Genomic DNA, 44,648 nt, shown 5'->3' with positions numbered 1-44,648 from the left:
ATCGATCACGAACCGTCTGGATTTACAGCGTTCTTCGAACGAGTGGAACGCCATCGTCGGTCGCCGGACCAGAGGGTCCAGGTGGCGATGGAAGGTTACAACGGCTGGGCACGCCCGCTGGATAGCCAGACCCTGGCCCGCGGTTGGGCGCTGTACAACGTCAATAACTTGAAGCTAGCACGGTATAAGGAGATCTTTCCGGCTCCTGCCAAGACGGACGCGATCGACTCGCGCCGCATGCTCGAGCTATTCGCGCTGGATCAGCAACCTGGGGTGGCCCGCAATGCCCTACAGCGGGTGACGCTGATCCCAAAGGCACACCGCCATCTGAAGTATCTGACGCGCCGGCGGCGGGTGCTGGTACAGGAGCGGGCTGGGCGTCTGACGCGGCTGAACTGCGATCTACAGGCGCTTTGCCCGGGCTTGCTGTCGATCACGGGTTCGATCGACAACCGGTGGTTCCTCCGATTCCTGACCTGCCGAGACCGCCTCACGGCGTTGCCACGGGTACGCGCCTCGACGCTGTTAAGGATACGGGGTGTTGGGCGCGCTTATCTCGCCAAGATCCAGGCATGGCAGCCGACCGCACAGTTTGCCCCGGATATCGCCTTCGGCGATATGGATGTGGTCACCGATGCCCGATCGATCCTGACGCTGAGTGAGCGGATCACGGAGTTGGACACAGAGCTCGAACGCTTGGCGTGCGAGAGCCAACCGGCTCAAGGAAACGGGGACAGATTTATTTTCGGTCTACATTCCTGCTGGTGTTCTCGACCCTCGACCGGCGCACCCCTGCACGTAGCCCGCTCCGGAGGGTGTATCCCCTCTCAGCGGGCCAGCCGGAGCATCAATCGATGCATAGCCTTCTGGCTGCGCTCCCGGCGTGACTGTCGTAACGGAGCCTCGGGGTCAAACCTTGCCTTTTGCCTGAAACTCAGGTAACGGAGCCTCGGGGTCAAACCTTGCCTTTTGCCTGAAACTCAGTGAGAGGCTGGCCCGCCACTGTTTCCAGGATGACGCCGTTTAGAATCGCGTGGCCCGGGGATCCGAGATCACGAACCCAAAATAACAAACTCCGCTCGCGCCCCAGACAACCGCGCCCGCGCACCTAATCAGCTCGTTTCAAACAGCTGAAGGCCCGCCTCGGGCGTGACGACACGACCCGGCGCAAATGGCTGCTGGGCCAGCAGCTTGTCGCCCGTCACCAAGATGCTGCGCGGGTGGCAAGCCAGCAGATCCCACAGGTGAGCATCTCCGGCATCCGGAGCCGAAATCGATGTGGGGCTCGGCTCACGCCAGATCGCATTGGCGACCAGTTCGGTCACCAAATCATCGATATGCGAGTCCGAAAGGCCATGCAGCCGAACCAGCGACGGCCGCAAGAGAACCCTGCGATATTCGGATATCAGGTCAGGCGAAGTCAGGAAAGGGAAATGTCCCGCCAGCATCCCGTCCAGGACACGGCACACGGGCGAGCGTGGCGCACTGGACAGAAGCCCCGCCACCACGACGTTGGTGTCAACCACCAGCGTCCACGGCTTCATCGGCCGCGCTCGGAACGAGTCTCCTCCAGCGCTAGAGCCATGGCATCTTCTTCGCTTAGCGCTGCGCGCTTCCGAGCCGAGGCCACTAATTGCCGCGCTTCGCTACGGGTACGAATCCCGCGATAGACCAGGCTCTCCTCGATAATCGAGGCGATGGAACGCTGCTGCCGCGCCGCCGCCTCTTTCAGGGCCTGATGCAGCTGGTCGTCCAGGGTGATGGTTAATCGGCTCATCGAAGCCCTCCAGACGGGCTGAATCGTGCACACCAAAACACCATAGCACCGGATGAGAGCGGAGGCCAGATCACCTCGTGCAGCACGATCCAGCCGGAGGAGACCCCGGATAACTGGAAGAAAGAGGACACCCGTCTCCTCGAACAGCCCTCCTGGTCACATGCCGCTGCAGCCCTCGTCTCCCGCAGGAGCCCGGCCCTCTGGGCGATGGGGCGCTGGACGCACCTGATCGGCGAGAGGGCTCGCCTCCTACAGCTGGCGGGCAACGGAAGGGACGCCCATCTGCTTCCAGACGCCGCACCGTCCTCCCGGCTGCAGCGCAGCGATGAGCCGGGATCTCCGGCGCTGGACATACCCCGGGATCCGCGCAATCCCCGGCGCAGGGGAACCCGGATAACCGTTGCGCGGGCTCCGGGATGGCGGCAGAGGGCAGGACGTAAAAAAGCGCCCCGCGGATGCGATCCGGCCGGGCGCTTTTTGGTTCCGCCTTGGGTCTAGCTTCAGGCGGTTGCGGCGGCGCGGGAGGCCTTTTTGCGTTCGTGCTCCAGCAGGAACTTCTTGCGGATACGCAGGTTTTCCGGGGTCACCTCGACCAGTTCGTCGTCGTCGATGAACTCGATGGCCTGCTCCAGCGTCATGCGGATCGGCGGGGTCAGCTGGATGTTCTCGTCGGTCCCGGCAGCACGAATGTTGGTCAGCTGCTTGGCCTTGAGCGCGTTGACGACCAGGTCGTTCTCGCGCGAGTGCAGGCCGATCACCATGCCTTCGTAGACCTCCTCGCCGGGGCCGATGAACAGCTTGCCACGGTCCTGCAGGTTGAACAGGGCAAAGCCCAGGGCCTTGCCGGCGGCGTTGGCGATCAGCACGCCATTCTGGCGCGAGGCCACCGCCCCGGACTGATACGGGCCGTAGTGGTCGAAGATATGGTGCAGGATGCCGGTACCGGAAGTGGCGGTCATGAACTCGGTCTGGAAGCCGATCAGGCCGCGCGACGGGACGATGAAGTCCAGGCGCACGCGGCCCTTGCCGTCCGGAACCATGTTGGTCATCTCGCCTCGGCGCTCGCCGAGCTTCTCCATGACCGTGCCCTGGTGCTGCTCCTCGACGTCCACGGTGACCGACTCGTACGGCTCCTGCTTCACGCCGTCGACTTCCTTGATGACCACCTCGGGGCGCGCGACGGCCAGCTCGTAGCCCTCGCGACGCATGTTCTCGATCAGGATGCCCAGGTGCAGTTCGCCACGGCCGGAGACCTTGAACTTGTCCGGGTCCTCGCCCTCTTCCACGCGCAGGGCGACGTTGTGCTTGAGTTCTTCCTGCAGGCGGTCGCGCAGCACACGCGAGGTGACGTACTTGCCCTCGCGCCCGGCGAACGGCGAGGTATTCACCTGGAAGGTCATGCTGACGGTCGGCTCGTCGACGGTCAGCGGCTCCATCGCCTCCACGTGGTTCGGATCGCACAGGGTGTCGGAGATGAACAGCTTGTCCATCCCGGTGAAGGTGATGATGTCGCCAGCGCGGGCCTCTTCGACCTCCACACGCTCCAGGCCGTGGAAGCCCATGATCTGCAGCATGCGCCCATTGCGCACCCCACCCTCACGATCCACCACCTTGACCGGGGTGTTCGGCTTGATGCGCCCACGCTTCACGCGGCCGATGCCGATCAGACCCTGATAGGAGTTGTAGTCCAGCGAGGAGACCTGCATCTGGAACGGGCCATCCGCGTCCACGTTCGGCGGCGCGACATGCTTGACGATGGTCTCCAGCAGGCAGGTCATGTCGCCCTCGGTGACACTGGAGTCCAGCCCGGCAAAGCCGTTCAGCGCGGAGGCGAACACAATGGGGAAGTCGAGCTGCTCGTCGGTGGCACCAAGGCGGTCGAACAGATCGAACACCTGATCCACGGCCCAGTCGGGGCGCGCGCCGGGGCGGTCGACCTTGTTGACCACGACGATCGGCTTGAAGCCCATCGCGAAGGCCTTCTGCGTCACGAAGCGGGTCTGCGGCATCGGGCCATCCACCGCGTCCACCAGCAGCAGCACCGAGTCGACCATCGACAGCACGCGCTCGACCTCGCCACCGAAGTCGGCGTGTCCGGGGGTGTCCACGATGTTGATGCGGTAGTCCTGCCATTCGATGGCCGTGTTCTTGGCCAGGATGGTGATCCCGCGTTCCTTCTCGATGGCGTTGGAGTCCATGATCCGCTCGCCGTGATCGCCACGCTTGTCGAGGGTGCCGGACTGGCGCAGGAGCTGGTCGACCAGCGTGGTCTTGCCATGATCAACGTGGGCGATGATGGCGATGTTGCGAAGCTTCTCGGTCATGGAATACAAACTCTGGATACTGGCAAAAGGGCCGACACTATACAGACTTATGCGTGACCGCGCTGCGACTCCCGCGTTTTATGCGCAGGCTCCGCCCTCGCGCCTCCCCGCGGCCCCCAGCCAAAGCGATTCCGCCCCGGAACTACCGGCCACCTGAGCCCTGTGGCCAAGCCAGTACGGCACCCCCCCGACCTGATCGCTGACAGCAAACTGGCCTCCGTTGAATGCACGTAGTTTTCGTGCTACGCATTTTTACGTGAGCCATGAGGATTCAACATGAAACAGAACATTACCCTGTCCCTCGACAAGCAGGTACTGACCGAACTGAAGGTCATCGCAGCCCGTCGTTCGACTTCGGTCTGCCGGCTGCTGACGGAGGAACTGGAGCACATCGTGGAACGATCCGAACGGTATGAGCGTTCCAAGCGCGCGGCCCTGGCCGCCCTGGACAAGGGCTGCCACTTCGGCGGCGAACGCCCGGATCGGGACGCGCTGCATGAGCGATAAGGTCTTCGTCTATACCAACGTCCTGTTCTACGCGCACGACCCAGGGCCTGGTCAGATGGCAGCTCACAAACGTCAGACGAACATTTCCAGGAGTTGCGGATGCCAGCTTGCGAGTTCGATCGAGCCAAGCGTGGACCCCAGACGCCGCTTGTCCACACTGCGGATCTGGTCCAGAAGAATACGGGCCGGGCGGCCCGCGAGCTCGACCTCCGGCCGGCATCCAAGGGGCTGCCCCTTGCTGGTGATCGGGGCCACCAGAACCCGTGGCAAGGCTGCGTTCATGTCGTCGGGGGAGACAATCAATGCAGGACGGGTCTTGCGGATCTCCGTTCCAACGGTAGGGTCCAGGTTGACCCAGTAGACGTCTCCGCGGCGAACCGGTGCGCGACGCCCTACCATTCCCACTCCTCGGCATCCTCGGCCCAGGGCGCGTCGGACCATTCGGGTGCATCGTCCTGATCGATGTCGTAGTGGTCGAACCAGCCGGCGCGCGGCTCGGTAATCGGTTCGATCACGATCCGGTGACCCTCGAGCCGCAGGTCGATCTCGTCGCGGATCCCGCATTGGCGCAACAGTGTCGCAGGTAACAGAACGCCGCGGGAGTTTCCGATCTGTCGCAAAGTTGTTTTCATGGCCTCCCCACAAACCGGCCGAAGTTATAACAATGTATCACCATGGGCGCCGTGGAGGCCAGATTGAAGCCCACCATCCGCTGCTGGCTCAACGCACCCCGCCTGCAGCCACCCCGCCCCGGTCATCCCGGCCGCAGCGCAGCGAAGAGCCGGGATGACCGAGGCTGGACAGCCCCCGAAGCCCGGGCAGCCCCCACCGCATGAGATCCCGGATAACCGCTGCGCGGTTTCCGGGATGACCGAGAGGGCGCTGGTTCTGGGAGTTTGGCGGCGCCATGTGCGGATGGCCGCGCGGAGGGTCAGGACCTGGACTCGTCTTCCGGGGGCGGGAACTGGAGATGGAAGCCCTGCTCCTCGAGGTTAGCGAGGACCTTTTGTGGATCTTCCTGAGCCAGGGTGCGCTCGGGTGTCAGATCGAACTCCAGTGCGAACTCCAGGGTGCCGAGGGCGCGCATCACGCCTTCGGGCAGGTCGGAGAAATCGTCCTTCTCCGGGAAGTAGACATAGGTGTCGGCGCGACGGGTTGCGCGGTAGACGTAGCACTGCATGGGTTCAGTCCTCGAGATAGGTGTAGCCGGTCAGGCCCTGTTCCAGCTCGGCCAGCAGCCGTCCCGCGGCCTCGCCACGCAGGCCGGCGGCGTCGATCTTGGCGCGGAAGGTGCGGCGCAGGTCATCCGGGGCAAAGTGCACATAGGAGAGCAGCTCGTCGACGGTATCGCCACGCTCCGGGTCCACCAGTCGGTAGCCACCCTCCGGCAGCAGCTCCACGTTTACAGTGTCGGTGTCCCCGAACAGGTTGTGCAGATCCCCCAGGATCTCCTGGTAGGCACCGACCAGGAAGATGCCGAGATAGTACGGCTCGCGGTCGTTCCACGGGTGCAGGGCAAGCGTGGTGTGCGTGCCCTCGCGCTCCACGTAGTGCTCGATATGGCCGTCGGAATCGCAGGTCAGGTCCTGCAGCACCGCGCGCCGGGTCGGCCGCTCGTCCAGGCGATGCAGCGGCATGATCGGGAAGATCTGGTTGATCGCCCAGGTATCCGGGATCGACTGGAACACCGAGAAGTTGCAAAACACCTTGTCCGCCAGCTTGTCGATCAGCTCCGCGTGCACCTCCGCCGGCAGGGCCTCGGGCCGCGCCAGCAGGCGCTGGCACAGGGCAAAGTAGATCGCCTCGGCGCGGGCACGGTCGACCAGCGACAGCATCCCGCGGGCAAAGCGCGCCTGCACCTCGGCCAGGCCATAGGCGGCATCGTGGTAGATCTCGGAGGCCGGGCGCTCGCCGCCCTCCAGCAAGGCGCGCATGGCGGCGATCTCCGGCAGTTCGCCATCTTCTGCGGGCGGCACGTCGCCATCCCCCGGGGCCGGCTCGCAGTCGATCACGTTGGTGATCAGCACCGCGTGGTGCGCGGTCAGGGCACGGCCGGACTCGCTGAAGACCTCGGGCATGGCCAGGCCCTGCTCCTCGCAGATGCGCTTGAGCGGGCGCAGGATGTTCAGCGCGTACTCCTCTACCGAATAGTTGATGGAGCACTCGTTGCGCGAGCGCGAGCCCTCGTAGTCAATGCCCAGGCCACCGCCGACATCCACCACCCGCAGCGCCGCCCCGGCCTCGGTCAGCGCGGCGAAATAGCTGGCCGCCTCGCCCATGCCATTCTGGATGTCGCGGATGTTCGCGATCTGCGAACCCATGTGGAAGTGCAGCAGTTGCAGCCGGTCCAGCCAGCCAAGGCCGCGCAGGCGCTCGAGGATGCCCAGCACATCCGCCGCGGACAGGCCGAACTTGGCCTTCTCGCCGCCGGTGTTCTGCCACTTGCCCTTGCCGATCGAGGCCAGGCGCACGCGCAGGCCCAGTAGCGGCTCGACCTGCATGGCCTCGGCCTGGCGGATCACCTCCTCCAGCTCGGAGGGCTTCTCGATCACGATGTACACGCGGTGCCCGAGTTGCCTCCCGATCAGGGCCAGGCGCACGTATTCGCGGTCCTTGTAACCGTTGCAGATGATCGCCGCACCCGGGCGCGACTGCGCCAGCACGGCCATCAGCTCCGGCTTGCTGCCGGCCTCCAGCCCCACACGCGGGGTTAGCCCCTCGGCATCCGGCTGATCGCCGGCCGCCAGGATCTGGTCCACCACGCTGCGCTGCTGGTTGACCTTGATCGGGTAGATCGCGGTGAACGCGCCTTCGTACTCCAGCTCGCGCGCGGCGGTATCGAAGGCCCGCGCCAGGCGGCGTACGCGCCCGTCCAGCACATCCTGGAACCGCACCAGCACCGGCGGACCCACATGCTCCTCGCGCAGGCGGCCCGCCAGCTCGTACAGATCCACGCCGGGGTGATCCGGCCAGTCCGCGCGGCGCATCGCCACATTGCCCGCGGCGTTCACCTCGAAGAAGCCACCGTTCCAGTGATCGATCCCGTAGGTGGCGCGGGCCTCGTCCAGATTCCAGGGCGTGACGGTCATGGTGTTCCCGGATTTCAAAAGCTAGGAAAGTCCCGTCATTGCGAGGAGCGAAGCGACGTGGCAATCGCCTTAATCATCCCCCCGAACACCAGGGGCGGTCAGGGCAACCAAGCGCACTGCCCTCATTCAGGAGATTACGTCGTCGCCTACGGCTCCTCGCAATGACGAGAAGAACAGAGTTGCCCGCAGGATACAGGGCACTATCATAGCGGCGCATCATACCGTCCACCGCACCGGCAAGGGGAGCCGCCTAATGGCACTCGACAACAACTGGTTCAGCGAACCGCACGAAGACATGGCGCTGTCCCTGCGCATCAAGCAGAAGCTGCACGAGGAACAGACCCCGTACCAGAAGATCGAGATCTACGAGACCGAGGCCTTCGGCAACCTGATGGTCATCGACGACTGCGTGATGCTGACCGGCCGCGACAACTTCATCTACCACGAGATGATGTCGCACCCGGTGCTGTACTCGCACAGCGCCCCGAAGAACGTGGTGATCATCGGCGGCGGCGACTGCGGCACCCTGCGCGAGGTCCTCAAGCACGACGAGGTCGAGCGCGCCGTGCAGGTGGATATCGACGAGCGCGTCACCCGCCTGTCCGAGCAGTACTTCCCGGAGCTGTGCGACGCCAACAACGACCCGCGCGCCGAACTGCTGTTCGACGACGGCGTGCAGTACCTGAAGGACGCCGCCCCCGGCTCCATCGACGTGATCATTGTCGACTCCACCGACCCGGTCGGCCCGGCCGAGGGCCTGTTCTCCACCGCGTTCTACCAGGACTGCGTGAAGGCCCTGGGCGCGGACGGCCTGCTGGTGCAGCAAAGCGAATCGCCGCTGCTGCACACCGACAGCATCATCCGCCCGATGCACGACAGCCTGCGCGCGGCGAACTTCATCGACGCCCTGACCCTGCACTTCCCGCAGGCCACCTACCCCTCCGGCTGGTGGACCTGCACCATCGCCGCGAAGGACTGCCCGGTGTCCTTCCTGCGCGAAGAGGCCGCCGAAGAGCTGCCATTTGTCACGCACTACTACAACGCCGCGATCCACCGCGCCGCTGGTGCCACCCCGGAGTTCTTCCGTCGCAAGCTGTTCGCCTGATCGCGCGCCAGCGACGGGGCCACCCACGGAGATCGCCACGGCGCTGCGCGCCTCGCGATGACGGGCGCCACACACGCCGTAGGCTGCATTGAGCTCGTGACTAGGTGTGGCGGCCGGCCTTGAGGCGGTCGAGGCGCAGGCGTTCGCGGGTGTCGAACAGGCGGCGGGAGGCGAACCAGACCGCACCCAGGGTGCCGAAGCCGGTACCGGCGGTGATCAGGAACATGATCAGGATCTGGTACTTCACGGCCTCCACCGGCGGGGCGCCGGCCAGGATCTGGCCGGTCATCATGCCCGGCAGGCTGACGATGCCGGCGGCGGCCATGGCGTTGATGGTCGGCATCAGGCCGGAGCGCGCGGCCTCGCGGCGCATGGTCGTGACCGCCTCGCTCCAGGAGGCCCCCATCGCCAGCCGGCCCTCAATGGTGCGGCGCTCGCGCCAGACCGTCTGCGTCAGGCGGTCCAGCCCCAGCGCAATGCCGGTCATGGTGTTGCCGAGCAGCATGCCCAGCAGCGGGATCGCGTACTGCGGCTCCCACCAGGGGGTCGGGCCGACCATGGTGGTCAGCGCCAGCACGGTGACCGCGAACGCCGAGATGAACATGGTCACGGCACCAATGCCGTAGCCCCACAGCCCGGCGAAGCGGCGCTGCTGGCGCGCCATCACCTCGTAGCCGGCCACAGCGAGCATGATCACCGCCATCAAGGCCACCCAACCGAGCTGCGCATGGTCGAACAGCGTCTGCAGGATCAGCCCGACCAGCAGCAGCTGGATCACGGTGCGCGCCCCGGCGATCAGCAGGCTGCGCCCCAGCCCCATACGTGCCCAGACGGTCAGCCCTGCCAGCGCGACGACCAGCAACGCCGCCAGCGACAAATCCAGCGCGGAAAGCGAGATCAGTTCCACGCGGTCACCTCCAGCTTGCCGTTGGCGATGGTCAGGATGCGGCCGCCCAGGCGCTGACGCTGCAGGGTGTCGTGACTGACCCAAAGCGCTGCCGCGTCTTCCTCGGCGAGATACCCCCGTACCGCGCGTTCGATGCGTTTGGTGTTTTCCAGATCCAGATTGGCGGTGGGCTCGTCCAGCAACAGGACGCGCGGCTGGTTCAGCAGCGCGCGCACCAGCCCCAGGCGCTGCTTCTCGCCGCTGGAGAGACGTTCGACCTCCCAGCCTAGAGAGGCCTCGGGCAAGGCGACCTGCTCCAGCAGGTGCAGGGCCGCCGGGCGGGCGAAATTTGCTGGCAGGTGCTCGTCCACTCGCTCGCCCCACCAGGCAGTCTCCGCCGGTACGTACGCCACGCGCCGGCGCCAGTCGACCGGCGCCATGGCGTCCCGCGGTTGCCCGTTCAGCATCACCTCCCCCGTATTGGGGTCAAGGTCGGCCAGGGCCCGCAGCAGCAGGGATTTTCCGGAACCGGAGGCGCCCGTGACCTGCACCAGCTCCCCGGGCTGAAGCGCCAGATCCAGCGGGCCCAGATGGGCGGTTTTCAGTTGGCGAACATCCAGCAGGCGATCCATGCGACAGGGTTCCGGTGCGGCGAAATGGCGATCGTAACCGAAGCCGGGGCGGCGGGATGAATGGCCGGACGGGCAGGCGCTGCTTGCTGCGAGACGAACGGTCCGCCGTGAGGGGTGCCTCTGCGGATGTCGATCGCACTATCGGGCGCAGGCAGGGGCTTCGCGGGCGAGCCCGCTCCCACAGCTCGGGAAACAAAAAAGGGCGCCCGGGGAGGGGCGCCCAAAGGCCAACATCCAAGTCCTGGGAGACTGTCTTGTCGGCGTCGGAGGAGACGATGTTGGGGCCGGGCCTGTGGCCCGACCCCGGTTCAGGTTAACGAGGGTTTATTGCTTCCCGGTGAACTCCGGGTAGGCCTCGAGACCGCACTCGGCGATGTCGGCGCCCACATCCTCGTCCTCTTCGCTCAGGCGGATACCCATCACCGCCTTGAGGATGGCCCAGACGATCAGGCTGGCCACGAAGACGAAGGCGAAGATGGCAAGCAGGCCCACGATCTGGCCGAAGAAGGTCGCGTCCGGGTTGGACAGCAGGACCGCCATCACACCCCAGATACCGGCGGTACCGTGCGCGGAGATCGCGCCGACCGGGTCGTCGATCTTCAGCTTGTCCAGCGCGACGATCGAGAAGACCACGATCACGCCACCGATGGCACCGATGATCATCGCCAGGAACGGGCTGGGCATCAGCGGCTCGGCGGTGATGGACACCAGGCCCGCGACCGCGCCGTTCAGCGCCATGGTCAGGTCCGCCTTGCCGAACACCAGACGGGTCGTGATCAGAGCGGCGACCACACCCCCGGCCGCGGCCAAGTTGGTGTTGGCGAACACGGCGGCCACGGCGTTAGCGGACTCGATGTCGGAGACCTTCAGCTCGGAACCACCGTTAAAGCCGAACCAGCCCAGCCACAGGATCAGCACACCCAGGGTGGCCAGCGGCATGCTGGAGCCCGGGATCGCGTTGATCTGGCCATCCTTGCCGTACTTGCCCTTGCGCGCCCCGAGGAGCAGCACACCGGCCAGCGCGGCAGCGGCACCCGTGAAGTGGACGATGCCGGAACCGGCGTAGTCCAGATAGCCGATCTGGTCGAGGATCCCGCCACCCCAGCTCCAGAAGCCCTGGATCGGGTAGATGAAGCCGGTCAGGACGACCGCGAAGGCGAGGAAGGCCCACAGCTTCATGCGCTCGGCCACGGCACCCGAGACGATGGACATCGCGGTGGCCACGAACACGACCTGGAAGAAGAAGTCGGCACGATCAGAGTAGTAGATGTCGCCACCACTACCCAGTACGTCCGCGACCGCGTTGTCGCCCGAGATCAGGAAGCCCAGGCCCGGGATGATAGAGCTCAGGCCGTCGCTGTACATGATGTTGTAACCGATCAGCATGTACATAATGCTGGCGATCGAATACAGGGCGATATTCTTCGTTGCAATTTCGGCCACACTCTTGGTGCGCACCATACCAGCCTCGAGCATCGTAAAGCCCGCGGCCATCCACATCACCAGCGCGCCGGCCACCAGAAAGTAAAAGGTGTCCATTGCGTAGGCGAGTTCGACAACTTGCTGTTCAATTTCCATGATTGAAATTCCTCATTCGATGGAAGACGGAGGCCTTAAAGGGCTTCCGGGCCGGTCTCGCCCGTGCGAATACGCACGACCTGCTCCACCGGTGTGATAAAGATCTTGCCGTCGCCGATCTTGCCCGTGCTGGCAGACTTGGAAATGGCCTCGACCACCTGATCGACCAGGTTCTCGTCGACAGCCACTTCCAGTTTCACCTTGGGCAGAAAATCGACCACGTACTCGGCACCGCGATAGAGCTCGGTATGACCGCGCTGGCGACCAAAACCCTTTACTTCGGTCATGGTCATCCCTTGTACGCCGATCTCCGAGATCGCCTCGCGAACATCATCAAGCTTGAACGGCTTGATTACGGCGGTAATCATCTTCATGTCAGACTCCTGTAGTCGGGCCCGCCATCTGGCGGACCCGCTGTTGCTTTAGGCGGTAATGCGGAATCAGAAGGTCTTGGACCAGCCCACCCAGGCGCCCAGGTCTTCGTCGGTCTCGTCGACATACTCGAGATTGAAGCTGAACTCGCCCCAGTCGCCCGCATCACGGGTCAGGCTGGCGGTGTAGTGGGTGTAGTTTTCGGCGTTGGAATCGTCGAAGCTGGTGCGACCTACCAGGAAGCCGGCGCTGTAGACGTCCATGAACGGGACATCCAGGCCGGCGTAGAAGTACATGTCGTCGTCTTCCAGGGCCGAGTCATCGCTGTCGTGAACGACGTAGGCCATACCGCCGTACAGTCCCACAACGCCCGTATCGAAGCTGACCTCACCATAGATCTCGCCGAAGTCGGCACTCAGGGAACCGGTATCGTCTCGGGCATCCGGATAGGCGTAATAGATGTAACCGACGTCGTAGCCGAACCCATTGTCGAACGCGTCGGCAAATCCAAGATAAAGATCCATTTCGTAGCTTGTTTGATCTTCATTCCCCTCGTCGACGCCAAAGTCAACATTCGATACCCAGGTTCCCACGTAGAAACCAGAGGCATGCTCGTAATCGATACCACCCTGAACGGCAGCACCGTCGTCGGTTTCGGAAAAACCACGGAAGTAGTAATTGGACACCGCGCCGATGTTCACGGACAGCTCCGCGGCGGCGGTGGAGGTAAAGGCGACGCCACCGGTGGAGCCTACGGTGAGGACAGCAGCGGCCAGCGCGGAACGGGTGAACTTCTTCATGTTGGTCATCTCCCAGATTGGTCAATCGAGTGTCGCGTAGTCGACACCCGGTCCTTGCACGGGCTGTGCCAAGTACCAAAAGGGAGCAAAATCGGCTTTTCGCAACACCTGTTGCGGCCCAACCACGGGCTTTTGCCTTTATTTGGTGCGCACTAAAAGTGCACACGCACCAAAAACGTGCGGAGACCGAGGACTGTGAACCATGTACGGGATTCCGGAAGGTTCAGTCCTTCGGCGAGTGGCGGGGTTGGAGAGGCAAATCGAGGCGGGGACAGGCGCGACCAACGCACACGCGGCCATGCGGGACGTACGGCGAACACCTCCCTGCCCTGCAGATCGCCACGTCGCCTCGCGACCCGCGATGACACAGCACGGCAGGGGGGTGGCGCCGACCGGGGCAGCGCCCCGTCGCCGGCGCGGGTTTACGAGGAAAGGCTACCGCGTTCGATCTCGATGCCGACCTCGCGCACGCCGGGCACGGCGCCGGGCTTGCCGAGCTTGATGCGCAGCCAGGGCGTGCCGAACTGGGCCATCAGGGCCTCGGCGATCTCCTCGGCCAGGGATTCCAGCAAGGCATGCGGCTCGCGCGTGACGATGGCACGCACGGCGTTGGCCACCGCCTCGTAGTCGACGGTGTCGCCGATCTCGCCGGAGTAGGCGGCGATGCGGGTATCGGCCGCCAGTTCGATATCGAATCGCAGGCGGCGCTGGATGCGCTGTTCCCAGTCGTAGACGCCAACAACGGCATCAATCTCGAGGTCGCGCAGATAGATTCGATCCATGGGTTCGGCGGGCTCCTGTAGGTCGGCGCCTATCCTACTGCCCGGGCCGCATGAGGTACACCGAGCCGCTATCATGGTGACTCCCGATTACTCCGAGACACGCATGAGCGAGCCCTTTCACGAACTCCCCTGGCCCGCCAATCCGGAGGGCGCACCCCGGCGCATCGGCGTGGAGATCGAGATGGCCGGGGTGTCGCTGGAGACGATGGCCGAGACCGTGAAAGACGAGTTCGGGGGGCATATCGAGTCGGACAGCGCCTTCGTCTTCCATGTGCGCGACACGGACGTCGGCGACTTCCAACTGGAGCTGGACGCCCGGGTACTGAAGGACCGCGGCTACCGCGAACACCTCGCGCGCCTGGGCATCGAGCTGGACGACTCCGACGAGGCCGCGCTGGAACGCTGGCTCGCGGACGCCGCGGGCCGCCTGGTACCGCACGAGATCGTGGCGCCGCCGATCGCGACGGCTGACCTTCCCCGCCTGGACCGGGTGCGCGCCGCCCTGCAGCAGGCCGGCGCACTGGGTACCGAACGCTCGTTTCTCTATGCCTTCGGTCTGCAGATCAATATCGAGGTGCACCGCACCGATGCCGAGTGGCTGCTGGCAATCCTGCGCAGCTTCCTGCTGATGGTGGAAGTGCTCACAGCGGCGGGCGCCATCGACCTGGCGCGGCGCCTGTCGCCCTACATTCGGTCTTTCCCCGGCCCGTTTGTACGCTACGTGCTGGACCCGGACTTTCGTCCCGACCGGGCCGGCCTGATCGACGCCTACCTGGCGCATAACCCGACCCGCAACCGCCCGCTGGATCTGTTGCCGCTGTTCGCCCATCTGGACTCCGATAGGATCGACGCGGCCCCTGTGGAACACGAGCTGATCAAGCCGCGGCCGGCCTTCCACTACCGCCTGCCCAACTGCGAGATCGACGACCCGGACTGGAGCCTCGCGCGGCCGTTCAACGGCTGGGTCGAGGTCGAGCGCCTGGCGGCGGATCCGGAACGCCTGGAACGCCTGTCGCGGGAATATCTGGAACGCCCAGGCCAGGCCCTCGGCCGCTGGGCCGACGACTGGAGCCAGCGCCTCCGTGACTGGTTCTGAGCCCGACCGCACGACCACCGATACCGTGGCGCCGCGTCCACGCCGCCCGGTGATCGCCATTACCGGACCCGACCAGGGCGGCGGGCCCGCCTGGCTGTTTACAGCGCTCGCGGTGTGGCGCGCCGGCGGCCAACCGCTGCGGCTGCGCCCGGGCAAGCCGCGCGGTCACCGGCGCTTCGATGGTCTGGTGGTGGGCGGCGGGGCGGATGTGGATCCGGAGCTCTACGGCGAGACTCTCCCCGAGGGACCGGATGCGGCCGCCATCCGGCAGGCGGAGCGCCGCCTGTCGCAGCGCCTGATCGGCTATCTCTTCTACCCGGCCCTGTGGCTGCTGCGCCGGTTGTTCCAGTCCCACGGCGGTGTACTGGACACCGACCGCGACCGGCTGGAGAAGGCCCTGATCCATCGCGCGCTGGACGAGCACCGCCCGATCCTCGGCATCTGTCGCGGGATGCAACTGGTCAACGTGGTACGTGGCGGCACCCTGCATCGCGACCTGGCCGAGTTCTACGTGGAAACCCCGCAGGCCCGCAGCCTGCTGCCGGTCAAGCCGGTGGAGCTGGACCCGCGCAGCCTTCTGGCCAACATCCTGGGCGACACGACGCTCCACGTGAACGCGCTCCACAACCACGCCGTCAATGACCTGGGGCGGGACCTCAAGATCGCCGGACGCGAATCGACCGGCGTGGTCCAGGCCATCGAGGCCGAACACGACTGGTGCATCGGCGTGCAGTGGCACCCCGAATACCTCCCACAGAAACGCCGCCACCAGCTCCTGTTCCGCGCCCTCGTCCAAGCCGCCACCCAAAACGGCTAAAAGACTGATTCACCACGAAGGCACGAAGAAAGGCGATTCACAGGAAGTCTGGAAGAAGAGAAGGTTTGCAGGTGAAGGGTCGAGTGCGTGACGGTCGCTCAAGGCACCATATCAACGTGCTGCTGGAGGCCGTCGCATCAGCCTTCTTCCGGTCTTAAAACCTTCCTGTGAATCGCTTTTGACCTGGCCTTTCTTCGTGCCTTCGTGCGCTTCGTGGTGAAACCCGTCCTTCGAAGTGGGCTCAGGTGGGATAGGGCACGGCCAGGCCGCCAAGGCCGCAGTAGCCGTTCGGGACCTTGGCGAGGTACTGCTGGTGGTAGTCCTCGGCGAAGTAGTACGCCGGGCCCTCGGCGATCTCGGTGGTGATCGCCCCGCGCCCGGCGGCGTCCAGCGCGAAGTGGAAACGCTCGCGGCTGGCTTCGGCAGCCGCGGTCTGCTCAGGGTCGGTGGTGTAGATTGCCGAGCGGTACTGGGTGCCGACATCGTTGCCCTGGCGCATACCCTGGGTCGGGTCGTGCCCCTCCCAGAAGGTACGGAACAGGGCGTCCAGCGAAACCTTCCGCGGGTCGAACACCACCCGCACCAGTTCGGTGTGCCCGGTCTGGCCGCTGCAGACCTCGCGATAGGTCGGGTTCGGGGTATAGCCCCCGCCGTAGCCCACGCTGGTGGAGTACACGCCCTCCTGCTGCCAGAACAACCGCTCGGCACCCCAGAAACAGCCCATGCCGAAATGGATCACCTGCATGCCCTCGGGGTACGGCGGGGCCAGCGGCGTCCCCAGGACCATGTGGCGCTCGGGGACCGGCATCGGCTCTTCGCGCCCGGGCAGGGCCTGTTCGGGGGTCGGCATGCGCGGCTCGGAAAAGGCGAACATCGGTGGCTCCGTCAGTCGGCCGGGGCGAGCCGGATCAGCTCCCCCGGATTGTGGTCGGTCAGGATATAAATGGCCCCGTCATGGACGCGCACGTCCCGCACGCGGCGGTCGAGATCTGGCAGCACCTCGCGCTCGTTGACCAGCTCGCGCCCCTCGAAGGTCAGCCGGCGAAGGGTCTGATGCGCCAGGCCGCCCACGAGCAGGTCGCCATCCCAGTCGGCAAAGGCGGGATCGCGCAGGATGGCCATGCCCGAGGGAGCGATGGAGGGCGTCCAGTGGTGCAGGGGCGACTCCATCCCCTCCTTCTCGGTCAGGCCTTCGCCGACCTGCCCGCCGGCATACTCCCGGCCGTGGGTAATGACCGGCCAGCCGTAGTTCAGGCCGGGCTCGATGATGTTCACCTCGTCGCCCCCGCGCGGGCCGTGCTCGTTCTGCCAGAAGGTGCCGGTCTCGGGGTCCATCACCATGCCCTGCGGGTTGCGCACCCCCCAGGCCCAGATCTCGGGGCGGGCATCGGCATCATCCACCAGCGGATTGTCGTCCGGGACGCGCCCGTCGTCATGCAGCCGGATGATGCTGCCGATATGGGTCGAGGTGTCCTGGGCATGATCGCGCTGGCCGCGATCCCCCACGCTGATATACACGTAGCCCGCGTCATCGAACACGATGCGGCTGCCGAAGTGGCGCCCCCCGGAGACGCCCGGCTCGGCGGTGAACAGCGTCTCCACATCCTGAAGCTCACCGCCCTGGAAACGTGCGCGCGCCAGGCGTGTGGTGAGCCCGCCATCCACGGCTGCGGAATAGGTGAAGTACAGCCAGCGGTTCTCGGCGAAGTCGGGATGCAGCGCGAGGTCCAGCAGGCCGCCCTGGTTGCGCGCCTGCAGGTCGCCCGGAACACCGGATACCAACTCGCCCCGGCCGTCGAAGGACCCGGCGTCCTCGAACCAGCGCAGGGTGCCCGGGCGCTCGCTGATCAGCGCCCCGCCCTCCGGCAAAAACGCAATGGCCCAGGGGTGATTAAGTCCCTCGTGCAGCACACTGGCTTGCAGGCCATGCTCCCCGGCCCCCAGCCCCTCGGCCGAGACCCCGGAGGATCCGGTACAGGCCATCACCAGACCGGCCAACACGGGCGCCAGGGTGAGGCGGCTCGTCTTCATCGTGCGCGTCTGCATGGTTCACCTCCTTGGAAAATGCGATGCCTGCGGGGCGGGATACCGCTGGAGACTTGGGCGGCACGGCCAGGAGCCGTGCATCATTCATATCCTTTTGGGATGCCGCGGGGGCCTACGGGTTCCCCGGCTGGCAGACCGGACACCAGTAGGTCGCACGCAGGTGCTCGCCCAGTCGGGCATATTCGACCGGTGCCCCGCACTGGTGACAGGGCTCACCCCGACGACCGTAGACGTTCAGAAACGCCCCCGCCTCCGCACGCTCACGGGTAATCCGCGGCCCCGGCTTCACATTGCGCCGCAGCAGGCGCTCGGCATCGCGGTACAACCCGCGCAGCATGGCCTCCGGCACCTGTGCCAGAGGACGCAGTGGATGGCACCCCTGCAGGAACAGCACCTCGGACTTGTAGATGTTGCCGATCCCCGCCGCCAGGGACTGATCCAGCAGCACATCCACGATCGGGCGGGCTGAATCGGCACGATCGCGTACCCGGGCAACAACCGCATCCAGGTCAATCGCCGGGTCCAGCAGGTCGGGGCCCACCCGCGCATCCAGCCGGGGAACGTCCCGTGCGCCGTCCGCGCGCGGACGCCACTGCAGCTCACGCGGGTGGAAACAGACCAGCACGCGATCCGGCAGGCCCAGCACCGCCCACGCCCCGGCCGCCGGCTTGTGCCACGCCGCGCCCGGCGCATACTGGTGCCAGGTCCCGTACATCCCGAGATGGCTGCGCAACTGCCAGCGCCGCCCGTCCGCCGCCTCCAGGTCCAGCAGCAGGTGCTTGCCCCGGGCCTGCACGGCCTCCGCGGTCATCACGCCATGTTCCAGTAACGGATCCCCCCGGCGCGCTCGGGTGGCGACCCGGCCAAGCGCCACCCCCTCGAGCATGGGCCGCAGCGCCGCCGCCAGCTTGTGGATCGTATCGCCCTCGGGCATGGCACCCCATCTCCTTGAGCCGCATCCGGATCAAACGCATGCAATCGGGAACGCTGAGGCCGCCCCCTTGAATGATTGGCACTCTTGGGCCAAATTCGGAAAACTTGTCAAGGTACAGGGAGGTACCTAGAATGAAAGACAGATCCGCCCTCGGCAGTAAGCCTTCTCTCAATGATTCAGGGAAGGCCGACCCCGAGGGCTCTTTGTTTCTGCGCCACGCAAGTCCTGCCGTGACTGCAGTGCTGGTCGACGCCGGGTTCTTTCTGGTTCGAAGCCGACGCATTTTCGGCAAGCAAGGCCCGGAAGAAACCGCGAGAACCCTTCACGGTCTCGCCCTTGATCATCTCAACGCCCCACGCAATGGGCCGCGGGTTTCCCGCCTCTATCGCATATTTGTCTACGACGCCCACCCTTCGAGCTGGAAAGGACACACCCCTTTAGGCAAGAGCCCTGTCGACTATGGCAGAAGCGAGGTCGCCGTATGGCGGCGGGCATTCCATGACGCACTTCGCAGCCAGCGAAAGGTCGCTTTGCGACTCGGGGAGCTGCCGACCAGCCATGTCCACTGGCGCCTGAAGCAGAAAGCGCTGCATGCACTCTGCCAGGGAGCACGCGACTGGACGGACATCACCGACGCCGATTTCCACCTCGACCTGCGCCAAAAGGGCGTAGATATGCGGTTGGGCATTGATATCGCTGCACTGTCGTTCAAGCAACAGGTGAATCAGATCATCCTGGTCTCGGGCGACTCCGATTTCGTTCCAGCCGCCAAACTGGCACGACGGGAAGGCATCGATTTCATCCTCGACCCCATGTGGGCAACCATCCGCCCGGACCTACACGAACACATCGACGGTCTGAGAAGTGTTTGCCCGCGCCCGACGGCTGCGACTCCCTGACACCACCCAACGGTGCATGAAGGCGGTGGGCTGATCAGCGCTTGCGGTCAGGATACAGGCGCGGCTCGCCTTCGGGGCGGGTGCGGAACAGGCGCATGGACCACAGATACTGCGCCGGGGCCTGTTCGATGCCGCGTTCCACGGCTGCGTTCATCTGCCGGGCATCCGCATCGTCGTCACCCGTGGGGTAATCCTCCAGCGGCGGCCACAGGCGCATCACGTACTGATCCGCCGCGGGGTCGTACCAGGCGAAGCTGGGGAGCACCGCGGCCTTCGACATGCGCGTCAGACGGGCCAGCGCGGTCAGCGTGGCCTTCTTCACACCGAAGAAGTCGACGAAGACGGCGCCCTCGGCGCCCAGGTCCTCGTCCGGCAGGTAATAGAAGAAGCGCCCGCGCTTGAGCTGGCGGATCGCCGGGCGCAGGCCCTGGTCACGGGCGAAGATGTCGCCGGAGTAGCGGGTGCGGCTGCGGTGGTTGATCCACTCCAGCACCGGGTTCTTCATCGGCTTGGCGAAGGACACGCCATCGAACATCTGGCTCATGCGCACGCCACCGTAGTCCAGCGCCAGTGAATGCGGCGCGAGGATGATCACCGGGGTGCCGGCCGAGCGCAGGCGCTCGTAGTGCTCCAGGCCCTCGATGCGGATACGCGCGGCATGCTGCCCCGGCTTGCCGAACCACAACAGGCCATAGTCCAGCACGGTCTGTGCCTGGTAGCGGTAATAGGCCTCCAGGCGTTGCATGCGTTCGGCGGGGCTCAGCTGCGGGAAGCACAGCTCCAGGTTGCGTTCGGCCACCGCGCGGCTGCGCCCGGCAAAGCGCCGGATCAGCCGGCCCAGGCCACGGGCCAGGCCACGCACGGCCGGGCGCGGCAATTCCTGCAGCACCCACGCCAGGCCCAGCAGCAGCCAGCTGCCCCAGTAGCGCGGGGCGAAGTGGGCCGCGGTCAGCGGGGCCTGGTAGGCGCCGGCGTCCTCGCTCCGGCTTCGATCGTCGTCGGCTGCGCTCATGCGCCCCCGGAGCCGTCGCCCGGCCCGTCCGTGGCGGCCTGCTGCTTGCGGGCGCGCTTGGCGAAGACCTCCATCTCCTTCACCGCCTGCAGGTCGCCCTTCTCCGTGGCCACGCGAATGCCGCGCTCGCAGGTGGACAGCGCCGCCTCGGGGCGCTCGAGCTGGACCAGCGTCTTCGCCAGCAGTTTCCACGCCGCGGAGTACCCGCCGTCCAGTTCCAATGCGCGCTCGAGGTGCGGAACGGCGGCCTCGAGCTGACCGTCGGTCGCCAGGGCGTTGCCCAGCGAGAAACGCAACATGGCGGAGTCCTGTCCGCCATCGAGCATGTTCTGGAAACGTTCGATCATGTCGCTCATGGGGCACCTCCCGCGCCGCCGGTCAAACGATGCGTTCAGGCTAACGCCGCCAGAAGGCGGGCGACAGAAGCACCAGCACGGTAAAGATTTCCAGCCGCCCCATCAGCATGGCGAGCACGAGAACCCATTTGCTGAAATCGTTGATTGACTGGAAATTGGGCCCGACCTCACCCAGCCCGGGGCCGAGGTTGTTCAGCGTGGCCGCGACCGCGGAAAACGACGTGACCTGATCGAGCCCCGACGCCATTAGCGCCAGCATCATCACCACGAATACCATCACGTAGGCCGCGAGAAAGCCCCACACCGCCTGCACGACGCGGTCCGGTGCCTCCTTGCCGTTCACCTTGACCGTGATCCGCGCATGCGGATGGATCAGCCGCTTGATCTCGCGCAGGCCCTGCTTGGCCAGCAACAGCACGCGCACCACCTTCATGCCGCCGCCGGTGGAGCCGGTACAGCCGCCGATGAACGACAGGAAGATCAGCAGTACCGGGAGGAAACCGGGCCACAGATAGAAGGCATCCGTGGCATAGCCCGTGGTGGTCGCGATGGACACGACATGGAAGATCCCGCGCCGCAGCGCATCCCCGAGCTGATCGGTAAACCCGCTCCAGAGCATGAAGGCAACCACCAGCACCGTTGCGGAACCCAGCACCAGCAGATAGGCGCGCAGCTCCTCGTCGCGCCGGTAGGGCTTCCAGGTCGCCCGATGCAGTACCAGGAAATGCAGGGCGAAGTTCATCCCGGCCAGCACCATGAAGGCAATGGCGACGATCTCGATGGCCACCGAATCGAAATGACCGATGCTGGCGTCATAGGTCGAGAATCCGCCAATGGCGACCGTGGTAAACGAATGCGCCACCGCGTCGAAGGCATCCATGCCGGCGGCCCAGTAGGCCAGCGCGCAGGCCACGGTCAGGCCCAGGTAGATGTACCAGAGGTTGCGCGCGGTCTCGGCGATGCGCGGGGTCAGCTTGTTGTCGCGGATCGGCCCCGGGGTCTCGGCCTTGAACAGCTGCATGCCGCCGACGCCCAGCAGCGGCAGGATGGCCACCGCCAGCACGATGATGCCCATGCCCCCCATCCACTGGAGTTGCTGGCGATACCACAGGAGCGCCCGCGGCAGGTCATCCAGCCCGGTCAGTACCGTGGCCCCGGTGGTGGTCAGCCCGGACATCGACTCGAAGGCCGCATCGGTAAAGGAGATCTGCAGACTCGGATCGAGGAACAGGGGCGTCGCCCCGGCGATGCCCAGCCCCAGCCAGAACAGCACCACCAGGATGAAGCCGTCGCGCGCCTGCAGTTCCCGACGCATCCGGTACAGCGGGGCCCACAGCAGCCCGCCAATCAGCAGGAGCAGGGCAAAGGCCTGCAGGAACACCAGCGCGGTGGCCTCCCCGTACAGGAAGCCGATGGCCGCCGGCGGGAGCATCGCCAGACTGAACAGCGTCAGCAGAACACCCAGCAACCGGGCGGTGGAGGCAAGATGAAGCATCTGCGCCTCCCGCCTAGAAGAACAGTGCCGTAGGCTGGAACAGGCGCTGGACCTGCTTCACCTTGCGCCGGTCGGTCACGAACAGGATCACATGGTCGCCGGCCTCGATGACCGTGTCCCGGTGCGGGATGATGACCTCCTCCTCGCGGACCACCGCGCCCAGGCTCGTACCCTCGGGGAAGTCGATCTCGTCGACCCGCCGCCCGACCACCTGCGAGGTGCGCGCATCGCCGTTGACCACCGTCTCGATCGCCTCCGCCGCCCCGCGCCGCAGGGTATGCACGGTGGCAGTACCACCCTCGCGCACCCGCGCCAGCAACGCCCCGATGGTCGCCTGCTGCGGCGAGATCGCGACATCGATGGTCCCGCTCTGCAGCAGGTCCACGTAGCTGGGGCGATTGATCAGCGACATCACCTTGCGCACGCCCCAGCGCTTGGCCAGCATCCCGGCAAAGATATTCGCCTGGTCGTCGTTGGTGACCGCGCAGAACACATCGCTGTGCTCGACGTTGATGGACTCGAGGAAGCGGTCATCCGAGCTGTCCCCGTGCAGCACCAGCACATTGCTGGGCAGCGTCCGCGCCAGGTGGTCGGCGCGCTCGGAGTCACGCTCGATCACCTTGACCCGGTAGCGCTTGCTGAGCGTCTCGGCGAGCCGCTCGCCGATGTTGCCGCCGCCCGCGATCAGGATGCGCTTGTAGGGCTTCTCCAGCTTGCGCAGCTCGGACGTCACCGCGCGGATGTTCTTCTTCGCCGCGACAAAGAAGACCTCGTCGTCCGCCTCGATCACCGTGGAACCATCCGGCTGAATCGGCCGGTCCTTGCGGAAGATCGCCGCCACCCGGGTATGGATTCCGGGCATGTCGCTTTGCAGGTTCTTCAGTTCGTGGCCGACCAGCGGCCCGCCGTAGTAGGCCCGCACGCCGACCAGCGAGACGCGGCCCTCGGCGAATTCCAGCACCTGCAGCGAGCCGGGGTGCTCGATCAGCCGCTGGATGTGGCTGGTCACGATCGCCTCGGGCGAGATCAGCATGTCCACCGGCATCGCGTCCTGGGCGAACAGCGCCGGGGTCTCGTGGTAGTCGCGCGCCCGTACCCGGGCGATCTTGGTCTCGATATTGAACAGCGTGGACGCCACCTGGCAGGCGACCATGTTGGTCTCGTCGGAATTGGTCACCGCGATCAGCATGGACGCGTCCCGCGCCCCGGCCGCCTCCAGCACCGACGGGGGCGCAGCGAAGCCGTGTACCGTTTTTATGTCGTAGCGGTCTTCCAGATCCGCCAGCATCTCGGAGCGATAGTCGACCACGGTGATGTCGATCCCGTCGGCGCTCAGCGCCTCGGCCAGCGACTGGCCGACCTGACCGGCCCCGAGGATGATGATGTGCTTCATGCGCCTCCCGTCCCGGAGCGGATTCAGCTATCGGATTTCACGCGCTTGGGGTCGATCCCCAGCGCCTTGAACTTGCGGTACAGATGGGTGCGTTCCAGCCCCACCCGTTCCGCCAGGCGCGTCATGTTGCCCTCGGAACGCTCCAGCTGCTGCTGCAGATACTCGCGCTCGAACTGCTCGCGCGCCTCGCGCAACGGCAGGTCGGGGATGGCCACCGTGCCCTCGCCGGCCTCCTCCGCGCGCTGCGGCTGCCCGCTGAGGGTGCGTTCCACCTCGTCGCGGGTAATCTCGTCGCCGGAGCCCAGGATCATCAGCCGCTGCACCAGATTGCGCAGTTCGCGCACATTGCCGGGCCAGTGGTACTGCTGCAGCCGCTCGAGTGCCGGGCGCTGGAAGGCGCGCACCGGCAGGCCCTCCTGCTGGTGCAGGTGGCGCATGTGGCATTCCAGCAGTTCCGGGATATCCTCCGGGTGCTCGCGCAGCGGCGGGATCGCCAGCGGCAGGACATTGAGCCGGTAGTAGAGATCCTCGCGGAAGTGGCCCTGCTCCACCGCCTCGGCCAGGTCGTACTGGCTGGCCGCGATCACGCGCACATTCACGCTGATCGGCTGGTTGCCGCCGATGCGCGTGATGCGCTGGGTATCCAGCGCGTGCAGCAGCCGCCCCTGGGTCTGCAGGTCCATCTCCGCGACCTCGTCGAGGAACAGCACGCCGCCCGCCGCCTGCTCCAGCAGGCCGTAGCGCACATGCTCGCCCTGCTCGCTGCCGAACAGCTCGGCGATCGCCTCCTCGCCGGACAGCGAACCCACCGAGACCACGATGAACGGGCTCTCGCGCCGCGCGCTGCGCGCATGCAGCAGGCGCGCGAAGGTCTGCTTGCCCACCCCCGGCTCGCCGGTGATCAGCACCCAGGTATCGTGCTGCGCCATGCGCTGCACCTGGTCGCGCAGGTTCACCATGGTGGCGCTGCTGCCGACCGGGTCGTGCACGGTGCCGGCATGGCGTTTCAGGCCCACGTTCTCGCGCTGCAGGCGCGCGGCCTCCAGGGCGTTGTTCAGGGTGATCAGCAGCTTGTCGATGGACAGCGGCTTCTCGATGAAGTCGTAGGCCCCGAGTCGCGTGGCGTCCACGGCGGTCTCGACATTGCCATGGCCGGAGATCATCACCACCGGGCAGGGCAGGCCCTCGTCGTCGCTCCACTCCTTCAGCAGCGAGATGCCGTCGCCGTCCGGCATCCAGACATCCAGCAGGATCAGATCGGGACGGCGGCTGCGGCGCTGGGCCTTGGCCTCGGCCACGGAGCCGGCGAGCGCTACCTGGTAGCCCTCGTCCTCCAGCACATCCTGCAGCAACATGCGGATGTCCGGCTCGTCGTCGACCACGAGTATGTAGGCTTCGCTCATTCGGGCTCCTCGTGAACCACCGGACCATGCTCCACCGGAATGCGGATGCGGAAGACCGCCCCATGCCGCCCGGATTCCGCATTATGGCACTCAATCATGCCGCCATGCTCCTCCACGATCTTCTGCGCGACCGCCAGACCGAGACCGGTTCCACGCGGTTTGTCGGTGGTGTAGGGCTCGAAGATCCGTTCGAGGAACTCCGGCTTGATGCCGGGACCGGTGTCGGTCACCCGCAGCTCGATGTGCGGACCCGCCGGGTCGTCGAGGTAAGCGGTGGCCACATGCACCTCCATGTCCTCGTGGCCCTTGCCCGCCTCCAGCGCGTTCTTGATCAGGTTGTGCAGCAGCTGGCGCAGGCGCCCGGCGTCGCCATGGATCCGCGGCAGTTCCGCATCCAGCGTGACATCCACGCGCGAGCGGCCGTCCTGGTCGAGGTACAGCTCGCAGACATCGCGGATCAGCTGGTTCAGGTCCACCGAGGCGCGCTCCAGCTGCGGCGCCTGGGCATAGTCGCGGAAGGCGTTGACCAGGGTCTTCATCGCCTCCACCTGCTGCACGATGGTGCCGGTGGCACGGTCCAGCACCTCGCGGTCGGCCCCCTCCAGCACCTTGCCCAGGCGCCTCGAGAGGCGCTCGGCGGAGAGCTGGATCGGCGTCAGCGGGTTCTTGATCTCGTGGGCCAGACGCCGCGCCACCTCGCCCCAGGCCGCGTCGCGCTGGGCCTTCAGGAACTCGGTCATATCGTCGAACACGATGGCGTGCAGGCCGCGGCTGGAGCCCGAGGTCGGCAACCACACCGCGCGGGTCATCAGTACCTTGCGCCCGCTGCGGGTAAAGACGACCACCTGACGCGACCATTCGGCCTCCTGGCGCACCAGGGCGTCACTGATCGCCTCGAAGAACTGTGCGACCAACGGGCACTCGTCACCCAGCTCGGACATCACCCGGGTGCGCGCGCCCTGCAGGTCGCATTCCAGGATCTCGCTGGCCGCGGCGTTCGCCGTGCGCAGGCGCAGACTGCCATCCAGCGCCAGCACGCCGGAGCGCAGATGCTGCAGCACGCTCTCCAGGTAGGCGCGCTCGGCGTCCAGCAGGCGGCGATTGCGCTCGGCCTCGTCGCGCGCCTCGTTCAGGGTACGGGTCATGGTGTTGAACGACTGCACCAGGAAGCCCAGTTCGTCGGCGCGCTGCACCGCGAGGCGCGTGCTGTAGTCGCCCTGCGCCACCATGCGCGTGCCCTGCACCAGATCGGAGATCGGGCGCACCATGCGCCGCGCCACCAGCAGCCCGGCCCACAGCGCGGCCATCAGCGAGATCGCCAGCGCCAGTGACAGGGTAAACACAAAGCCCTGGATCATCGGCCCGCGCAGGTAGGCGAACTCGCGGTAATCGGCGAAGGCGTCCTGGACCCGCAGCGACAACGCACTCATGCGCGGATCCACCGGGTAGATGCCCTGCAGGATGCGATTCTCCGAGCCCGGGCGGCGACTGCTGGTGGTGGCCACCACGCGGATGATCAGCGAGCCGTCGGACTGCGGCTCCAGGCGCGAATACGGCTGCTCCGGGCGCACCCGCATCAGGATGTCGGAGCCCGGCGGGGTCGGCAGACGGCGGATCGGGCTGTCGGTACTGGAGGCGATGATGCGGTTGTTGGAACCGACCAGCGTCAACTCCTGCGCCCCGACCTGGCGGCGATAGTCGTTCAGCGCCAGCGGAACCAGGCCTTCCGAGACCCCCTCGAGGTCGCTCATCAATTCCTGGGTCTCGGTCGCCAGCTGGCGCACCCGCAGATCCAGCGACGAGCGCGACAGCTCCAGCGCATCCTCCAGCGCCGACTCCACGCGCACGTCGAACCAGGAATCCACGCCCTCGTTCAGGAACTTGAAGGAGAAGTAGTAGACGACCGACACCGGCAGCACGGCCACCAGCATGAACACCGCCACCAGGCGCAGCGTCAGGCGGCTGCCGGGCACCCCGCGGCGATACTGGATCGCCATGCGCACGAGCTGATAGATAATCAGCCCACCCAGCACCACCAGCACGGCCACATGGAACACCAGCAGCCACAGGAACACCTGTTCGAAGCGCGCCTGGTTCTGGGCCGCATCGCCCATCACCACCAGCGAGGTCAGCAGCAGCGCGAACAGGAGCCCGATGCCGAGGAGCCCCCACGGGAAGCCTCTTAGGGAAACGCTGGTCAACGTACACCCTCGCGTTGGTATCCCAGATTTTCCGAAACAAGGCGCGGTCCGCAGCCGGTAGCCATTCTACCGGCAAGGGCCGCAACGCCGGATCGGGGAACCCGGGGTACCAACCCCAAGGGGCTCGGCCGCTTTCGCGCGCGCAAAAGCGACTCGAGCGCGAGCGTGTACGTTGACCAGCGCTTCCCTAATCCAGCGACCATCGCCGCCACTCCTGTCGGGTCGTCAGATCACCGCGCAAACCGGCATCCAGCTGCAGGGGCAGCGGCAGCGCGGAATACACCAGCGTCAGCCGCGCCGCGAGATCGAACTCGCCGGGATTCTCGCGCACCGCGTCCGGAACCTCGTCCAGACGCAGCCGCCCCAGCCGCCGGGCGACCAGGTCCAGGGCATCCCCCAGGGTCGGTTTCAGGTCCATGCGCTCGTCGGTCACCGCGGTTACCAGATAGTGCCGATTCAAGGCGAAGTATTGCAGCTGGACGCGACGCGTCTCGCTGGCAAGGGTATCGCGCCCGACCCGCCGGCCGCGTTCCAGCCGCGTCTGCGCCTCGAACTCCAGCGTCACGCCGTTGGCCAGGGCGTCCTCCAGCACCGCGGGCAGGCGCATGTCGATATCGAGGCGCACCAGCACGGTGGCATCATCCAGCCACATGTGATTCGCGGCGCGGATCTCCACCGCGCTCGCCGTCACCGGCAGCGCCAGCAGGGCCAGTAGCCCGCACAGCGCCGTCAGGGGCCCGCCCCGCCACGATGAACGCCCCGGCATCAGGGGGCCTTCTTCTCCAGCAGCGCGTAATAGAAGCCGTCCCCGTCCTCGAGCCCCAGCGGCAGCGTTACACCTGCCGCGCGGGGCTTGCTGCCGGGGATAGCGTACTCGCCCTCCAGCGGCCAGGCGCGGGCATCCGCGGTCGCCGCGACGAACGGGGCGACCACCGCCTCGTTCTCCGCCGACAGCAGCGAACAGGTGGCATACAGCAACCGGCCGCCCGGGCGGAGCAGCTTCCAGGCGCCGGCCAGCAGGCGGGCCTGCTCCGCCGCCAGGCGCGGGATGTCATCGGCCCGGCGCAGGGTCTTGATGTCCGGATGACGCCGGATCACGCCGGTGGCGGAACAGGGAACATCCAGCAGGATCGCGTCGAAGGGCTCGCCGTCCCACCAGTCATCGGTGGCGTCCAGATCCGCCGCGACCAGGCGGGCGTCATAGCCCAGCCGGTCGAGGTTCTCGCGTACCTGTTCCAGGCGTTCGGGGTCGTTGTCCAGCGCGGTGAGATCCAGATCGCCACCCGCGTGTTCCAGCAAATGCCCGGTCTTGCCGCCGGGTGCCGCACAGGCGTCCAGCACCCGTTCGCCGGGCCGCGGCCCCAGCAACGGCCCGGCCCATTGCGCCGAGGCGTCCTGGACCGAAAGCGCCCCGTCAGCGAACCCCGGCAGGGCGGCCACATCGACCGGGTCATCCAGCGTCAGCGCGCTGGCCAGCGCCGGGTACGCGCGCCCCGGGATACCGGCGGCGGACAGGGCCTCCAGCGCCGCTTCGCGACTGCCGCGGTGCAGGTTGACCCGCAGGGTCATCGGGGCGGGCCGGGTCGAGGCCGCCAGCAGCGTCTCCCAGTCCTCCGGCCAGGCATCGCGAATCGCCTCCAGCAGCCATTCCGGGACCGCATAGCGCAGCACCGGGTCGCCCTCGATCCGGCTCGCCAGTTCGTCCTGCTCGCGCAGGGCACGGCGCAGCACCGCGTTGATCAGGCCCACCGCGCCGGGGCGATGGATCTCGCGCGCCAGTTCGGCGGTCTCCCGCACCGCCGCGTGATCGCGCGTCCCGAAATGCAGCACCTCGGCCAGTCCCTGCGCCAGCAGCACACCAATCACGGCATCCTTCTTGCGCAGCGGCCGATCCAGAAAGCCATCGACCAGCCCCGCCAGCTGCGGGTACCAGCGCAAGGTGGTGTAGGCGAGCGCCTGCACCCAGGCGGCATCGCGCGCCGCCAGCCCTTCGGTCACCAGCTCCACCGCCCGGGTCAGCGACTGCCCCTGCAGCACTACGCGCTCCACCGCCTCCAGCGCGCGCTGACGCGGCGAGCGCGAATCCACCCGCGAGGGCACCACGCGTTTCGGCTTGCCCGCCATCAGACCGCCCCGGTCAGGGTTTGGCCGGGCAGGTCCGCATTGCGGGCCCAGTCCGCCGCCGCGACCGGGCGGCGGCCGGGCAGCTGAACGGTCCGCAGGCGCAGGATGCCGTCGCCGGTGGCCACATCCACGCCCTCCGGCCCGGCATCCATGATCGTTCCGGGCGTTGCATTCGCCGCGACCTCCAGCGGGGTCGCCGCGTAGACCCGCAGCGCCTGCCCCTGCCAGCCGGCCTGCGCCACCGGCCAGGGGTTGAAGGCCCGCACCTGTCGATCCAGGGCCGCGGCCGGCTGCGACCAGTCCATCCAGGCCTCCTGTTTCTCCAGTTTGCGGGCGTAGCTGGCCTGCGCATCATCCTGCGGCCACGGTGCGGAGGCACCCGCAGCAATCGTCGGGAGCTGTTCCACCAGCAGCTCCGCCCCCTCGCGGGCGAGGACATCGTGCAGCTCACCGGTGGTGGTCTCCGGTGTGATCGGGACGCGACGGCAGGCGTGCACCGGGCCGGTATCCAGCCCCGGGGCCATCTGCATCAGGCAGACCCCGGTCTCTTCGTCCCCCGCGAGGATCGCGCGATGGATCGGCGCCGCGCCGCGCCAGCGCGGCAGCAGCGAGGCATGGATATTGAGCCCGCCCAGCGGCGGGATCGCGAGTACGGCGCGGGGCAGGATCAGCCCGTAGGCCGCCACGATCAGGATGTCCGGGCGCCAGGCGGCAAGTTCGGCCTGGGCCTCGGCGGACTTCAGGCTCTCCGGCTGCACCACCGGCAGGCCGGCGGCCTCGGCGACCTGCTTGACCGGGCCCGGACGCAGCTTGCGCCCGCGCCCCGCCGGTCGGTCCGGCTGGGTATAGACCGCGACCGGGGCATGCCCGGCGTCGATCAGGGACTGCAGCGCGGGAACCGCGAAATCCGGCGTCCCGGCATAGACAATGCGCAGGGACTCGACGTCCGTGTCCGCCACTCCCATCAGACCGCGGGGACCGCGGTCTTGTCACCGGCTCCGGAGCGCCCGCCCTGCTTCTCCAGCTTCTTGCGGATGCGGCTGCGCTTGAGGCTGGACAGGTAATCGACAAACAGCTTGCCGTCGAGGTGGTCGATCTCGTGCTGGATGCACACCGCCAGCAGGCCATCGATGTCCAGCTCGAAGGGCTGGCCGTCACGCCCCAGGGCACGCACGCGAATCCGGTCGGCGCGCTGCACCTTCTCGTAGAAGCCGGGGACGGACAGGCAGCCCTCGTCCATTTCCTCCTCACCGGAGGTCTCGAGGATCTCCGGGTTGATCAGGGCATGCGGCTCGCTCTGGTCCTCGGAGACATCCGCGACCAGCACACGCTTTTGCACGTTGATCTGGGTGGCGGCCAGACCAATGCCGGGCGCGGCGTACATGGTCTCGAACATGTCGTCCACCAGGGTGCGGATTTCGTCGTCCACCTCGGCGACCGGCTCGGCCTTCAGCCGCAGCCGGGGGTCGGGGAAGTGCAGGATTTCACGCTTGGCCATGAAAAAACCTCAAACTTTGTACTGTACAGATGTCGCAATTCTGCTAACGTTGGACCGCAATATCCGCGGAATTGCGTCATCCGATTGGGGGCCGGGCCACAGGAAGGCTCGGGGAGCGCGCGGACCTGACAGGGGACACCAAATGTACAAGACCAGGGCCACCACGACCTTCGTTCTGCCGGGCATTCTGTTCAGTGTAACGCTGTTGCTGGGCGCCTGCGCGGCCACACCCGAGAACGGCGGCGGCGAATCAACCGCCTCCGATTCCGGCACGGCGCAGACCGAAGCCCGCCCGGCGCGCGAAGCCCAGGATGAACGCTCGACCCCCGAGGCCGAGCCGGAGATCCGCGAATCCGCGCCCGAACGCTACGTCGTGAAGAAAGGCGACACCCTCTGGGACATCTCCGCGATGTTCCTGCAGGACCCGTGGTACTGGCCGGAGATCTGGCTGGTCAACCCGGAGATCGAGAACCCCCACCTGATCTATCCGGGTGACGTGCTGAGCATCCACTACGTGGACGGCCGGCCGCGCATCACGGTCGACGGCGGGCCGCGGGTGCGCCCGACGCATCGCCTGTCACCGGAAGCACGGGTGGTGGAGCGCGACGAGGACGTCTCCCCGATCTCCACCCTGCAGTCGTTCATGTTCCGTCCACAGGTGCTGGACGAGGAAACCCTGGAAAACGCCCCCTACATCCTCGCCTCGCAGGACGAGCGCGTGATCTTCGGCCCGGGCGACCGGGTGTATGTGCGCAACGCCGAGGACACCGAACGCTACGAGCTCTATCACATCGTTCGCCACGACGGCGCACTGACCGATCCGGACACCGGCGAGGACCTGGGCGTCGCCACTCTGCCGGTGGGCGAGGCCGAGATCATCGAGCCGGGCAACGTCGCCCGCGCCGACATCCGCAAGGGCGAGCGCGAGGCCATCCGCGGTGACCGCCTGGTCCCCTACGCCGAAGAACAGGACATGCTGTTCGACATCGGGCGCCCGCCGGCCGGTACCGAGGGCACGATCATCTCGCTGTTCGACGCCCTCAGCCAGATCGGCCAGCTGCAGGCCGCCATCATCAACCGTGGTGAACGCGACGGCATCGAGAACGGCCATGTCTTGACCGCCTTTACCGCCGGGCGCGAGGTCCGCGACCCGATCAGCGATCGCGCCAACGAGGTGGTCACCCTGCCGGAAGAGGAAGTCGGCACCGTCATGGTCTTCCAGACCTTCGAGAAGGTGTCCTACGTGCTGGTGACCGAGGCCGAGCGCACCCTGCGCGAGGGCGACAAGGTTCGCACCCCCTGACCGGGCCTGCGGCCAGGCTGCATGCGTGATGCCGGCGCGACAGCCGCCCCGCACGAGGACTGGCTGCAACTGATCAACACCCCAGGCCTCGGCCCGCGGCGCCTGCTGCAACTGGTCGAGGCCTTCGGCTCCCCGGGCAACGCCCTGGCCGCCCCCGCGGCCGAATGGCAGCGCGCGGGCGTCGACCTCAAGCTGGACACCACCGCCCATAAAGCCCGCGAGGCCGGGGCGCAGGCCGACCAGGCCTGGCTGGATGCCGACCCCCGGCACACATTGCTGTGTCTGGACGACCCCGACTACCCGCCCCTGCTGGCGGAACTCCCCGACCCGCCCCCGGTGCTGTACCTGAACGGCGCGCGCGAGCTGCTGCGCAGCCCGCAGGTGGGGATCGTCGGCAGCCGTGAGGCCACCCCGCAGGGCGAGCGCCTGGCCACGGAATTCGCCCGCGAGCTGGCCGGGGCCGGGCTGACGGTCACCAGCGGCCTGGCCAGGGGCATCGACGGCGCCGCCCACGAAGGCGCCCTGGCCGCGCCTGGCGGGCGCACCATCGCGGTCGTAGCCACCGGGCCCGACCGCATCTACCCCGCCCAGCACCGGCGCCTGGCGCACCGCATCGCGGACCATGGCCTGGTGGTCTCGCTGTGGCCCACCGATACCCGGCCGCTGGCGCGGAACTTCCCGCAGCGCAACCGCGTGATCAGCGGCCTGTCACTGGCGACCCTGGTCGTCGAGGCGGCGCTGAAGAGCGGATCCCTGATCACCGCACGGCTGGCTGCCGAACAGGGGCGCCAGGTCTATGCCGTCCCCGGTTCGGTGCTGAGCCCGACCAGCCGCGGCTGCCACCGGCTGATCCGCGATGGCGCCCAGCTGGTGGAGTCGGCCGAGGAGATCCTGGATGACCTCGCGGACTGGCTGGGCGTCGCGCCCGATGCGCCTCCGGCCGCGGCCGAACCCGCCTCCGACCCGCTGGATCCGGAGCAGGAACGCGTACTGAACGCGATGGGATTCGACCCGGTCCCGCTGGAAACCCTGCGCGAACGCACCAAATTGACCATCGAACAGCTTTCATCCATGCTGGTTTTGCTTGAACTCCATGGCCGTGTGGCCGCCCTCGACCACGGGCGTTACCAGCGCCTCGACGCAGGATCCCCCGAATCATGAACGAGAATGTGCTGGATGTGCTCATGTATCTCTTCGAGCACACCATCGACGAGGAATCCGACGAGGAGCCGGACCGCTCGGAGCTGGAACGCCACCTGGTGGAGGCCGGCTTTGCCCGCCGCGAGATCGACCGCGCTCTGGGCTGGCTGGACCGCCTGATGAGCGAGGCCCCCCTGGCCGGGCGCGGCGGCGACGGCGCCGCCCAGCGGATCTATGCCCCGGAAGAGCAAAAACGCCTGGATACCGAGGCCCATGGCTTCCTGCTGCACCTGGAGCAAAACGGCCTGCTGACCGCCGGCACCCGCGAGCTGGTGCTGGACCGCGTAATGGAGCTGGACGCCGAGGAGATCGACCTCGACCAGCTGCGCTGGGTGGTGCTGATGGTGCTGTTCAACCAGCCCGACGACGCGATCGCCTATTCCCGCCTGGAAGAGGTCATGCGCGACGATGCCGGCCCCGCGGCCGTGGATTATCTGCACTGATTTCTCCGTCTTGCGAAAAGCGCGCGGTAGCCAACGGGCATTTCCTCCTCTAGTCTTTAGCGCCCGTGAACCCGGTCGCTGCCATACGACCGCGATCGCCCCGATACGGAACCCGCTGCCACGGAGACGGTCCCGAGCGACATGAGCAAGCACCTCGTCATCGTAGAGTCGCCCGCCAAGGGCAAGACCATCGAGAAGTATCTCGGCCCGGACTACCAGGTCATGGCCTCCTATGGCCATGTGCGCGACCTGGTGCCCAAGGAGGGCGCGGTGGACCCGGAGAACGGGTTCCGCATGAAGTACGACGTGATCGAGCGCAGCGAGAAACAGATCGAGGCGATCGCCAAGGCGCTGAAGAAATCCGACGACCTGATCCTTGCGACTGACCCTGACCGTGAAGGCGAGGCGATCTCCTGGCATCTCTACGAGGTGTTGCGTGACCGCGGCCTGCTGGACGATCGCGGCGTGCATCGCGTCGTGTTTCACGAGATCACCAAGAAGGCGATCCAGCAGGCGATCGAGGAACCGCGCGACCTGGCCAAGCCACTGATCGATGCCCAGCAGGCGCGCCGCGCGCTGGACTACCTGGTCGGCTTCAACCTCTCCCCGCTGCTGTGGCGCAAGATCAAGCGCGGCCTGTCCGCCGGGCGCGTGCAGAGCCCGGCGCTGCGCATGATCTGCGAGCGCGAGAACGAGATCGAGGCCTTCGTCCCTCGCGAATACTGGACCCTGGATGCGAAGGTCGAGCGCCAGAGCCAGCCGTTCACCGCGCGCCTGACCCACCTGGACGGCAACAAGCTGGACCAGTTCGACCTGAACAGCGCCGAGCTCGCGCACGACGCCCAGAAGCGTCTGACCGACGCCGCGAATGGCGAGCTGCGCGTCGCCAAGGTCGAAAAGAAGCAGCGCCGCCGCAACCCGGCCGCGCCGTTCACCACCTCGACCCTGCAGCAGGAGGCCTCGCGCAAGCTGGGCTTCACCGCATCGCGCACCATGCGCACCGCGCAGCAACTATATGAAGGCATCGATCTGGGCTCCGGCGCGATCGGCCTGATCACCTACATGCGTACCGACTCGGTGGCCCTGGCCGGCGAGGCGATCGGCGAGATTCGTGGCCTGATCGAGGAGCGCTACGGGGCCAACAACGTCCCCGACAGCCCGCGCCAGTACAAGACCAAGTCGAAGAACGCGCAGGAGGCCCACGAGGCCATCCGCCCGACCTCTGTGCGCCGTCTGCCGAACGAGGTGCGCGAGCGCCTGAGCAGCGACCAGGCCCGGCTGTACGACCTGATCTGGAAGCGCACCGTCGCCTGCCAGATGATCCACGCGACCTTCGACACCGTGGCCGCCGACCTGGTCCCGGGCGACAGCCAGCACCAGTTCCGTGCCACCGGCTCCACCCTGGTCGACCCCGGCTTCATCGCGGTCTACCAGGAGGGCCGCGACGACGCGCAGGATGACGACGAGGACAAGCGCCTGCCGGAGATGGCCGAGGGTGACACGGTCCAACTCGAAGAGGTCACCGCCGACCAGCACTTCACCGAGCCGCCGCCGCGCTATACCGAGGCCAGCCTGGTGAAGACGCTGGAGGAATACGGCATCGGCCGTCCGTCGACCTACGCCAGCATCATCTCCACGCTGCAGTCACGCGAGTACGTGGAGATGGACGGCAAGCGCTTCATCCCGACCGACACCGGCCGGATCGTGAACAGCTTCCTGACCCAGCACTTCGACCGCTACGTGGACTACGACTTCACCGCGAAGCTCGAGGACGAGCTGGACGCCATCTCGCGCGGCGAGAAGGACTGGGTCCCGGTGCTGGAGGATTTCTGGGGCGACTTCCGCGACCGGGTGAAGGAAAAGGAAGAGAACGTCACCCGCGCCGAGGCCGTGCAGTCACGCGAGCTGGGCCCCGATCCGCAGAGCGGGCGCCCGGTCAGCGTGCGCCTGGGTCGTTTCGGCCCGATCGTGCAGATCGGTACCAAGGACGACGAGGAGAAGCCGCGCTTCGCCGGCCTGCTGCCCGGGCAGAAGATGGACAAGATCACCCTCGACGAGGCGCTGGAGCTGTTCAAGCTGCCGCGCGACCTCGGCGAGACGCCCGAGGGCGAGCCGGTGATGGTGAACATCGGCCGCTTCGGACCGTACGTGAAGTACGGCTCCAAGTACGCCTCCCTCGGCCCGGATGACGACGTCTGGACCATCGAGCTGCCGCGCGCGCTGGAGATCGTCGCCGAGAAGAAGAAAAAGGACGCCGAACGCTTCATCAAGAGCTTCGACGAAGAGGGCATCCAGGTCCTCAACGGCCGCTACGGACCGTATGTGACCGACGGCAACAAGAACGCCAAGATCCCGAAAGAGACCGATCCCAAGTCCCTGACACTTGCGCAGTGCCAGGAACTGATCGCCGCCGCCCCGGAACGCAAGGGCCGTGGGCGCAAGGGGGCGGCCAAGTCGACCGGCAAGTCCTCCGGGAAGACCGCCTCCAAGTCGGCCTCCAAGTCGTCGACCGCGAAGAAGACGACCACGAAAAAGGCGGCCACCACCAAGAAGGCCGCCAGCAAGACGGGTACGAAAAAGACCGCCGCCAGGAAGAGCACCTCGAAGAAGGCCCCGGCGAAAAAGGCCACGACCGCCAAGTCCGGTGGCGCGAAATCCGACAGCGGTGACAACGCCGGCGACAGCCGCCTGAGTGCCCAGCCCTCCGGCGACCGTGGATCCGAATAACGCCCCGTTGCTGTCCCCCGAGATCGAACCCGTCGCACAGTGCGTGTGCGACGGCGGCGTGATCGCCTACCCCACCGAGGCGGTCTTTGGTCTCGGCTGCCGCCCGGACAACCCCCGGGCGATCGATCGCATCCTCGAGATCAAGGGTCGCCCGGCCGCCAAGGGGCTGATCGTGATCACCGACCGGCTGGAGCGCCTCGCGCCCTGGCTGGCGCCGCTGCCGGCCGACCACCGCGCCGAGATCGACGCCAGCTGGCCGGGGCCGACCACCTGGCTGCTGCCCGTCACCGATGCCTGCCCGCCGCTACTGCGCGGTGAACACGACAGCTTCGCGGTACGCGTCACCGCCCATCCGGGGACGCGCGCGCTGTGCGCGGCCGCCGAAAGCGCGCTGGTCTCCACCAGCGCCAACCGCGCGGGCGCGGAGCCCTGCCGCAGCTGGGATTGCGTTGCCTCACAACTCGGGGCCGGCATCGATGCGATCCTGCAGGCAGAATGTGGCGGGCGCACCGCACCCAGCGCGATCCGCGACGCCCGCACCGGGGCCTGGCTCCGGGGCGCGCCGGAACCCGACACCCATACCGACAACTGATCAACCGGGACGCAGCATGAGCCAGGACAACGTCTCCGTCGACCGCGTGATCGACTACCTGCAGGGCCTGCAGGACCGCATCTGCCAGGGCCTCGAGGGCCTGGACGGCCAGGCCCGCTTCGAGGAGGACGCCTGGGAGCGCCCGGCCGGCGGCGGCGGCCGCACCCGCGTGCTGCGCGAGGGGCGGGTCTTCGAGCAGGCCGGGGTCAACTTCTCCCATGTGATGGGCGACAACCTCCCGGCCTCGGCCACCGCGCACCGTCCGGAGATGGCCGGGCGCTCGTTCCAGGCCACCGGCGTGTCGCTGGTAATCCACCCGCACAACCCGTATGTGCCGACCTCGCACGCGAACGTGCGCTTCTTCATCGCGGAGAAGCCCGGCGAGGCGCCGATCTGGTGGTTCGGCGGCGGCTTCGACCTGACCCCCTACTACGGTTTCGACGAGGACTGTATCCACTGGCACCGAACAGCCGAGGCCGCCTGCCGCCCGTTCGGCGAGCACCTCTACCCGGCGCACAAGAAGTGGTGCGACGAGTACTTCCACCTCAAGCACCGCGACGAGCCGCGCGGCGTCGGCGGGCTGTTCTTCGACGACTTCAGCGAGGGCGGCTTCGAGCACGCCTTCGGCTACATGCAGAGCGTCGGCAATGCCTATCTGGATGCCTACGGCCCGATCGTCGAGCGTCGCCACGCGACCGAATACGGCGAGCGCGAGCGCCAGTTCCAGCTCTACCGGCGCGGGCGCTATGTCGAGTTCAACCTGGTCTACGACCGCGGTACCCTGTTCGGCCTGCAGTCGGGCGGGCGCACCGAGTCGATCCTGATGTCGCTGCCGCCGCTGGTGCGCTGGGAATACAACTACCAGCCGGAAGCCGGTACGCCCGAGGCCGAACTCTACAAGCGCTATCTGAAGCCGCGCGACTGGCTGACCGAGTCCGCCGGCTGACCCACCAACAAGGACGACCCGCATGACCGCACCGATCGCCCCCTATCCCGCCGGCCGTCCGCGCCGCATGCGCCGCGACGCCTTCTCCCGCCGCCTGATGCGCGAGCACCACCTGCGCGCGGACGACCTGATCCTGCCGGTGTTCGTCACCGAGGGCGAGGGGGTGCGCGAGGCAGTGCCGTCGATGCCCGGCGTGGAGCGCGTCAGCATCGACCTGCTGCTGGAGGAGGCGGCCGCGGCCGTGCGCCTCGGCATCCCGGCCCTGGCCCTGTTCCCGGTGGTCCCGGGCGAGAAGAAGAGCCTGGATGCCGCCGAGGCCTGGAACCCCGAGGGCCTGGCCCAGCGCGCGGTACGCGCACTGAAGCAGGCCCACCCCGAGCTCGGCGTGATCACCGATGTCGCCCTGGACCCGTTCACCACCCACGGCCAGGACGGCATCATCGACGACGACGGCTTTGTTGTGAACGACATCACCGTCGAGGCCCTGGTGAAGCAGGCGCTGTCGCATGCCGCGGCCGGCGCCGACGTGGTCGCCCCCTCCGACATGATGGACGGACGCATCGGCGCGATCCGCACCGTGCTGGAGGACGGCGGGCACGTGCACACGCGCATCCTCGCCTACTCCGCCAAGTACGCCTCGGCCTTCTACGGGCCGTTCCGCGATGCGGTGGGCTCGGCCGGCAATCTGGGCAAGGGTGGCAAGGAGACCTACCAGATGGACCCGGCCAACGGCGACGAGGCCCTGCACGAGGTCGCGCTCGACCTGGCCGAAGGCGCCGACATGGTGATGGTCAAGCCGGGCATGCCGTATCTGGACGTGGTCCGCCGCATCCGCGACGAATTCCAGCGCCCGACCTTCGTCTATCACGTCTCCGGCGAGTACGCGATGCTCAAGGCCGCCGCCGAACGCGGCTGGCTCGACGAGCGCGCCTGCGTGCTGGAGGCGCTGACCGGCATGAAGCGCGCCGGGGCCGACGGCATCCTGACCTACTACGCCCGCACCGTGGCCGAATGGCTGGCGGAGGACGCGGCCCGATGAGCGATCCGCGCCCGGATCGCTATGCGGTGGTCGGCAACCCGATCCACCATTCGCTGTCGCCGCGCATCCATGCCCTGTTCGCCGAACAGACGGGGCAGCACCTGACCTACGAGGCCCTGCAAGGCACCCCGGGGCAGTTCGCCGAGGAGGTCTGGGCGTGGTTCTCCTCCGGGTTCCGGGGCCTGAATGTGACCGTCCCGTTCAAGGAAGAGGCGTTTGCCCTGGCCCGTGTCCTCACGGATCGCGCCCGACACGCCGGTGCCGTGAACACCCTGTGGCGCGACGACGAGCGCCGCATCCATGGCGACAACACGGACGGCGTCGGCTTCTGCCGCGACCTCGACCGCCTGAACTTCAACGTGCGCAGCCGCCGCATCCTGATCCTGGGTGCCGGGGGCGCCACCCGCGGCCTGCTGCAGCCACTGCTGGAGGGGGGGCCCGAGGCCCTGGTCATCGCCAACCGCACCGTCGCCCGCGCGGAGGGGCTGGTCGAGGCCTTTCGCGATATCGCCCCGGCCACCCGGCTGGCCGCCTGCGGCCTGCACACGCTGCCGCAGGGCCCCTTCGATCTGGTGGTCAACGCCACGGCCACCGGCCTCGGCGAGGACGCGCTGGACCTCCCCGCCCATCTGGTTCAAGCGGACAGCCTGGCCTATGACCTGGTCTACGGGGCCGGCGCCCAGCGCTTCCTTGGCTGGGCCGAGGCGGCGGGCTGCAGCAACGGTAGCGACGGGCTCGGCATGCTGGTGGAACAGGCGGCCGAGGCCTTCGCGATCTGGCGCGGGGTGCACCCCGAAACCGCCCCGGTGCTCCGCGAACTGCGTCACGAAATCGACGGCCAATAGCCCACCCTTTCTCCGGATTCATGGACGGTTCACCCGGCTGGCCGCAAGCTGCCCGGTGACAGACCCGCCGCCGTGGCGGACCACCGGATTACGGGAGACTAACCATGCAACGCATCCTCGCCCTGGCCGCCACCAGTGCCCTGGTCCTGGTGATGGGCTGCACCACCACCGATCCATACACCGGGGAAGAACGCGTCTCGCGCGCCACCATCGGGGCCGGCATCGGCGCGGCCACCGGTGCCGTGCTCGGCAGCGTCACCAGCAGCCGCAACCGCACCCAGCGCGCGATGATCGGGGCCGGCATCGGCGCCCTGGCCGGCGGCGCCATCGGCAACTACATGGATCGTCAGGAGGATGCCCTGCGCGAGCAGCTGCGCGGGACCGGCGTCAGCGTGACCCGCGACGGCGACAACATCATCCTCAACATGCCGAGCAACATCACCTTCGATTTCGACCGCAGCGACATCAAGCCGGAATTCCAGGATGTACTGGACTCGGTGGCCCTGGTCCTGGAGGAGTTCGACCAGACCGGCATCGAAGTCGCCGGCCACACCGACAGCACCGGTCGCGTCGAATACAACATGGACCTCTCCGAGCGCCGCGCCCAGAGCGTGGGGCAGGCCCTGATCCGCCGCGGGGTGCAACCGGTGCGCGTGCACACCATCGGCTTCGGACCGCACCAGCCGGTCGCCACCAACGACACCGAGGCGGGCCGCCAGCAGAACCGCCGGGTGGAACTGACCCTGTTCCCGCTGACCGCCGACTGATCGAAACCCGCACGCCGGCACCGCGCCGGCCGCGGTACCGGCGCGCCCAAGGCACCCTCCGCGCTGGACACCCCCACCCCTCCTGCGGCAAAATCCCGAACATTCGCCGCACCGTCATTTTTCGGTGCAATCGCGTCCATTCTCGACAGGATCGCTACCGATTCCCCCTGCCATGGCGTCCATACTGCTGCTCAACGGCCCCAATCTGAACCTGCTGGGACAGCGGGAGCCGGAGCGCTACGGCGCGCAGACCCTGGCGGATATCGAGACCGACCTGAGGGCTCGGGCGGAACAGGCCGACACCTCCTTCGACTGCTTCCAGAGCAACCATGAAGGCGACCTGATCGACCGCATCCATGCCGCCCCCGGCGAGGGCGTGCAACGCATCCTGATCAATCCGGGTGGCCTGACCCACACCAGTGTCAGCCTGCGCGATGCCCTGCTGGGTGTTGCCATCCCGTTCTACGAGATCCATATCAGCAACATCCACGCCCGCGAGCCCTTTCGTCAGACCTCGCGTCTGAGCGATGTCGCCGCCGGTCTGGTCAGTGGCTTCGGCGTCATTGGCTACCGGCTGGCGCTCGATGCGGCGCTCGCGGCTATCAAGGAATAAGAGGCTTCCATGGACATTCGCAAGGTCAAGAAACTGATCGACCTGCTCGACGAGAGCGGCATCCACGAGATCGAGATCCACGAAGGCGAGGAGTCGGTCCGCATCACCCGCTCGGCCAGCGGCACCGCCGTCGCCGCACCGGCTCCGGCCCCTCTGCCCGCCGCGGCACCGGCACCAGCCGGCGCACCGCCCGCAGCCGCCCCGGCCGACGCGGCGGACGCGACCCCGGAGATGGACGGTCACCGGGTCACCGCCCCCATGGTCGGCACCTTCTACCGCGCACCCAGCCCGGGCTCGAAGCCGTTCGTCGAGGTCGGGCAGACCGTGGAGGTCGGCGAGACCCTGTGCATCATCGAGGCGATGAAGATGCTCAACCCGATCGAGGCCGACCAGGCGGGGACGGTCCGCGACATCCTGGTCGAGAACGGCAACCCGGTGGAATACGGCCAGCCGCTGTTCATCATCGGCTGAACCCTCCGATTCCCTGCCAACAGGTCCGAGCATGTTTGAAAAGATTCTGATCGCCAACCGCGGCGAGATCGCCCTGCGGGTCCTGCGCGCCTGCCGCGAGATGGGTATCGCCACCGTCGCCGCACACTCCAGCGCCGATCGCGACCTGAAGCATGTCCGCCTGGCGGACGAATCCGTCTGCATCGGGCCCGCGGCCTCCGGCGAGAGCTACCTGAACATCCCCGCGTTGATCGCCGCGGCCGAAGTCACCGACGCCGGCGCGATCCACCCCGGCTACGGCTTCCTGTCGGAGAACGCGGACTTCGCCGAGCGGGTGGAGTCCTCCGGCTTCTCCTTCATCGGTCCGCGCGCCGAGACCATCCGCCTGATGGGCGACAAGGTCTCCGCCAAGCAGGCAATGCTGGAGGCCAACGTGCCCTGCGTACCCGGCTCCGGCGGCGCCCTGGGCGACGACCCGGACACCAACCTGGCCCTGGCGCGCGAGATCGGCTACCCGGTCATCATCAAGGCCGCCGCCGGTGGCGGCGGTCGCGGCATGCGCGTGGTGCATACCGAGGGCGCGCTGCTGAACGCGATCTCGCTGACCCGCAACGAGGCCCAGCAGGGCTTCGGCAACGACACCCTGTATATGGAGAAATACCTGGAACACCCGCGCCACGTGGAGTTCCAGATCCTGGCCGACACCCACGGCAACGCCGTATGCCTGGGCGAGCGCGACTGCTCCATGCAGCGCCGCCACCAGAAGGTAATCGAGGAGGCCCCGGCCCCCGGCATCAGCGACGAACAGCGCCAGACCATGGCGGAACGCCTGATCCGCGCCTGCCAGGACATCGGCTACCGCGGCGCCGGCACCTTCGAGTTCCTGTACGAGAACGGGGCGTTCTACTTCATCGAGATGAATACCCGCCTGCAGGTCGAACACACGGTCACCGAGCAGGTCACCGGCATCGACCTGGTGCGCGAGCAGATCCGCATCGCCGCCGGCGAACCGCTGGGCTACACCCAGGACGATGTGCACATCAGCGGCCATGCGATCGAGTGCCGCATCAATGCCGAAGACCCCGGCACCTTCATGCCCAGCCCCGGGACTATCCAGCAGTACCACGCCCCGGGCGGGCCGGGCATCCGCATGGATACCCACATCTACAACGGGTACGCCGTGCCGCCCTACTACGACTCGATGATCGGCAAGCTGATCGCCCACGGGAACAGCCGCGAGATCGCGCTGGCCCGCATGCGCGGGGCCCTGGGCGAGATCGTGGTAGACGGCATCCAGACCAACGTCGCCCTGCATCACGACCTGATGATCGACGCCAATTTCCAGCGCGGCGAGACCGACATCCACTACCTCGAGAAGAAGCTGAAGGCACAGGCCTGAGCCCTTTCCGCAACCACCAGAGCCTGACGCCATGAGCCTTGCCGAACTCGAATGCCAGATCAGCCCGGAACAGGCCGAGCCGCTGGAGGACACGCTGTTTGAACTCGGCGCGGTCAGCGTCGAGCTGTTCGACGCCGCCGACGAGCCGCTGTTCGAACCCCCACTGGGCACCCACCCACTGTGGTCCACTGTGCGCCTGAAGGCGGTGTTCCCGGACACCACCCAGGCGGATCTCGCGGCCGCCGCGCTGGAGCGCCAGGCGCAGGCCCCCGAGGCGATCCAGGTGCAGCCCATCGAAGACCAGGACTGGGTGCGCGCCGGCCTCGACGGCCTCGGCGCCATTCACTGCGGCAGTTCGCTGTGGATCGTGCCGTCCTGGGAGGACGAGCCGGCCATCGAGGAGGGCACCTTCGTGCGCCTGGACCCCGGCCTCGCCTTCGGCACCGGCAACCACCCGACCACCGCGATGTGCCTGGCCGCGCTGGCCCAGCAGCCGCCTCGGGATCAGGAGGTGCTGGACTACGGCTGTGGCTCCGGCATCCTCGCCATCGCGGCCCTGAAGCTGGGCGCCCGGCATGCGCTGGGCATCGACATCGACGAGCAGGCGGTGCAGGCCACGCGCAGCAATGCCGATGCCAACGCCATCCCGCCCGAACGACTGGAAACCGGCCTGACCGACCACCCGGTCCCCGCGGCGGAATACGATCTGGTGCTGGCCAACATCCTGGCCAAGCCGCTGATCGACCTGGCCCCGGAGCTCGCGCGGGCCGCGAAACCCGGCGCGCGTATCCTGCTGGCCGGTCTGCTGGAACGCCAGGCGGACGAGGTCATCGCGACCTATTCCGATGCCTTTGACATTGGCGTCGAGGACTGCCGCGAAGGCTGGGCCCTGCTCGGCGGGCGCCGGCGCTAGGGAAACACTGATCAATGTACACACTCGCGTTGGCACCCCAGGTTTTCCGAGACAAGGCGCGTCGTGCAGCGGGTAGTGGTTCTACCCGCAAGCGGCGCAACGCAGGATCGGGGAACCTGGGGTGCCAACCCCACAAATTGGTAAAGGAAGGGGCTCGGCCGCTTTTGCGCGCGCACGGCGTTGCGGCTCCCTTGTGCAGAATGACTGCACGGCAGTCACCGCGCCTTGTTCGCACGCAAAAGCGACTCGAGCGCGAATGTGTACATTGATCAGTGTTTCCCTAGG

General features: G+C 67.1%; 45 protein-coding genes. 19 read left to right on the top strand and 26 right to left on the bottom strand.

The window, feature by feature from the left end; genetic code table 11:
* On the top strand, positions 1 to 942 hold a 942-nt coding region (locus tag F614_RS14040), incomplete at its 5' end, for a transposase (RefSeq protein WP_019559006.1).
* Between the two features lie 170 nt (positions 943 to 1,112).
* Here the strand turns inward: F614_RS14040 and F614_RS0112675 are convergent.
* From F614_RS0112675 to typA, 3 genes are all read right to left on the bottom strand, one after another.
* Complete coding sequence (locus tag F614_RS0112675; RefSeq protein WP_019559005.1) at positions 1,113 to 1,544, bottom strand: putative toxin-antitoxin system toxin component, PIN family; 432 nt, start codon at positions 1,542 to 1,544, stop codon at positions 1,113 to 1,115.
* Positions 1,541 to 1,777 carry a ribbon-helix-helix protein, CopG family gene (locus F614_RS0112670; protein WP_018879659.1) on the bottom strand — a complete coding sequence of 79 codons (237 nt, stop codon included), beginning with the start codon at positions 1,775 to 1,777 and terminating at the stop codon, positions 1,541 to 1,543. The genes F614_RS0112675 and F614_RS0112670 overlap by 4 nt, the downstream gene beginning before the upstream one ends.
* Before the next feature lie 500 nt (positions 1,778 to 2,277).
* Complete coding sequence (typA, locus tag F614_RS0112665) at positions 2,278 to 4,101, bottom strand: translational GTPase TypA (RefSeq protein WP_019559004.1); 1,824 nt, start codon at positions 4,099 to 4,101, stop codon at positions 2,278 to 2,280.
* A 276-nt stretch (positions 4,102 to 4,377) separates the two neighbouring features.
* Between typA and F614_RS0112660 the strand changes: the two genes are divergently transcribed.
* Positions 4,378 to 4,608, top strand: coding sequence for a hypothetical protein (locus F614_RS0112660; RefSeq protein WP_018865502.1), 231 nt, complete (start codon positions 4,378 to 4,380; stop codon positions 4,606 to 4,608).
* Between the two features lie 72 nt (positions 4,609 to 4,680).
* Here the strand turns inward: F614_RS0112660 and F614_RS0112655 are convergent, their stop codons facing one another.
* From F614_RS0112655 to speA, 4 genes are all read right to left on the bottom strand, one after another.
* On the bottom strand, positions 4,681 to 5,007 hold the full coding sequence (locus tag F614_RS0112655; protein WP_018865501.1) for a type II toxin-antitoxin system PemK/MazF family toxin: 327 nt from the start codon (positions 5,005 to 5,007) through the stop codon (positions 4,681 to 4,683).
* Positions 5,001 to 5,228 (bottom strand): AbrB/MazE/SpoVT family DNA-binding domain-containing protein, encoded by a 228-nt coding sequence (locus F614_RS14035; RefSeq protein ID WP_231366537.1) that lies wholly within the window; start codon positions 5,226 to 5,228, stop codon positions 5,001 to 5,003. The genes F614_RS0112655 and F614_RS14035 overlap by 7 nt, the downstream gene beginning before the upstream one ends.
* A 311-nt stretch (positions 5,229 to 5,539) precedes the next feature.
* Positions 5,540 to 5,788: a YcgL domain-containing protein gene (locus F614_RS0112645; RefSeq protein ID WP_019559003.1), complete on the bottom strand. Its 249-nt coding sequence runs from the start codon at positions 5,786 to 5,788 to the stop codon at positions 5,540 to 5,542.
* Between the two features lie 4 nt (positions 5,789 to 5,792).
* Positions 5,793 to 7,697: a biosynthetic arginine decarboxylase gene (gene speA / locus F614_RS0112640; protein WP_019559002.1), complete on the bottom strand. Its 1,905-nt coding sequence runs from the start codon at positions 7,695 to 7,697 to the stop codon at positions 5,793 to 5,795.
* Positions 7,698 to 7,950: 253 nt separating this feature from the next.
* Between speA and speE the strand changes: the two genes are divergently transcribed.
* Complete coding sequence (speE, locus tag F614_RS0112635; RefSeq protein ID WP_019559001.1) at positions 7,951 to 8,802, top strand: polyamine aminopropyltransferase; 852 nt, start codon at positions 7,951 to 7,953, stop codon at positions 8,800 to 8,802.
* 100 nt (positions 8,803 to 8,902) lie between these two features.
* On the opposite strand, the gene fetB is transcribed toward speE, so the two are convergent.
* From fetB to folB, 6 genes are all read right to left on the bottom strand, one after another.
* Positions 8,903 to 9,709, bottom strand: coding sequence for an iron export ABC transporter permease subunit FetB (fetB, locus tag F614_RS0112630; RefSeq protein ID WP_018865496.1), 807 nt, complete (start codon positions 9,707 to 9,709; stop codon positions 8,903 to 8,905).
* Positions 9,700 to 10,320: an ATP-binding cassette domain-containing protein gene (locus F614_RS0112625; RefSeq protein ID WP_018865495.1), complete on the bottom strand. Its 621-nt coding sequence runs from the start codon at positions 10,318 to 10,320 to the stop codon at positions 9,700 to 9,702. The genes fetB and F614_RS0112625 overlap by 10 nt, the downstream gene beginning before the upstream one ends.
* Before the next feature lie 324 nt (positions 10,321 to 10,644).
* A complete protein-coding gene (locus tag F614_RS0112620; protein ID WP_018881473.1) occupies positions 10,645 to 11,898 on the bottom strand; it encodes an ammonium transporter in 1,254 nt (417 codons plus the stop codon).
* 35 nt (positions 11,899 to 11,933) lie between these two features.
* Positions 11,934 to 12,272, bottom strand: a complete 339-nt coding sequence (locus tag F614_RS0112615; RefSeq protein ID WP_012981610.1) for a P-II family nitrogen regulator — start codon at positions 12,270 to 12,272, stop codon at positions 11,934 to 11,936.
* A 66-nt stretch (positions 12,273 to 12,338) separates the two neighbouring features.
* Complete coding sequence (locus tag F614_RS0112610) at positions 12,339 to 13,070, bottom strand: TorF family putative porin (RefSeq protein ID WP_026279134.1); 732 nt, start codon at positions 13,068 to 13,070, stop codon at positions 12,339 to 12,341.
* Positions 13,071 to 13,492: 422 nt separating this feature from the next.
* Positions 13,493 to 13,852 carry a dihydroneopterin aldolase gene (gene folB / locus F614_RS0112605; RefSeq protein WP_018865492.1) on the bottom strand — a complete coding sequence of 120 codons (360 nt, stop codon included), beginning with the start codon at positions 13,850 to 13,852 and terminating at the stop codon, positions 13,493 to 13,495.
* A gap of 73 nt (positions 13,853 to 13,925) precedes the next feature.
* Here folB and F614_RS0112600 point away from each other — a divergent pair, with 73 nt between their 5' ends.
* Both F614_RS0112600 and F614_RS0112595 read left to right on the top strand, forming a co-directional pair.
* Entirely contained in the window at positions 13,926 to 14,948 is a 1,023-nt protein-coding gene (locus F614_RS0112600; protein WP_018865491.1) for an amidoligase family protein, read from the top strand.
* Positions 14,935 to 15,765 (top strand): gamma-glutamyl-gamma-aminobutyrate hydrolase family protein, encoded by an 831-nt coding sequence (locus tag F614_RS0112595; RefSeq protein WP_018865490.1) that lies wholly within the window; start codon positions 14,935 to 14,937, stop codon positions 15,763 to 15,765. Before F614_RS0112600 ends, F614_RS0112595 begins: the two co-directional genes overlap by 14 nt.
* A gap of 241 nt (positions 15,766 to 16,006) precedes the next feature.
* Here the strand turns inward: F614_RS0112595 and msrA are convergent, their stop codons facing one another.
* From msrA to F614_RS0112580, 3 genes are all read right to left on the bottom strand, one after another.
* Positions 16,007 to 16,639 (bottom strand): peptide-methionine (S)-S-oxide reductase MsrA, encoded by a 633-nt coding sequence (msrA, locus tag F614_RS0112590; RefSeq protein ID WP_018865489.1) that lies wholly within the window; start codon positions 16,637 to 16,639, stop codon positions 16,007 to 16,009.
* Positions 16,640 to 16,650: 11 nt separating this feature from the next.
* Positions 16,651 to 17,811, bottom strand: coding sequence for a PQQ-dependent sugar dehydrogenase (locus F614_RS0112585; RefSeq protein WP_018865488.1), 1,161 nt, complete (start codon positions 17,809 to 17,811; stop codon positions 16,651 to 16,653).
* Between the two features lie 112 nt (positions 17,812 to 17,923).
* Complete coding sequence (locus F614_RS0112580) at positions 17,924 to 18,745, bottom strand: DNA-formamidopyrimidine glycosylase family protein (protein ID WP_018865487.1); 822 nt, start codon at positions 18,743 to 18,745, stop codon at positions 17,924 to 17,926.
* A 131-nt stretch (positions 18,746 to 18,876) separates the two neighbouring features.
* Between F614_RS0112580 and F614_RS0112575 the strand changes: the two genes are divergently transcribed.
* Complete coding sequence (locus F614_RS0112575; RefSeq protein ID WP_018865486.1) at positions 18,877 to 19,644, top strand: NYN domain-containing protein; 768 nt, start codon at positions 18,877 to 18,879, stop codon at positions 19,642 to 19,644.
* Between the two features lie 34 nt (positions 19,645 to 19,678).
* Here F614_RS0112575 and F614_RS0112570 read toward each other — a convergent pair whose 3' ends face one another.
* From F614_RS0112570 to def, 10 genes are all read right to left on the bottom strand, one after another.
* On the bottom strand, positions 19,679 to 20,656 hold the full coding sequence (locus F614_RS0112570; RefSeq protein ID WP_018865485.1) for a lysophospholipid acyltransferase family protein: 978 nt from the start codon (positions 20,654 to 20,656) through the stop codon (positions 19,679 to 19,681).
* Positions 20,653 to 21,012, bottom strand: a complete 360-nt coding sequence (locus F614_RS0112565) for a tetratricopeptide repeat protein (protein WP_018865484.1) — start codon at positions 21,010 to 21,012, stop codon at positions 20,653 to 20,655. Before F614_RS0112565 ends, F614_RS0112570 begins: the two co-directional genes overlap by 4 nt.
* A 40-nt stretch (positions 21,013 to 21,052) precedes the next feature.
* Positions 21,053 to 22,507 carry a TrkH family potassium uptake protein gene (locus F614_RS0112560; protein WP_018865483.1) on the bottom strand — a complete coding sequence of 485 codons (1,455 nt, stop codon included), beginning with the start codon at positions 22,505 to 22,507 and terminating at the stop codon, positions 21,053 to 21,055.
* A gap of 13 nt (positions 22,508 to 22,520) precedes the next feature.
* On the bottom strand, positions 22,521 to 23,900 hold the full coding sequence (gene trkA, locus F614_RS0112555) for a Trk system potassium transporter TrkA (protein ID WP_019559000.1): 1,380 nt from the start codon (positions 23,898 to 23,900) through the stop codon (positions 22,521 to 22,523).
* Between the two features lie 23 nt (positions 23,901 to 23,923).
* Entirely contained in the window at positions 23,924 to 25,303 is a 1,380-nt protein-coding gene (locus tag F614_RS0112550) for a sigma-54 dependent transcriptional regulator (protein ID WP_018865481.1), read from the bottom strand.
* Positions 25,300 to 27,504, bottom strand: a complete 2,205-nt coding sequence (locus tag F614_RS0112545) for an ATP-binding protein (RefSeq protein ID WP_018865480.1) — start codon at positions 27,502 to 27,504, stop codon at positions 25,300 to 25,302. The genes F614_RS0112550 and F614_RS0112545 overlap by 4 nt, the downstream gene beginning before the upstream one ends.
* Before the next feature lie 187 nt (positions 27,505 to 27,691).
* On the bottom strand, positions 27,692 to 28,270 hold the full coding sequence (locus F614_RS0112540; protein ID WP_018865479.1) for a DUF4390 domain-containing protein: 579 nt from the start codon (positions 28,268 to 28,270) through the stop codon (positions 27,692 to 27,694).
* A complete protein-coding gene (rsmB, locus tag F614_RS0112535) occupies positions 28,270 to 29,628 on the bottom strand; it encodes a 16S rRNA (cytosine(967)-C(5))-methyltransferase RsmB (RefSeq protein WP_019558999.1) in 1,359 nt (452 codons plus the stop codon). Before rsmB ends, F614_RS0112540 begins: the two co-directional genes overlap by 1 nt.
* The gene (gene fmt, locus F614_RS0112530) at positions 29,628 to 30,593 is read right to left on the bottom strand and encodes a methionyl-tRNA formyltransferase (RefSeq protein WP_019558998.1); all 966 of its coding nucleotides are present in this window, start codon (positions 30,591 to 30,593) and stop codon (positions 29,628 to 29,630) included. The genes rsmB and fmt overlap by 1 nt, the downstream gene beginning before the upstream one ends.
* Positions 30,593 to 31,126 (bottom strand): peptide deformylase, encoded by a 534-nt coding sequence (gene def / locus F614_RS0112525; protein WP_018865476.1) that lies wholly within the window; start codon positions 31,124 to 31,126, stop codon positions 30,593 to 30,595. The genes fmt and def overlap by 1 nt, the downstream gene beginning before the upstream one ends.
* Positions 31,127 to 31,268: 142 nt before the next feature.
* Between def and F614_RS0112520 the strand changes: the two genes are divergently transcribed.
* From F614_RS0112520 to prmA, 13 genes are all read left to right on the top strand, one after another.
* Positions 31,269 to 32,429 (top strand): LysM peptidoglycan-binding domain-containing protein, encoded by a 1,161-nt coding sequence (locus F614_RS0112520; RefSeq protein WP_019558997.1) that lies wholly within the window; start codon positions 31,269 to 31,271, stop codon positions 32,427 to 32,429.
* 21 nt (positions 32,430 to 32,450) lie between these two features.
* A complete protein-coding gene (gene dprA, locus F614_RS0112515; RefSeq protein WP_018865474.1) occupies positions 32,451 to 33,590 on the top strand; it encodes a DNA-processing protein DprA in 1,140 nt (379 codons plus the stop codon).
* Complete coding sequence (locus F614_RS0112510) at positions 33,587 to 34,072, top strand: DUF494 family protein (RefSeq protein ID WP_018876613.1); 486 nt, start codon at positions 33,587 to 33,589, stop codon at positions 34,070 to 34,072. The genes dprA and F614_RS0112510 overlap by 4 nt, the downstream gene beginning before the upstream one ends.
* 141 nt (positions 34,073 to 34,213) lie before the next feature.
* Positions 34,214 to 36,799, top strand: a complete 2,586-nt coding sequence (locus F614_RS0112505; RefSeq protein ID WP_019558996.1) for a DNA topoisomerase I — start codon at positions 34,214 to 34,216, stop codon at positions 36,797 to 36,799.
* A complete protein-coding gene (locus F614_RS0112500; RefSeq protein ID WP_026329864.1) occupies positions 36,786 to 37,391 on the top strand; it encodes an L-threonylcarbamoyladenylate synthase in 606 nt (201 codons plus the stop codon). Before F614_RS0112505 ends, F614_RS0112500 begins: the two co-directional genes overlap by 14 nt.
* Positions 37,392 to 37,407: 16 nt before the next feature.
* Positions 37,408 to 38,337: an oxygen-dependent coproporphyrinogen oxidase gene (hemF, locus tag F614_RS0112495; protein ID WP_019558994.1), complete on the top strand. Its 930-nt coding sequence runs from the start codon at positions 37,408 to 37,410 to the stop codon at positions 38,335 to 38,337.
* A gap of 22 nt (positions 38,338 to 38,359) precedes the next feature.
* On the top strand, positions 38,360 to 39,376 hold the full coding sequence (hemB, locus tag F614_RS0112490) for a porphobilinogen synthase (RefSeq protein ID WP_018876617.1): 1,017 nt from the start codon (positions 38,360 to 38,362) through the stop codon (positions 39,374 to 39,376).
* Positions 39,373 to 40,221 carry a shikimate dehydrogenase gene (gene aroE, locus F614_RS0112485; protein WP_019558993.1) on the top strand — a complete coding sequence of 283 codons (849 nt, stop codon included), beginning with the start codon at positions 39,373 to 39,375 and terminating at the stop codon, positions 40,219 to 40,221. Before hemB ends, aroE begins: the two co-directional genes overlap by 4 nt.
* 104 nt (positions 40,222 to 40,325) lie before the next feature.
* Positions 40,326 to 40,988, top strand: coding sequence for an OmpA family protein (locus tag F614_RS0112480; protein ID WP_018865467.1), 663 nt, complete (start codon positions 40,326 to 40,328; stop codon positions 40,986 to 40,988).
* Positions 40,989 to 41,160: 172 nt separating this feature from the next.
* Entirely contained in the window at positions 41,161 to 41,601 is a 441-nt protein-coding gene (gene aroQ / locus F614_RS0112475; protein WP_018865466.1) for a type II 3-dehydroquinate dehydratase, read from the top strand.
* 9 nt (positions 41,602 to 41,610) lie between these two features.
* Positions 41,611 to 42,072: an acetyl-CoA carboxylase biotin carboxyl carrier protein gene (accB, locus tag F614_RS0112470; protein WP_018865465.1), complete on the top strand. Its 462-nt coding sequence runs from the start codon at positions 41,611 to 41,613 to the stop codon at positions 42,070 to 42,072.
* 31 nt (positions 42,073 to 42,103) lie between these two features.
* Positions 42,104 to 43,450, top strand: a complete 1,347-nt coding sequence (gene accC, locus F614_RS0112465; RefSeq protein WP_017942601.1) for an acetyl-CoA carboxylase biotin carboxylase subunit — start codon at positions 42,104 to 42,106, stop codon at positions 43,448 to 43,450.
* Between the two features lie 31 nt (positions 43,451 to 43,481).
* A complete protein-coding gene (gene prmA / locus F614_RS0112460) occupies positions 43,482 to 44,363 on the top strand; it encodes a 50S ribosomal protein L11 methyltransferase (RefSeq protein ID WP_019558992.1) in 882 nt (293 codons plus the stop codon).
* The last annotated feature ends 285 nt before the right edge of the window (positions 44,364 to 44,648 follow it).

Origin of the sequence: Thioalkalivibrio sp. ALE12 (assembly GCF_000381105.1) — a bacterium.
Classification (GTDB): Bacteria; Pseudomonadota; Gammaproteobacteria; order Ectothiorhodospirales; family Ectothiorhodospiraceae; genus Thioalkalivibrio.
Note: the sequence above shows the minus strand (reverse complement) of the source record. Positions and strands in the feature narration are given on the sequence as shown.

Coding starts and splice junctions, on each gene's coding strand:
- F614_RS0112675 (WP_019559005.1), bottom strand. CDS start 1,544: ATGAAGCCGTGGACGCTGGTGGTTGACACCAACGTCGTGGTGGCGGGG.
- F614_RS0112670 (WP_018879659.1), bottom strand. CDS start 1,777: ATGAGCCGATTAACCATCACCCTGGACGACCAGCTGCATCAGGCCCTG.
- typA (WP_019559004.1), bottom strand. CDS start 4,101: ATGACCGAGAAGCTTCGCAACATCGCCATCATCGCCCACGTTGATCAT.
- F614_RS0112660 (WP_018865502.1), top strand. CDS start 4,378: ATGAAACAGAACATTACCCTGTCCCTCGACAAGCAGGTACTGACCGAA.
- F614_RS0112655 (WP_018865501.1), bottom strand. CDS start 5,007: ATGGTAGGGCGTCGCGCACCGGTTCGCCGCGGAGACGTCTACTGGGTC.
- F614_RS0112645 (WP_019559003.1), bottom strand. CDS start 5,788: ATGCAGTGCTACGTCTACCGCGCAACCCGTCGCGCCGACACCTATGTC.
- speA (WP_019559002.1), bottom strand. CDS start 7,697: ATGACCGTCACGCCCTGGAATCTGGACGAGGCCCGCGCCACCTACGGG.
- speE (WP_019559001.1), top strand. CDS start 7,951: ATGGCACTCGACAACAACTGGTTCAGCGAACCGCACGAAGACATGGCG.
- F614_RS0112625 (WP_018865495.1), bottom strand. CDS start 10,320: ATGGATCGCCTGCTGGATGTTCGCCAACTGAAAACCGCCCATCTGGGC.
- F614_RS0112620 (WP_018881473.1), bottom strand. CDS start 11,898: ATGGAAATTGAACAGCAAGTTGTCGAACTCGCCTACGCAATGGACACC.
- F614_RS0112615 (WP_012981610.1), bottom strand. CDS start 12,272: ATGAAGATGATTACCGCCGTAATCAAGCCGTTCAAGCTTGATGATGTT.
- F614_RS0112610 (WP_026279134.1), bottom strand. CDS start 13,070: ATGAAGAAGTTCACCCGTTCCGCGCTGGCCGCTGCTGTCCTCACCGTA.
- folB (WP_018865492.1), bottom strand. CDS start 13,852: ATGGATCGAATCTATCTGCGCGACCTCGAGATTGATGCCGTTGTTGGC.
- F614_RS0112600 (WP_018865491.1), top strand. CDS start 13,926: ATGGTGACTCCCGATTACTCCGAGACACGCATGAGCGAGCCCTTTCAC.
- msrA (WP_018865489.1), bottom strand. CDS start 16,639: ATGTTCGCCTTTTCCGAGCCGCGCATGCCGACCCCCGAACAGGCCCTG.
- F614_RS0112585 (WP_018865488.1), bottom strand. CDS start 17,811: ATGCAGACGCGCACGATGAAGACGAGCCGCCTCACCCTGGCGCCCGTG.
- F614_RS0112580 (WP_018865487.1), bottom strand. CDS start 18,745: ATGCCCGAGGGCGATACGATCCACAAGCTGGCGGCGGCGCTGCGGCCC.
- F614_RS0112575 (WP_018865486.1), top strand. CDS start 18,877: ATGAAAGACAGATCCGCCCTCGGCAGTAAGCCTTCTCTCAATGATTCA.
- F614_RS0112570 (WP_018865485.1), bottom strand. CDS start 20,656: ATGAGCGCAGCCGACGACGATCGAAGCCGGAGCGAGGACGCCGGCGCC.
- F614_RS0112565 (WP_018865484.1), bottom strand. CDS start 21,012: ATGAGCGACATGATCGAACGTTTCCAGAACATGCTCGATGGCGGACAG.
- F614_RS0112560 (WP_018865483.1), bottom strand. CDS start 22,507: ATGCTTCATCTTGCCTCCACCGCCCGGTTGCTGGGTGTTCTGCTGACG.
- trkA (WP_019559000.1), bottom strand. CDS start 23,900: ATGAAGCACATCATCATCCTCGGGGCCGGTCAGGTCGGCCAGTCGCTG.
- F614_RS0112550 (WP_018865481.1), bottom strand. CDS start 25,303: ATGAGCGAAGCCTACATACTCGTGGTCGACGACGAGCCGGACATCCGC.
- F614_RS0112540 (WP_018865479.1), bottom strand. CDS start 28,270: ATGCCGGGGCGTTCATCGTGGCGGGGCGGGCCCCTGACGGCGCTGTGC.
- rsmB (WP_019558999.1), bottom strand. CDS start 29,628: ATGGCGGGCAAGCCGAAACGCGTGGTGCCCTCGCGGGTGGATTCGCGC.
- fmt (WP_019558998.1), bottom strand. CDS start 30,593: ATGGGAGTGGCGGACACGGACGTCGAGTCCCTGCGCATTGTCTATGCC.
- def (WP_018865476.1), bottom strand. CDS start 31,126: ATGGCCAAGCGTGAAATCCTGCACTTCCCCGACCCCCGGCTGCGGCTG.
- F614_RS0112520 (WP_019558997.1), top strand. CDS start 31,269: ATGTACAAGACCAGGGCCACCACGACCTTCGTTCTGCCGGGCATTCTG.
- dprA (WP_018865474.1), top strand. CDS start 32,451: ATGCGTGATGCCGGCGCGACAGCCGCCCCGCACGAGGACTGGCTGCAA.
- F614_RS0112510 (WP_018876613.1), top strand. CDS start 33,587: ATGAACGAGAATGTGCTGGATGTGCTCATGTATCTCTTCGAGCACACC.
- F614_RS0112505 (WP_019558996.1), top strand. CDS start 34,214: ATGAGCAAGCACCTCGTCATCGTAGAGTCGCCCGCCAAGGGCAAGACC.
- hemF (WP_019558994.1), top strand. CDS start 37,408: ATGAGCCAGGACAACGTCTCCGTCGACCGCGTGATCGACTACCTGCAG.
- hemB (WP_018876617.1), top strand. CDS start 38,360: ATGACCGCACCGATCGCCCCCTATCCCGCCGGCCGTCCGCGCCGCATG.
- aroE (WP_019558993.1), top strand. CDS start 39,373: ATGAGCGATCCGCGCCCGGATCGCTATGCGGTGGTCGGCAACCCGATC.
- F614_RS0112480 (WP_018865467.1), top strand. CDS start 40,326: ATGCAACGCATCCTCGCCCTGGCCGCCACCAGTGCCCTGGTCCTGGTG.
- aroQ (WP_018865466.1), top strand. CDS start 41,161: ATGGCGTCCATACTGCTGCTCAACGGCCCCAATCTGAACCTGCTGGGA.
- accB (WP_018865465.1), top strand. CDS start 41,611: ATGGACATTCGCAAGGTCAAGAAACTGATCGACCTGCTCGACGAGAGC.
- accC (WP_017942601.1), top strand. CDS start 42,104: ATGTTTGAAAAGATTCTGATCGCCAACCGCGGCGAGATCGCCCTGCGG.
- prmA (WP_019558992.1), top strand. CDS start 43,482: ATGAGCCTTGCCGAACTCGAATGCCAGATCAGCCCGGAACAGGCCGAG.